The sequence below is a fragment of the Sphingopyxis sp. NFH-91 genome, assembly GCF_021401285.1.
GTDB lineage: Bacteria > Pseudomonadota > Alphaproteobacteria > Sphingomonadales > Sphingomonadaceae > Sphingopyxis > Sphingopyxis terrae_A.
Genome location: NZ_JACBGA010000005.1, coordinates 228,260 through 281,590 on the forward strand (window position 1 = coordinate 228,260; position 53,331 = coordinate 281,590).

At 65.4% G+C, this 53,331-nt stretch carries 64 protein-coding genes (2 of these 64 only partly in view); 37 read left to right on the forward strand and 27 right to left on the reverse strand.

Features of this window, described 5'->3' with window-relative positions; translation table 11 throughout:
• The 3 genes in view from rnhA to ispH are tightly spaced (at most 8 nt apart) and all read right to left on the reverse strand, a layout consistent with a single transcriptional unit that may run on beyond the window.
• Positions 1–21 carry the 5' portion of a ribonuclease HI gene (rnhA, locus tag L0963_RS12875; RefSeq protein WP_003047820.1) on the reverse strand. It extends 426 nt beyond the left edge of the window, so only the first 21 of its 447 coding nucleotides appear in the window; it begins with the start codon at positions 19–21; the stop codon falls past the left edge of the window.
• An 8-nt stretch (positions 22–29) separates the two neighbouring features.
• On the reverse strand, positions 30–992 hold the full coding sequence (thrB, locus tag L0963_RS12880) for a homoserine kinase (RefSeq protein ID WP_234179886.1): 963 nt from the start codon (positions 990–992) through the stop codon (positions 30–32).
• Positions 992–1,966 carry a 4-hydroxy-3-methylbut-2-enyl diphosphate reductase gene (gene ispH / locus L0963_RS12885; RefSeq protein WP_062902772.1) on the reverse strand — a complete coding sequence of 325 codons (975 nt, stop codon included), beginning with the start codon at positions 1,964–1,966 and terminating at the stop codon, positions 992–994. The genes thrB and ispH overlap by 1 nt, the downstream gene beginning before the upstream one ends.
• A 206-nt stretch (positions 1,967–2,172) precedes the next feature.
• On the opposite strand from ispH, the gene L0963_RS12890 reads away from it, so the two are divergent.
• The 9 genes from L0963_RS12890 (at position 2,173) to tatC (ending at position 9,460) form a co-directional block, all read left to right on the forward strand.
• Entirely contained in the window at positions 2,173–2,784 is a 612-nt protein-coding gene (locus tag L0963_RS12890; RefSeq protein WP_234179888.1) for a hypothetical protein, read from the forward strand.
• Positions 2,785–2,923: 139 nt separating this feature from the next.
• Entirely contained in the window at positions 2,924–4,651 is a 1,728-nt protein-coding gene (gene argS / locus L0963_RS12895; RefSeq protein ID WP_234179890.1) for an arginine--tRNA ligase, read from the forward strand.
• Complete coding sequence (locus L0963_RS12900) at positions 4,651–5,424, forward strand: SPOR domain-containing protein (RefSeq protein ID WP_234179892.1); 774 nt, start codon at positions 4,651–4,653, stop codon at positions 5,422–5,424. The genes argS and L0963_RS12900 overlap by 1 nt, the downstream gene beginning before the upstream one ends.
• Before the next feature lie 108 nt (positions 5,425–5,532).
• Entirely contained in the window at positions 5,533–6,540 is a 1,008-nt protein-coding gene (nagZ, locus tag L0963_RS12905; RefSeq protein WP_062902769.1) for a beta-N-acetylhexosaminidase, read from the forward strand.
• A gap of 18 nt (positions 6,541–6,558) precedes the next feature.
• Positions 6,559–7,329, forward strand: coding sequence for a segregation and condensation protein A (locus tag L0963_RS12910; protein ID WP_234179894.1), 771 nt, complete (start codon positions 6,559–6,561; stop codon positions 7,327–7,329).
• Positions 7,326–7,925 carry an SMC-Scp complex subunit ScpB gene (gene scpB, locus L0963_RS12915; protein ID WP_062765402.1) on the forward strand — a complete coding sequence of 200 codons (600 nt, stop codon included), beginning with the start codon at positions 7,326–7,328 and terminating at the stop codon, positions 7,923–7,925. The genes L0963_RS12910 and scpB overlap by 4 nt, the downstream gene beginning before the upstream one ends.
• A 25-nt stretch (positions 7,926–7,950) precedes the next feature.
• The gene (locus L0963_RS12920; RefSeq protein ID WP_062765399.1) at positions 7,951–8,178 is read left to right on the forward strand and encodes a twin-arginine translocase TatA/TatE family subunit; all 228 of its coding nucleotides are present in this window, start codon (positions 7,951–7,953) and stop codon (positions 8,176–8,178) included.
• Between the two features lie 32 nt (positions 8,179–8,210).
• Positions 8,211–8,648: a Sec-independent protein translocase protein TatB gene (gene tatB / locus L0963_RS12925; RefSeq protein ID WP_062902767.1), complete on the forward strand. Its 438-nt coding sequence runs from the start codon at positions 8,211–8,213 to the stop codon at positions 8,646–8,648.
• Positions 8,645–9,460, forward strand: a complete 816-nt coding sequence (tatC, locus tag L0963_RS12930; RefSeq protein ID WP_003047782.1) for a twin-arginine translocase subunit TatC — start codon at positions 8,645–8,647, stop codon at positions 9,458–9,460. Before tatB ends, tatC begins: the two co-directional genes overlap by 4 nt.
• Before the next feature lie 12 nt (positions 9,461–9,472).
• Here the strand turns inward: tatC and L0963_RS12935 are convergent, their stop codons facing one another.
• Both L0963_RS12935 and mgtE read right to left on the reverse strand, forming a co-directional pair.
• Positions 9,473–9,601 (reverse strand): entericidin A/B family lipoprotein, encoded by a 129-nt coding sequence (locus tag L0963_RS12935; RefSeq protein ID WP_003047780.1) that lies wholly within the window; start codon positions 9,599–9,601, stop codon positions 9,473–9,475.
• 228 nt (positions 9,602–9,829) lie between these two features.
• The gene (mgtE, locus tag L0963_RS12940) at positions 9,830–11,290 is read right to left on the reverse strand and encodes a magnesium transporter (protein ID WP_234179896.1); all 1,461 of its coding nucleotides are present in this window, start codon (positions 11,288–11,290) and stop codon (positions 9,830–9,832) included.
• Positions 11,291–11,437: 147 nt separating this feature from the next.
• Here mgtE and L0963_RS12945 point away from each other — a divergent pair, with 147 nt between their 5' ends.
• Positions 11,438–11,887, forward strand: coding sequence for a peptidylprolyl isomerase (locus L0963_RS12945; protein ID WP_234179898.1), 450 nt, complete (start codon positions 11,438–11,440; stop codon positions 11,885–11,887).
• Positions 11,888–12,009: 122 nt separating this feature from the next.
• Here the strand turns inward: L0963_RS12945 and L0963_RS12950 are convergent, their stop codons facing one another.
• The gene (locus L0963_RS12950; RefSeq protein WP_003047772.1) at positions 12,010–13,146 is read right to left on the reverse strand and encodes an NAD(P)H-dependent flavin oxidoreductase; all 1,137 of its coding nucleotides are present in this window, start codon (positions 13,144–13,146) and stop codon (positions 12,010–12,012) included.
• A 94-nt stretch (positions 13,147–13,240) separates the two neighbouring features.
• On the opposite strand from L0963_RS12950, the gene nadC reads away from it, so the two are divergent.
• From nadC to L0963_RS12965, 3 genes are all read left to right on the forward strand, one after another.
• Entirely contained in the window at positions 13,241–14,089 is an 849-nt protein-coding gene (gene nadC / locus L0963_RS12955; protein WP_234179900.1) for a carboxylating nicotinate-nucleotide diphosphorylase, read from the forward strand.
• Between the two features lie 73 nt (positions 14,090–14,162).
• Positions 14,163–14,906 (forward strand): ribonuclease T2 family protein, encoded by a 744-nt coding sequence (locus L0963_RS12960; protein ID WP_234179902.1) that lies wholly within the window; start codon positions 14,163–14,165, stop codon positions 14,904–14,906.
• Positions 14,907–15,001: 95 nt separating this feature from the next.
• Positions 15,002–15,229 carry a hypothetical protein gene (locus tag L0963_RS12965; RefSeq protein ID WP_062902765.1) on the forward strand — a complete coding sequence of 76 codons (228 nt, stop codon included), beginning with the start codon at positions 15,002–15,004 and terminating at the stop codon, positions 15,227–15,229.
• 27 nt (positions 15,230–15,256) lie between these two features.
• Here the strand turns inward: L0963_RS12965 and L0963_RS12970 are convergent, their stop codons facing one another.
• Positions 15,257–15,601 (reverse strand): arsenate reductase family protein, encoded by a 345-nt coding sequence (locus tag L0963_RS12970; RefSeq protein WP_062902764.1) that lies wholly within the window; start codon positions 15,599–15,601, stop codon positions 15,257–15,259.
• A gap of 167 nt (positions 15,602–15,768) precedes the next feature.
• Here L0963_RS12970 and L0963_RS12975 point away from each other — a divergent pair, with 167 nt between their 5' ends.
• Positions 15,769–16,506, forward strand: a complete 738-nt coding sequence (locus L0963_RS12975) for a murein L,D-transpeptidase catalytic domain family protein (protein WP_234179904.1) — start codon at positions 15,769–15,771, stop codon at positions 16,504–16,506.
• 98 nt (positions 16,507–16,604) lie between these two features.
• Here the strand turns inward: L0963_RS12975 and L0963_RS12980 are convergent, their stop codons facing one another.
• The 4 genes from L0963_RS12980 to L0963_RS12995 all read right to left on the reverse strand — a co-directional run bounded on the left by L0963_RS12980 (position 16,605) and on the right by L0963_RS12995 (position 20,441).
• Entirely contained in the window at positions 16,605–17,966 is a 1,362-nt protein-coding gene (locus L0963_RS12980) for a L,D-transpeptidase family protein (RefSeq protein ID WP_186402307.1), read from the reverse strand.
• 96 nt (positions 17,967–18,062) lie between these two features.
• Entirely contained in the window at positions 18,063–19,424 is a 1,362-nt protein-coding gene (gene accC / locus L0963_RS12985) for an acetyl-CoA carboxylase biotin carboxylase subunit (RefSeq protein ID WP_058812720.1), read from the reverse strand.
• A 10-nt stretch (positions 19,425–19,434) separates the two neighbouring features.
• Complete coding sequence (gene accB / locus L0963_RS12990; RefSeq protein ID WP_186402305.1) at positions 19,435–19,920, reverse strand: acetyl-CoA carboxylase biotin carboxyl carrier protein; 486 nt, start codon at positions 19,918–19,920, stop codon at positions 19,435–19,437.
• A 68-nt stretch (positions 19,921–19,988) separates the two neighbouring features.
• Positions 19,989–20,441 (reverse strand): type II 3-dehydroquinate dehydratase, encoded by a 453-nt coding sequence (locus L0963_RS12995; RefSeq protein WP_062902761.1) that lies wholly within the window; start codon positions 20,439–20,441, stop codon positions 19,989–19,991.
• Positions 20,442–20,519: 78 nt separating this feature from the next.
• On the opposite strand from L0963_RS12995, the gene thiS reads away from it, so the two are divergent.
• From thiS to L0963_RS13015, 4 genes are all read left to right on the forward strand, one after another.
• Positions 20,520–20,723: a sulfur carrier protein ThiS gene (thiS, locus tag L0963_RS19830; RefSeq protein WP_234179906.1), complete on the forward strand. Its 204-nt coding sequence runs from the start codon at positions 20,520–20,522 to the stop codon at positions 20,721–20,723.
• Positions 20,720–21,490: a thiazole synthase gene (locus L0963_RS13005; protein ID WP_234179908.1), complete on the forward strand. Its 771-nt coding sequence runs from the start codon at positions 20,720–20,722 to the stop codon at positions 21,488–21,490. Before thiS ends, L0963_RS13005 begins: the two co-directional genes overlap by 4 nt.
• A 70-nt stretch (positions 21,491–21,560) precedes the next feature.
• A complete protein-coding gene (gene ubiM, locus L0963_RS13010; protein ID WP_234179910.1) occupies positions 21,561–22,742 on the forward strand; it encodes a 5-demethoxyubiquinol-8 5-hydroxylase UbiM in 1,182 nt (393 codons plus the stop codon).
• A 116-nt stretch (positions 22,743–22,858) separates the two neighbouring features.
• Positions 22,859–23,041 (forward strand): CsbD family protein, encoded by a 183-nt coding sequence (locus tag L0963_RS13015; protein ID WP_234179912.1) that lies wholly within the window; start codon positions 22,859–22,861, stop codon positions 23,039–23,041.
• 80 nt (positions 23,042–23,121) lie between these two features.
• Here the strand turns inward: L0963_RS13015 and L0963_RS13020 are convergent, their stop codons facing one another.
• From L0963_RS13020 to L0963_RS13035, 4 genes are all read right to left on the reverse strand, one after another.
• The gene (locus L0963_RS13020) at positions 23,122–23,871 is read right to left on the reverse strand and encodes a hypothetical protein (RefSeq protein WP_234179913.1); all 750 of its coding nucleotides are present in this window, start codon (positions 23,869–23,871) and stop codon (positions 23,122–23,124) included.
• An 87-nt stretch (positions 23,872–23,958) separates the two neighbouring features.
• The gene (locus tag L0963_RS13025) at positions 23,959–24,399 is read right to left on the reverse strand and encodes a DUF1330 domain-containing protein (RefSeq protein ID WP_062902755.1); all 441 of its coding nucleotides are present in this window, start codon (positions 24,397–24,399) and stop codon (positions 23,959–23,961) included.
• A complete protein-coding gene (locus L0963_RS13030) occupies positions 24,396–24,947 on the reverse strand; it encodes a GNAT family N-acetyltransferase (RefSeq protein WP_062902754.1) in 552 nt (183 codons plus the stop codon). The genes L0963_RS13025 and L0963_RS13030 overlap by 4 nt, the downstream gene beginning before the upstream one ends.
• Positions 24,948–25,125: 178 nt before the next feature.
• Positions 25,126–25,530, reverse strand: a complete 405-nt coding sequence (locus tag L0963_RS13035; protein ID WP_062902753.1) for a glycine zipper 2TM domain-containing protein — start codon at positions 25,528–25,530, stop codon at positions 25,126–25,128.
• 109 nt (positions 25,531–25,639) lie between these two features.
• On the opposite strand from L0963_RS13035, the gene L0963_RS13040 reads away from it, so the two are divergent.
• Positions 25,640–25,927, forward strand: coding sequence for a hypothetical protein (locus L0963_RS13040; RefSeq protein ID WP_326490189.1), 288 nt, complete (start codon positions 25,640–25,642; stop codon positions 25,925–25,927).
• 11 nt (positions 25,928–25,938) lie between these two features.
• Complete coding sequence (gene rarD, locus L0963_RS13045) at positions 25,939–26,856, forward strand: EamA family transporter RarD (protein WP_062902752.1); 918 nt, start codon at positions 25,939–25,941, stop codon at positions 26,854–26,856.
• A gap of 22 nt (positions 26,857–26,878) precedes the next feature.
• Here the strand turns inward: rarD and pyrC are convergent, their stop codons facing one another.
• Complete coding sequence (gene pyrC, locus L0963_RS13050; protein WP_186402300.1) at positions 26,879–27,901, reverse strand: dihydroorotase; 1,023 nt, start codon at positions 27,899–27,901, stop codon at positions 26,879–26,881.
• A gap of 59 nt (positions 27,902–27,960) precedes the next feature.
• Here pyrC and ygfZ point away from each other — a divergent pair, with 59 nt between their 5' ends.
• The 3 genes from ygfZ to L0963_RS13065 are packed head-to-tail and all read left to right on the forward strand — an operon-like array spanning position 27,961 to position 30,289.
• Entirely contained in the window at positions 27,961–28,695 is a 735-nt protein-coding gene (ygfZ, locus tag L0963_RS13055; RefSeq protein WP_217372400.1) for a CAF17-like 4Fe-4S cluster assembly/insertion protein YgfZ, read from the forward strand.
• Positions 28,696–28,724: 29 nt separating this feature from the next.
• The gene (locus L0963_RS13060) at positions 28,725–29,702 is read left to right on the forward strand and encodes a hypothetical protein (protein WP_234179915.1); all 978 of its coding nucleotides are present in this window, start codon (positions 28,725–28,727) and stop codon (positions 29,700–29,702) included.
• A 35-nt stretch (positions 29,703–29,737) separates the two neighbouring features.
• A complete protein-coding gene (locus L0963_RS13065) occupies positions 29,738–30,289 on the forward strand; it encodes a retropepsin-like aspartic protease family protein (protein WP_062902748.1) in 552 nt (183 codons plus the stop codon).
• Positions 30,290–30,373: 84 nt separating this feature from the next.
• Here L0963_RS13065 and L0963_RS13070 read toward each other — a convergent pair whose 3' ends face one another.
• Complete coding sequence (locus tag L0963_RS13070) at positions 30,374–30,649, reverse strand: TFIIB-type zinc ribbon-containing protein (protein ID WP_062903246.1); 276 nt, start codon at positions 30,647–30,649, stop codon at positions 30,374–30,376.
• A 256-nt stretch (positions 30,650–30,905) separates the two neighbouring features.
• On the opposite strand from L0963_RS13070, the gene L0963_RS13075 reads away from it, so the two are divergent.
• Positions 30,906–31,571, forward strand: a complete 666-nt coding sequence (locus L0963_RS13075) for an MBL fold metallo-hydrolase (RefSeq protein WP_186402297.1) — start codon at positions 30,906–30,908, stop codon at positions 31,569–31,571.
• A gap of 24 nt (positions 31,572–31,595) precedes the next feature.
• Here the strand turns inward: L0963_RS13075 and L0963_RS13080 are convergent, their stop codons facing one another.
• Complete coding sequence (locus tag L0963_RS13080; RefSeq protein WP_186402296.1) at positions 31,596–32,036, reverse strand: MAPEG family protein; 441 nt, start codon at positions 32,034–32,036, stop codon at positions 31,596–31,598.
• A gap of 344 nt (positions 32,037–32,380) precedes the next feature.
• Between L0963_RS13080 and rpmF the strand changes: the two genes are divergently transcribed.
• The 5 genes from rpmF (at position 32,381) to L0963_RS13105 (ending at position 35,448) form a co-directional block, all read left to right on the forward strand.
• The gene (gene rpmF, locus L0963_RS13085) at positions 32,381–32,560 is read left to right on the forward strand and encodes a 50S ribosomal protein L32 (protein ID WP_003047695.1); all 180 of its coding nucleotides are present in this window, start codon (positions 32,381–32,383) and stop codon (positions 32,558–32,560) included.
• A 22-nt stretch (positions 32,561–32,582) separates the two neighbouring features.
• Positions 32,583–33,617: a phosphate acyltransferase PlsX gene (gene plsX / locus L0963_RS13090; protein WP_003047692.1), complete on the forward strand. Its 1,035-nt coding sequence runs from the start codon at positions 32,583–32,585 to the stop codon at positions 33,615–33,617.
• Complete coding sequence (locus tag L0963_RS13095) at positions 33,614–34,579, forward strand: beta-ketoacyl-ACP synthase III (RefSeq protein ID WP_234179918.1); 966 nt, start codon at positions 33,614–33,616, stop codon at positions 34,577–34,579. Before plsX ends, L0963_RS13095 begins: the two co-directional genes overlap by 4 nt.
• A gap of 171 nt (positions 34,580–34,750) precedes the next feature.
• Positions 34,751–35,044 carry an integration host factor subunit alpha gene (locus tag L0963_RS13100; protein WP_003047685.1) on the forward strand — a complete coding sequence of 98 codons (294 nt, stop codon included), beginning with the start codon at positions 34,751–34,753 and terminating at the stop codon, positions 35,042–35,044.
• Positions 35,045–35,058: 14 nt separating this feature from the next.
• Complete coding sequence (locus L0963_RS13105; RefSeq protein ID WP_186402295.1) at positions 35,059–35,448, forward strand: MerR family transcriptional regulator; 390 nt, start codon at positions 35,059–35,061, stop codon at positions 35,446–35,448.
• A 36-nt stretch (positions 35,449–35,484) separates the two neighbouring features.
• On the opposite strand, the gene L0963_RS13110 is transcribed toward L0963_RS13105, so the two are convergent.
• Positions 35,485–37,017: a class I adenylate-forming enzyme family protein gene (locus L0963_RS13110; RefSeq protein WP_186402294.1), complete on the reverse strand. Its 1,533-nt coding sequence runs from the start codon at positions 37,015–37,017 to the stop codon at positions 35,485–35,487.
• A gap of 322 nt (positions 37,018–37,339) precedes the next feature.
• On the opposite strand from L0963_RS13110, the gene L0963_RS13115 reads away from it, so the two are divergent.
• Positions 37,340–37,711: a hypothetical protein gene (locus L0963_RS13115; RefSeq protein ID WP_234179919.1), complete on the forward strand. Its 372-nt coding sequence runs from the start codon at positions 37,340–37,342 to the stop codon at positions 37,709–37,711.
• Positions 37,712–37,767: 56 nt separating this feature from the next.
• Here L0963_RS13115 and L0963_RS13120 read toward each other — a convergent pair whose 3' ends face one another.
• Both L0963_RS13120 and L0963_RS13125 read right to left on the reverse strand, forming a co-directional pair.
• Positions 37,768–38,319, reverse strand: coding sequence for a SixA phosphatase family protein (locus L0963_RS13120; RefSeq protein ID WP_062902740.1), 552 nt, complete (start codon positions 38,317–38,319; stop codon positions 37,768–37,770).
• Between the two features lie 70 nt (positions 38,320–38,389).
• Complete coding sequence (locus L0963_RS13125; protein ID WP_217372394.1) at positions 38,390–41,137, reverse strand: ATP-dependent DNA helicase; 2,748 nt, start codon at positions 41,135–41,137, stop codon at positions 38,390–38,392.
• A gap of 124 nt (positions 41,138–41,261) precedes the next feature.
• On the opposite strand from L0963_RS13125, the gene L0963_RS13130 reads away from it, so the two are divergent.
• The gene (locus L0963_RS13130; RefSeq protein ID WP_062902738.1) at positions 41,262–41,696 is read left to right on the forward strand and encodes a hypothetical protein; all 435 of its coding nucleotides are present in this window, start codon (positions 41,262–41,264) and stop codon (positions 41,694–41,696) included.
• A gap of 4 nt (positions 41,697–41,700) precedes the next feature.
• Here L0963_RS13130 and L0963_RS13135 read toward each other — a convergent pair whose 3' ends face one another.
• Positions 41,701–42,069, reverse strand: a complete 369-nt coding sequence (locus tag L0963_RS13135; RefSeq protein ID WP_234179921.1) for a PilZ domain-containing protein — start codon at positions 42,067–42,069, stop codon at positions 41,701–41,703.
• A 118-nt stretch (positions 42,070–42,187) separates the two neighbouring features.
• On the opposite strand from L0963_RS13135, the gene L0963_RS13140 reads away from it, so the two are divergent.
• The 5 genes from L0963_RS13140 to L0963_RS13160 all read left to right on the forward strand — a co-directional run bounded on the left by L0963_RS13140 (position 42,188) and on the right by L0963_RS13160 (position 46,335).
• Positions 42,188–43,789, forward strand: coding sequence for a lysine--tRNA ligase (locus L0963_RS13140; RefSeq protein WP_234179923.1), 1,602 nt, complete (start codon positions 42,188–42,190; stop codon positions 43,787–43,789).
• Positions 43,786–44,271, forward strand: a complete 486-nt coding sequence (locus L0963_RS13145) for an asparaginase domain-containing protein (protein WP_003047656.1) — start codon at positions 43,786–43,788, stop codon at positions 44,269–44,271. Before L0963_RS13140 ends, L0963_RS13145 begins: the two co-directional genes overlap by 4 nt.
• Before the next feature lie 86 nt (positions 44,272–44,357).
• The gene (gene bufA2, locus L0963_RS13150; RefSeq protein ID WP_062902734.1) at positions 44,358–44,642 is read left to right on the forward strand and encodes a BufA2 family periplasmic bufferin-type metallophore; all 285 of its coding nucleotides are present in this window, start codon (positions 44,358–44,360) and stop codon (positions 44,640–44,642) included.
• A gap of 60 nt (positions 44,643–44,702) precedes the next feature.
• A complete protein-coding gene (gene bufB / locus L0963_RS13155; protein ID WP_234179924.1) occupies positions 44,703–45,554 on the forward strand; it encodes an MNIO family bufferin maturase in 852 nt (283 codons plus the stop codon).
• Entirely contained in the window at positions 45,547–46,335 is a 789-nt protein-coding gene (locus L0963_RS13160; protein WP_234179926.1) for an HvfC/BufC family peptide modification chaperone, read from the forward strand. Before bufB ends, L0963_RS13160 begins: the two co-directional genes overlap by 8 nt.
• On the opposite strand, the gene L0963_RS13165 is transcribed toward L0963_RS13160, so the two are convergent.
• Positions 46,314–47,345, reverse strand: a complete 1,032-nt coding sequence (locus L0963_RS13165; protein WP_234179928.1) for a fatty acid desaturase family protein — start codon at positions 47,343–47,345, stop codon at positions 46,314–46,316. The genes L0963_RS13160 and L0963_RS13165 overlap by 22 nt on opposite strands.
• Before the next feature lie 211 nt (positions 47,346–47,556).
• Between L0963_RS13165 and L0963_RS13170 the strand changes: the two genes are divergently transcribed.
• Positions 47,557–50,139 (forward strand): EAL domain-containing protein, encoded by a 2,583-nt coding sequence (locus L0963_RS13170; protein ID WP_234179930.1) that lies wholly within the window; start codon positions 47,557–47,559, stop codon positions 50,137–50,139.
• Between the two features lie 10 nt (positions 50,140–50,149).
• Here L0963_RS13170 and L0963_RS13175 read toward each other — a convergent pair whose 3' ends face one another.
• From L0963_RS13175 to L0963_RS13190, 4 genes are all read right to left on the reverse strand, one after another.
• Positions 50,150–51,427 (reverse strand): metal-dependent hydrolase family protein, encoded by a 1,278-nt coding sequence (locus tag L0963_RS13175; protein ID WP_186402284.1) that lies wholly within the window; start codon positions 51,425–51,427, stop codon positions 50,150–50,152.
• A gap of 123 nt (positions 51,428–51,550) precedes the next feature.
• The gene (locus L0963_RS13180) at positions 51,551–52,435 is read right to left on the reverse strand and encodes an RcnB family protein (RefSeq protein WP_234179931.1); all 885 of its coding nucleotides are present in this window, start codon (positions 52,433–52,435) and stop codon (positions 51,551–51,553) included.
• A gap of 112 nt (positions 52,436–52,547) precedes the next feature.
• Entirely contained in the window at positions 52,548–53,093 is a 546-nt protein-coding gene (locus tag L0963_RS13185; RefSeq protein WP_003047638.1) for a (2Fe-2S)-binding protein, read from the reverse strand.
• 27 nt (positions 53,094–53,120) lie between these two features.
• Positions 53,121–53,331, reverse strand: partial view of a class II aldolase/adducin family protein gene (locus tag L0963_RS13190; RefSeq protein WP_062902728.1) — the end only. Its footprint extends 554 nt past the window's final position; the window shows 211 of its 765 coding nt (coding positions 555–765); its start codon lies off the right edge, out of view; the stop codon is at positions 53,121–53,123.

Sequence of the window (53,331 nt, forward strand, 5' to 3'; positions counted from 1 at the left end):
TACGGTATGGCCTTTGCCCATTGCAGCGCTCATCCCGCGCGGAACAGGTCGGCGGCGTCGGCGGCCTGGTAGCGGCGCAGGCGTTCGAGGAAGGGCGCGGGATCCTTGCGTGTGACCAGCGCGTCAGCGGGGGTGTGGATCCAATCGTGCGCGCGGGTGAGCAGAAAGCGCAGCGCAGCGCCGCGTGCGAGCAGCGGCAGCACGGCGACTTCGTCCGCGCTGAGATCGATTTCCGAGGCATAGCCGCGCATCAGCGCCGACGCGCGGGCACTGTCGCAGGTCCGGCCGTCGTCGGAAAAGGTCCAAGAGGCATGGGTGACCGCGAGGTCAAAGGCGCGAAAGTCGGTCGCCGCGAAATAAAAGTCGATGAGGCCGGTCACGCGATCGCCGAGCATCAGCACATTGTCGGGGAACAGGTCGGCGTGGATGACGTGGCGCGGCAGGTCCGCCGGCCAGCGATCGTCGAGGAAGGCAAGCTCGCCATCGACGATTGCCTGCAGCCCGGCAAGCACGGTGTCCAGATCGCCCGCAGCGGCGGCGACGCCGCGCCAATGCGCGCGGCCCATGCTGTTTTCACGGGCGCCGGAAAAATCTTCGACCGCCTTGTGCATCGCGCCGAGCGCGGCACCCGCAGCGGCGCATTGCGCGGGGGTCGGATGCGTCAGCGAAATGCCCGCGAGAAACTGGATGATGCAGGCGGGGCGCCCCGAAATCTGCTGGATCGCGCGGCCGTCGCGGTCGCGGATCATCGCCGGCACCGGGCAGCCTCGCCGTGCGAGATGGCCGAGCAGATCGACAAAGAAGGGCAGGTCGCCCTCCTGCACCCGCTTTTCGTACAGCGTCAGGATGAAGCGCCCGCCGGTCGTTTCGAGCAGGAAGTTGCTGTTTTCGACGCCCTCGGCAATGCCCTTGCACGACAGCACCCTGCCGATGTCGTAACGGCCGACCAGCGCGGCGAGATCGTCGGGGTCGACCGCGGTATAGACGGCCATCAGGCGGCCGCCGGCTCGAGCCCGCGGGGGAGCTTGAAGGTCATATGCTCCTCGGCCGTGACGACAACGTCCTCGACGATCGCGCGATGCGCCGCGACCGCGTCGATTACCTCGCGCACCAGCGTTTCTGGCGCACTGGCTCCGGCGGTAATGCCAAGCGTCGCGATCCCGGCCAGCCATGCGGGTTCGACGTCGGTGCCGCGCTGGACGAGATGGGCAGGGGTGCCAAGCCGTTCCGCGACTTCGACGAGACGCAGGCTGTTCGAGCTGTTGGGCGCGCCGATGACGATGACGCGGTCGCACTGGCCGGCGATTGCTTTCACTGCTTCCTGCCGGTTCGACGTGGCATAGCAGATATCCTCGCCGCGCGGCCCCTGGATGGTGGGGAAGCGATGCTGCAGCGCCGCCACGATGTCGCGCGTGTCGTCGACGGATAATGTGGTCTGGGTCAGGAAGGCGAGATTATCGGGATCGGCGGGCGACAGCGCGGCGACATCGTCGACCGATTCGACCAGCGTCATTGCGCCATCAGGCAATTGGCCGAGCGTGCCGATGACTTCGGGGTGGCCGGCGTGGCCGATGAAGATGATGTGACGGCCCTGTTCGTTGGCGCGCTCGGCCTGTTTGTGGACCTTGGAGACCAGCGGACAGGTCGCGTCGATATAGTCGAGCCCGCGCGCTTCGGCCTTTGCCGGAACCGCCTTGGGAACGCCGTGCGCACTGAACACGACCGGAACGCCGTCGGGTACCTGATCGAGCGATTCGACGAAAATCGCCCCCTTCGCCTTCAGCGATTCAACGACATAGCGGTTATGGACGATCTCGTGCCGGACATAGACGGGCGCGCCATAACGCTCGATCGCGAGCTCGACGATGCGGATCGCCCGGTCGACGCCGGCGCAAAAGCCGCGTGGGGCAGCCACCAAAACCTTGAGTTCCGGGGCTTCGGCGGCGGATTGCGTAAGATCTGTCATGACCCGCGCGCTCTAGCGCAGCGGCCGTGACAAGGTAAAGCCGCTTCGTCCATGTTGCGCCTTGTTCATCGCACCGATAAGAAGCGGCGCGCATGGAGCGGTGACGTTCGTCCTCCGCGGCCCGCGCCTGATTGGAAAGCTATATCATGATGCCCAGTTTCGTCCCGCCCCGTAAATCAATTGCCATGCTGTGCGGCGCGGCCGCCATGGTCATGGTCGCGGGGTGCGCGAAGGACAATGATATCGACCTGTCGTCGGGCGTCGGCATCACCGCGACGCGCAGCGCTTGTCCGGCGGTTGCCGTGCCGCTGCACACCGGCGACATCACGCTGTTCGATCCGGCGACGAGCCGCGATGCGAGCGCGGTCGACGTCGTCGCGACGATCACCCATGTTGTGCCGCAGTGCAACGACCAGGCGGAGAAAGTCTATCAGCTTGCCGATTTCGACGTCGTGGCGACGCGCCGCGATGCCGGCCCGGCCCGGACGGTCGAGCTTCCCTATTTCGCGACCGTCGTCCAGGGCGGCACCGCGGTCGTGGCCAAGCGGCTCGGCACCGTCACCGTCTCCTTCCCCGAAGGCCAGACGCGCGGCAGCGGCCATGCCCAGGCGGCCGCCTATGTCGACCGCGCCGCCGCGACGCTGCCCGCTGATGTGCAGGAACGCATCAACCGCAAGCGCCGCGCCGGCGATGCCGACGCCGCGATCGACCCGCTGAGCATCCCCGAAGTGCGCGCCGCGGTGCAGCGCGCGAGCTTCGAACTGCTCGTCGGCTTTCAGCTGACGCAGGAACAGCTCGAATATAACGTCCGACGATAGGCGTCGCGGCGGCGCGCATGCGCGCGCCGTTCGCATCCGTTTCACCCTGCGCCGCCATCCGGGCGACGCGGGGCTTTTCGTGCCTGCCAAGCTGCGGTAGGGCGCCGACCGACCTTTTGACCGAAGATTGACCTGACCCATGACCCTGTTCAGCCGTTTTTCCGACCATATCGATACCGCTCTGGATGCGCTTGTCGCGCGCGGGGCACTGCCCTCCGGGCTCGATCGCGGGGCGATCAGCGTCGAACCGCCGCGCGACCCGGCGCATGGCGATGTCGCGACCAACGCCGCAATGGTGCTCGCCAAGCCCGCAGGGACGAACCCGCGCACGCTCGCCGAACTGCTCGTCGGCGAACTGACGGCAATCGGCGAAGTGACCGAAGCGAGCGTCGCCGGACCGGGCTTCATCAACCTGCGCGTCGCCGACGATAGCTGGCGCGGCGAGCTGGCGCTGGTCCATGCCGAGGCGGGCGATTATGGCCGCTCGGCGATGGGCGCCGCGCGGCGCGTCAATGTCGAATATGTGTCGGCGAACCCGACCGGCCCGATGCACGTGGGCCATTGCCGCGGCGCGGTGGTGGGCGACGCGTTGGCGGCGCTGCTCGAATATTCGGGGCACAAGGTCACGCGCGAATATTATGTCAACGACGCCGGTGCGCAGGTCGATGTGCTCGCGCGCTCGGTCCACATGCGCTACCGCGAGGCGCTGGGCGAAGATATCGGCGCGATTCCCGAGGGGCTCTATCCCGGCGATTATCTGAAGCCCGTCGCGGAAAAGCTCGCCGCCGAATATGGCGACCGCTATGTCGGCGCGCCCGAAAGCGCGTGGCTCGGCCTGTTCCGCGCCGAGGCGGTGAGCGCGATGATGGACATGATCCGCGCCGACCTCGCCAAGCTGGGCATCCATCATGATCTCTTCTCGTCGGAGGCCGAGCTACAGGCCGAGGGCAAGCCCGCCGCCGCCGAAAAATGGCTGCGCGAGCATGACCTGGTCTATGACGGTGTGCTCGAAGCGCCGAAGGGCGAGACGCCCGAGGATTGGGAGCCGGTTGAACTGCCGCTGTTCCGCTCGACCAAGTTCGGCGACGATCAGGACCGGCCGATCAAGAAATCGGACGGGAGCTGGACCTATTTCGGCGCCGACCTCGCCTATCATTATCAGAAGGCGCAGGACGCCGACGAATTGATCGACATCTGGGGCGCAGACCATGCGGGGACGGTCAAGCGCATCAAGGCGGCGGTCGCGGCGCTGACCGGCGGCGCCAAGAAGTTCGACGTCAAGCTGGTCCAGATGGTCCGGCTGCTCAAGAATGGCGAGCCGTTCAAGATGTCGAAGCGTGCGGGCAATTTCGTCACGCTCGCCGACATCGTCGATGAGGTCGGCAAGGATGCGGTGCGCTTTACCATGCTGACGCGCAAGGCTGACGCGCAGATGGATTTCGACTTTGCCAAGGTGGTCGAGGCGTCGCGCGACAATCCGGTCTTCTATGTTCAATATGCCCATGCGCGGATCGCATCGCTGAAGCGCAAGCTCGCCGATGCGGGTATCGCTGCGGCGGCGCCCGACATCGCGCGGCTCAACGCCTATGAGCTGGGGCTGGTCAAGCTGCTCGCGCAATTCCCGCGCACGGTCGAGGCGGCGGCGACGGCGCGCGAGCCGCATCGCATCGCCTTTTATCTGGGCGATGTCGCCGCGGCCTTTCATGCGTGGTGGAACATGGGCAACGATCGGCCCGACGCCCGTATCATTTTGGCAAATGACGCCGAACTGACCGCAACCCGCCTTTATTTGGCCGATGGAATCGGGCAGGTTATCCGCAACGGGCTGCACCTGATGGGGGTGGAGGCGCTCGAGGAGATGGCGTGATGGCGACGGATGCGGGATTGGGGCTGGAGGACGAGGATCGCCTGCCGTGGCTGGAACCCGCCGAAGGTTTCGAGGATGATGCCGAAGTCTCGCCCGCGCGCCTGCTCATCATGGTGCTCGGCGGGCTTCTGCTGATCGGTGCTGTGCTCGGCGGGCTGTGGTGGGTCCAGAACGGCGGCGCGCGCGGGCAGGGCGAGCTGATCGTCGCCGACAAGGGCGACTACAAAGTGCCGCCAAAGACCGACGGCGCCAAGACGTTCGAGGGTGAGGGCGCAGCGAGTTTTGCGGCGAGTGAAGGATTGACCCCCGGGGGCAAGGTCGATCCGAGCCGCATGCCCGAGGAACCCGCAGTGACACCCGCCGAACGCGACGCGATGGCGCAGGCCGAGGCCGCGAAGGCGCAGGCCGACAAGGCCGCCGCTGCAAAGGCCGAAGCGGCGCGGATCGCGGCGGCTGACAAGGGCAAGCCCAAGCCCGCGGCGATGTCGGTCAAGACCGGCGAAGCGACAGGCGCGCAGGCCGAGGCGGCTGGCGCCGCGACCGGACTGGTTCAGCTTGGCGCGTTCAGCAGCGAGGCGGCGGCGAACAAGGCGTGGGGCAATCTGAGCAAGCGCTTTGCCTATCTGTCCGAATTGAACCGGTTCGTTTCGCCGGTGAAGACCGGGAGCGGCACCGTCTACCGTTTGCGCGTGGCGACGGGTACGGCGGCTAACGCATCGAATTTGTGCGGAAAATTGCGTGTTGCGGGCGAAAATTGCGTCGTCGTTCGTTGATATCGCCCGTTTTGCCGCACCCGCCGTTGGTTCGCCGCACCGGCTATGGCATAGTCGATCCCTTGGCCGATGCCTGAGGGGGCGTCCGCCGGTGGAGGTTGACGTACGATGATACCCGCGATCTTCGGCCTGTCGGGCCTGACGCTGACCGACGACGAGCGCGCTTTCTTTCGCGACAGCGCGCCCGCGGGCTATATATTGTTCGGCCGCAATATCGAGAACCGCACCCAGCTTCGCCGCCTGACCGACACGCTGCGCGAGCTTGACGGGCGCGCCAATCTGCCGATCCTGATCGATCAGGAAGGCGGCCGCGTCGCGCGCATGAAGGCGCCCGAATGGCCCGATTTTCCGAGCGGGGCGGCGTTCGATGCGCTGTACGAACGCGCGCCGGCGAGCGCGATCGAGGCGGCGCGGCTCAATGCGATGGCGCTCGCCTCCATGCTTGCCGAAGTGGGGATCACCGTCGATTGCCTGCCGCTGCTCGACGTGCGCCAGCCGGGGGCAAGCGATGTGATCGGCGATCGCGCGCTGGGCAGCGAGCCGATGCGCGTTGCGGCGCTGGGCCGCGCGATCCTGAGCGGATTGCAGGACGGCGGCGTCGTCGGGGTTGTCAAACATATTCCGGGGCATGGCCGTGCGCTGATCGATTCGCACAAGGCACTGCCCGTCGTCGATGCCCACGACCGCGAGTTGCAGACCGACCTTGCGCCCTTTGCTGCTCTGCGTGACGCGGCGATGGCGATGACCTGCCACGTTATCTTCAAGGCGTGGGATCCCGATCTGCCCGCGACGCTTTCGCCGACGATCATCGGCAGCGTGATCCGTCAGCGCATCGGCTTTCACGGCCTGTTGATGACCGACGACCTCGATATGGAGGCGCTGTCGGGCGACGTCCCGACGCGCGCGGCGGCGGCGATCGCCGCGGGCTGCGACCTGGCGCTCAACTGCTGGGCGAAGATGGACGACATGGTCGGCATCGCCAACGCACTCGACCCCATCGGCGCGGACTCGCTCGCCCGGCTCGAAGGCGCGATGGAGCGGATCGCCGGGATGCACGACGAGCGCCAGTTCGCGGCGCTGATCGACCAGCGCGACGCGCTGCTGGCGCTGGCGTGATGGCGGGCTGAGGCATCGATGGAGGAACTGCCGCTCGAATATGAAGTCGTGCCGGCAGCGGCGGAGCGCGAGGATGCGCTCCAGCTCAATCTCGAAAGCTGGGAAGGGCCGCTCGACCTGCTGCTGACGCTCGCGCGCAGTCAGAAGGTGGACCTGCGTCAGATTTCGATCCTGGCGCTGGTCGAACAATATCTGACCTTCATCGCCGAAATGCGCGCAAAACTGGAGGTTGCGGCTGATTATCTGGTGATGGCAGCGTGGCTTGCCTATCTGAAATCGGCACTGCTGCTGCCCAAGGATCCGACCGAAGACCCGTCGCCCGACGAACTGGCGCTGCGTCTGCAATTGCGCTTGCAGCGGCTCGCGGCGATGCGCGAGGCGGCGGCGCGGCTGCTGGCGCGTGACCGGATCGGCCGCGACGTCTTCCTGCGTCCGAATCCCGAGGGGTTGCAGGATGTGAAGGTGCGGCGCTGGGATGCGAGCCTGTACGATCTGCTCTCGGCTTATGGGCAGGTCAAGCTGCGCACCGAACCCGTCGTGCATATGGTCGCGCGGCGTCCCGTGGTGACGCTCGACGCGGCGCTCACCCACTTGCAGCGGATGCTGGGCGTCCAGCTCGATTGGGCCGAGTTGTCGGCCTTTCTGCCCCCCGATTATCAAGGGCCGCTGCGCCGGTCGGCGATCGCGTCGAGCTTTGTCGCCGCGCTCGAACTGGCGCGGCAGGGGCGGGTCGAATTGCGGCAGGAGGCGGCGTTCGAGCCCCTCTATCTGAAAGCGAGCCAGGGATGAGCGAGATCGACGACCGCGAACGCGCGATAGAGGCAATGGTCTTTGCCAGCGACGAAGCGCTCGATGCGCGACAGATTGCCGGGCGTTTCCACGACGAACTGACGCCGGGCGAAGTGCGCGCGATTCTGCAGGCGATCGCGGCGCGCCACGCGGGGAGCGGTATCGAACTGGTCGAGCGCGGCGGCCACTGGCATTTCCAGACCCCCGCCGATCTTGCGCATCTGCTCCGCCGCGAACGCGACGATCCGCGCAAGCTGTCGCGCGCCGCGGCGGAAGTGCTGGCGATCATTGCCTATCACGAGCCGGTGAGCCGCGCCGAGATCGAGGCGATCCGCGGCGTTCAGACGTCGAAAGGGACGCTGGACGTGCTGATGGAGGCCGAATGGATCGCGCCTGCCGGGCGGCGCGAGGTGCCGGGGCGGCCGCTGATCTACAAGACCACCGACGCTTTCCTGCAGCATTTCGGGCTCGCGAGCCGCAAGGATCTGCCCGGGATCGAGGATCTGCGCGCGGCGGGCCTGCTCGACCCGGTCGATCTCGCCTTCGATGCGGCGATGGACGAACTGGACCTAGTAAAAGACGGCGAGGAAGCCTAGATAGCGGCCTCAAGGAGAATTTGAGATGGGTAGCTTCAGCATCTGGCACTGGCTCGTGGTCGGGATTCTCGTCCTGCTATTGTTCGGCAAGGGTCGCTTTTCGGACATGATGGGCGACGTCGCCAAGGGCATCAAAAGCTTCAAGAAGGGCATGGCCGAAGACGATGTGCCGCCGCCCGCACCGCGCCAGATCGACGGTCAGCGCGCGCCCGAGGCCACCCCGACCCCCACCGCGGAAACCGAAAACCGCTGATCGCGGCCCGCACGCGGGGGAAGGCCTGAACGATGTTCGACGTCGCGCCGACCGAGTTGCTGCTCGTCGTGGTGGTAGCCCTGGTCGTCATCGGACCCAAGGATCTGCCGAAGGCGATGCGTTTTGTCGGCAAATGGGTCGCCAAGGCCCGCGGCATGGCGCGTCACTTCCGTTCGGGACTCGACACGATGATGCGCGAGGCCGAGCTTGAGGAGCTGGAAAAGCAGTGGCGCGAACAGAATGACGCGATCATGCGCCAGTTCCCGCGCCTCGATGGCGTCGATGCGCCGCCGATGATTCCGGCGACCTCGCTGCCCGACGCGGCGGCGGCCGACGCCGGCGAAACGCCGCCCGTCGATCCCGATCATTCCGCGGCCCTGACGCCGCCTACCGCCGCCCCGTCCGGTACGTCGACCGAAACTCCGCCGGAAACCCACGCCGTTCCGCCGAAGGACGGCCCGTTACCATGAGCGCCGATACGCCGGTTCATAAAGAGGATGAGGATGGCGCGGGCGGCAAGATGCCGCTGCTCGACCATCTGATCGAGCTGCGGTCGCGGTTGCTGAAATCGCTACTCGCGATCGCGCTCGCATTCGGCGTGTGCCTCTATTTCGCGCGACCGATCTTCGGCGTGCTGGTGCACCCGCTCGTCGCGGCGGGGCAGGGCAAGCTGATCTACACGCAATTGTTCGAGGCGTTTTTCGTCGAGATCAAGGTTGCGCTGTTTGCGGCGATGATGATCGCCTTTCCGGTGATCGCCAATCAGCTGTGGAAATTCGTCGCGCCGGGCCTTTATCGCAAGGAGCAGCGCGCCCTGCTGCCCTTCCTCTTCGCAACGCCGGTCCTGTTCGCGATCGGCGCCTCCTTCGCCTATTTCATCACGATCCCGATCGCGCTGAAATTCCTGCTCGGCTATCAGGGCGAGATCGGCGGCGTAACGCAGGAGGCGCTGCCGTCAGTAGGCAATTATCTGAGCTTCGTGATGCAGTTCATCATGGCGTTCGGCATCGCCTTTCTGTTGCCGATCCTTTTGATGCTGGTCGAGCGCGCCGGGCTGGTGACGCGCCAGCAGCTGATTGGCGCGCGCCGCTACATGATCGTCGCGGCGTTCGCGATCGCCGCCGTGTTCACGCCGCCGGACGTGATGAGCCAGCTCCTCCTCGCGGTGCCGCTTGTCTTCCTTTACGAGATTTCGATCTTTGCGATCTGGTTTACCCAGCGCCGACGCAAAACAGGCGCCGAAGCGGCGCCTGTCGAGCCTCCGGAAGAGGCTAAAGGGTAAGTAACCTGCCGATCAGTGAATGGCGTCGTCGCCAGCTTGGCCGACCGATTCGATATCGCGGCCGACGCCCTTCACCGTGTTGCAGCCAGCGACCAGAAAGCTGGCGAGCAGGGTAAGAAGGATTACGCGAGCACTCGTCATAGTCTGTCACCTCTCACGGGATTTTTTGCAAAATGGCCCGGCGCGCTTCGAGGGGGGGGGGGGAGGGAATGCGAGCCGGGCCAATGTTGCTGAGCAGCGCTGCGGGGGGGCGATGATCGCTGCTCAAATGGGAAACCCGCGTTGCGAGGGATAAGTTCCGCAAAAAAATCGCCGCGATGAAAAAATTTTCGGGGAGCCCGGCGAAGCGTGCAAATCCAGCGATTTGGGTCAGCCCATCGCCGTCAGGCCGCTTAGCACCGCAAGCCCGAGGAACGAGAAAAAGCCCATCATGTCGGTCATCGTCGTTACAAAGACGGCCGACGATACCGCCGGATCGATGTCGAAGCGGTCGAGCGTTACCGGCACCAATATGCCCGCGAGCCCCGCAACCAGATTGTTGATGAGCATAGCGGAGGCGATCACCGCACCCAGAAGCGGGTTGCCGAAGATGAGCGCGGTGCCAGCGCCGATCAGAATGCCGAGCGAGAGGCCGTTGACTGTCGCGATGCGAAATTCGCGCAGGATCATGCGCATGGTGTTCGACGCGGTAAGCTGATTGGTGGCGATCGCGCGCACGGTCACGGCGAGCGTCTGGGTTCCGGCATTGCCGCCCATGCCCGAGACGATCGGCATCAGCACTGCGAGCAGCGCATATTTGGCAATGGCGGTTTCAAAGATGCCGACGACCGATGCTGCGAGCATCGCGGTGCCGAGATTGACGACCAGCCAGCTCAGCCGGGTGCGGATGGTCAGCGTGATCGGTTCGTTGATGTCGCCGTCGCCGGCACCCGACAGGCGCAAAATATCCTCGCCCGCCTCTTCCTGGATGATGTGGACGACGTCGTCGACCGTGATCATCCCGACGAGCCGCCCCGCCCTGTCGACCACCGCGGCCGAGATGAGCGCATATTTCTGGAAGCGCAGCGCGACCTCTTCCTGGTCCATGTCGACCGGGATCAGCGTCTGCTCGCGCTTCATTATGTCATTGATTGCGACGCTGCGCGGCGCCCGCAATATCCAGCTCAACTGGCAGGTGCCGACCGGGCGGTGCATCGGGTCGACGACGAAGATTTCCCAGAAGTCGGTGGCGAGATCGACATCCTCGCGCAGCCGGTCGATGACGTCGCCGACGGTGACATGTTCGGGCACCGCGACGAATTCGCGCTGCATCAGGCGCCCGGCGGACTCCTCGGGAAAGGAGAGGGCGTCCTCGATCGCGGCGCGATCTTCGGGCTCCATGGCGCGGAGAACGGCCTGCTGCTCGTCCTCCTCCATATCCTCGATGATCGCAACGGCATCGTCGGTGTCGAGTTCGGACGCGATTTCGGCGACCTGTTCGGGCGCGAGCAGATCGATCAGCCGCTCGCGCACATAATCGTTCATTTCCGCCAGCACGTCGGGCGACAGAAGGTCGCCGAGCACCTGCGCCAGGAGCGGGCGGTCTTCGTCCGAGACGAGCTCGAAAAGGTCGGCGATGTCGGCAGGGTGCAGGCGGCCGACGCGTTCGCGCGCCGCCTCGACCTCGCCCTCTTCGGCAAGATCGATGACGTCGCGCACGAACGCGGGTTTCAGGCGATCGTCTTCGTCGAGTTCGGTTTCGGTTTCGCGCGGGGGATGGCCGGGGTCATGATCGAGCCCGTCGGCGGTGAGCACGTCTTCGGGCGGCAGGGAATCTTCGCGTTTGTCCATCGCGCGGTCCTCCCTGGCTGCTACGGCGTCGAAGGCCCTCCACTAGTCGCGGACGCGCGTCATGGCAACGCTGCAGCCGAATTTAGTGCGTGGCATTGGCGCGGCGCGCCGCTATGGCGGCGCCAACTCATTCGAAGGAGAGACACCATGTCCGAACAGACCCTTACCCTGTCGCTGTCGACCGGCGACGTCGTCATCCGCTTGCGCCCCGACCTCGCGCCCCAGCATGTCGAACGCATCACCCAACTCGCGCGGGAAGGCTTTTACGACGGCGTCGTCTTCCACCGCGTCATCCCCGGCTTCATGGCACAGGGCGGCGATCCGACCGGCACCGGCATGGGCGGCAGCAAGCTTCCCGACCTGCCCGCCGAATTCAACGCCGAACCGCATGTCCGGGGCGTCTGTTCGATGGCGCGCGCGCAGAATCCGAACAGCGCGAACAGCCAGTTCTTCATCTGCTTCGACGATGCGCGCTTCCTCGACCGCCAGTATACGGTGTGGGGCGAAGTGATCGAAGGCATGGAAAATGTCGACGCGCTGCCCAAGGGCGAGCCGCCGCGCGAGCCCGGCAAGATCGTCAAGGCGACGGTTGCGTAACTCGCTCCGTCATTGCGAGGAGCCGCAGGCGACGACGCAATCTCCAGCTGTCGGCATGACGTTACGATGGCTGGAGATCGCCACGCGCCCTGCGGGCGCTCGCGATGACGATTTGGCTTTCATCATTCTCCCACGAACCCGTTCAACCGTTCGCAAGCGGCGATCCAGTCTTCCTTGAACGCCTGGACGACCTGGCCCGCGCTCATCGCCTCGTTCATCAGGCCGACGCCCTGGCCGACCCAATAGGTTGCGAGCTGCTTGGCGCCTTCGTGACCGCCTTCGGACAGCTTGTCGACCTTGCGCAGCGCGGGTTCGCTGACCAGCGATTGCAGCGGCATCGGGAGCGGTTTCGGCGCGCCCTCGGCCTCCCACGCATCGGTCCAGGGCGAGCGGAGCTGACGCGAGGGCTTGCCCGTCCGGCTCTTCGATCGCACCGTGTCGCGCGACGAGGCGGCGAGCATTTTTTCCTTCACCACCGGATTGGTCTCGGCTTCCGACGTGGTCAGCCACACCGATCCACACCAGGCGCCATGCGCGCCCATCGCCATCGCTGCGGCCATCTGACGCCCGGTGACGATGCCCCCCGCAGCGAGGATCGGCGTCGTCGCGCCGACGGCATCGAGCGCCGCAGCCACCTCAGGCACCAGCACCATCGTTGCGACCTCACCGCAATGGCCGCCCGCTTCGCCGCCCGCAACGACAAGGATATCGACCCCGGCGCGGACCTGCGCCAGCGCATGATCGCGGGTGCCGACGAGCGCGGCGACCGGCACGCCGTGCCGCTTGCCGAGTTCGAGCATCAGTTGCGGCGGCACGCCGAGCGCGTTGGCGATCAGGCGAATCGGATGGCGAAACGCAACTTCGAGCAGCTTCGCCGCGCCTTCTTCATGCATATTGTCGCCGAAGCTCTGCCGCGCTTCGGTCGCACCGTCGAGGCCGGCCGCATCGACGCCGAATTTGTCGAGCACATCGGCCGCGAAGCCGAGATGCGTCTCGGGCACGCGCGCCGCGCCCGCCGCCGGTGCCTCGCCCTTGCCGGCGAAGCTGTTGGGGACGATCAGGTCGACGCCATAGGGCTTGCCGCCGATGTGCGCGTCGATCCACGCAAGCTCTTCCTCAAGTCGCTCGGGCGGCAACGAAGCGGCGCCGAACACGCCCATGCCGCCGGCTTTCGACACCGCGACGACGACGTCCCGGCAATGCGAAAAGGCGAGCAATGGAAATTCGATTCCGAGCATGGCGCAGATGGGCGATTGCATGTCTCTCTCTCCAATTTGCTATTTGCACCCATGTCAGCGCCAGTTGACGTAAACGTCAAGTTGATTTGCGCCCGCCACGCTTTATCGCCGGGGCATGACCGGATTTTCCTTACCCGATTTCGACCTCGACGCCTTCGTCCGTGCGACGCTTGCCGAGGATATGGGGAGCGGCGGCGACATCACGTCGATGGCCGTCATCCCCGCCGACGCCGTTTTCACCGGGGTGATGGACAGCCGCGATGCGATTAGCGTTGCGGGGCTGCCGATCGCCGAGCGATTCTTTCGCGCGCTGGCGCCCGATATGGTCATCGAGATTCTGGTCGAGGAGGGCGCATGCGTTCCCGCCGGCACCGACCTGATGCGCCTTTCGGGCAATGCGCGGGCGATGCTGACCGCCGAACGGTCGGCGCTCAACACCGTCCAGCATCTGTCGGGCATTGCGACGATGACGCGTAGCTATGTCGATGCGATCGCCGGCACCGGCGCGACGCTGCTCGATACGCGCAAGACGATCCCCGGCCTGCGCGTGCTGGAGAAATATGCAACCCGCATGGGCGGCGCGACCAATCACCGCATGGGCCTTTGGGACGCGGCGATGATCAAGGACAATCATGTCGCGGTCGCGGGATCGGTCGAAGAGGCGGTGCGCCGCGCGGTGGTGGCGGGAATCGCCGATATCATCGTCGAGGTCGACCGTATCGACCAGGTCGAGGCCGCGTTGGCATCGGGCGCGACGCATCTGCTGCTCGACAATATGACCCCCGACCAACTGCGCGAGGCGGTGGTGATCGTCGCCGGGCGCGTTCCGACCGAGGCGTCGGGCGGGGTGCGGCTCGACACGATTGGCGCCATCGCCGCGACCGGCGTCACCTTTGTTTCGGTCGGGCGCCTGACCCAGTCGGCGCCGGCGGCCGACATCGGGCTCGATTTTGCGCTCGTCTGATACGCCCTCCCTATCCGCTCGCCCTGCGCTTGTCTGAAGGGTGGACCTTCATCATCCTTGGCAAGGAAGAACGGTGTTTCGACAGGATCAGCACGAGCGGAAGATAGGAAAGGCGCTTCTGGCGCTGACTCTGCTGCTCGCCCCCGCGGCGGCGCAGGCGCAATCGCTGGCCTGTGCCGCGCCCGACCGGACGCCGGTGCCGCGGATCGAGCGGCCCGCGCGCGGCGAACCCGTCCGCAAGCCGCCGACGACCGGCTATCTGCTGAGCATGAGCTGGTCCCCGCAGCATTGCGCAGGCGCGCGCAATCCCAAGGATGCACGCGACCGGTTCCAATGTTCGGGCGAAAACGGGCGTTTCGGATGGGTGCTCCACGGTCTGTGGCCCGAGACCGACACACCGGCCTATCCCCAATGGTGCCGTCCCGCGAAGATCGTCGCCGCGCCAGTGCTGCGCCGCCATATGTGCATGACCCCTTCGGCGCAGCTTTTGCAGCATGAATGGGCGAAGCACGGCACCTGCATGAGTTCCAACCCCGCCGCCTATTTTCGCGCCGCCGAAATCCTGTTCCGCGCCGTGCGCTTTCCCGACATGAAGGCGCTGTCGGGGCACGTCCGCACCGCGGGCGACGTGCGGCGCGCCTTTGCGAAGGTCAATCGCGGCATCGATGAGCGGATGATCGCGGTCGCGACCGATCGCGGCGATTGGCTGACCGAGGTACGGCTGTGCCTGGGGCCGCGGATGCGGCCGCAGGCGTGCAAACCCTTTCGGCGCGGCCTCGCCGATGCGCGCGCGGTGCGCGTGCGGCCGATGGATTAACACCTGCAGGGCAAGGCGTCCCGCGCCGGGACGGCGGCGATGTTAACACTCTTTTAACCTTATCGACTCGTTAACGGGCGCCTAGCCTGCCGGGCATGGATTCGGACGAGCATATCGACATCCGCGAGCGCATCCGCGCTTATGGCGCCCGGCAACTGGTCCTTGCGCGGCTGAGCGCGCCGGAGGATTGGCAGGGCGAATTGCGTGGCGCGCTTGCGGCGCAGCGCGAGCGTCCCGCGCTCTGGTCGCGCGACAGCGATTTTCGTCTGTTCGCGGAAAGCTTCGCGATCTTCTTTACCGCGGCGATGATGTTCCTGATCTGACGGCGGACCGCCGATCGGGCCACACTGCTAGAGAATCTCGCGCACGACATCCTGCGGGCGGCAGAAGCGGACGCCCTTGTCGGTTTCGACGAAGGGGCGGTTCACATAGGCGGGGTTGGTGACCATCGCCGCGATAATTGCTTCTTCGTCGGCGTCGGGCAGGCCGCGTTCCTCGGCATCGGTGCCGCGCAGGCGCAGCGCGTCCCGCGCGCTCAGACCCGCGTCGCGAAACAGCTGGCGCAGCTTGTCGGCGCTGTAGGGCGTTGTCAGATATTGAATCACCTCGACATCGACGCCGGGGGTTTCCTCGAGAATCGCCAGCGTCTTGCGCGAAGTGCCGCAGGCGGGGTTATGCCAGATGGTTGCCTTCATGGCGCAGTTCCTAACGGGAGCGTAATGGAACGTAAACGCACTATTCATGGCATATATGGCACATTTGCCCGCATGAAGAGGCTTGGACTCCTTGCCTTTGGCGCCCGAACCACGGCTTATAGTCTGCCGAGGGACCGCCAAAGGCGGCAATGAGGGCTGGGTTGCACGTGAAAGAATTGATCGATCGCAGGGCTATGCTGGCGGCGATGGCGGGCGCGGGGGCGCTGGCCGCGACATCGGCGCGCGCAGCCCCACTTCCGGACTGGATCACCGGGCATGGGCAGGCGGCGACACCGCCGCCGGTCGACTATCTGGCCGTCGCGCGGCAACAGCTGGCGCGGCAGGGCAACCGGATCGCGCAGGCCGACCGTGTCGGGATCGTCGATTTCGGGCTGCCCTCCTATCGCCCGCGCTTTGCGCTCGTCGATCTGATCGCCGGCAAGGTGGACATGTATCCGGTCACCCATGGCCGCGGATCGGACCCGCAGCATGACGGATGGCTCAAGACCTTTTCGAACGTCCCCGGCTCACTCGCCTCGTCGCGCGGCGCCTATCGCACGAGCGATTATTATTGGGGATCGAACGGATCGTCGATGCGGCTCGCGGGGCTGGAGGCCGACAACAGCAATGCCGACATGCGCGCGATCGTCGTGCATGGCGCCTGGTACGCCGAGCCGTCGCTGATCGCGACGCAAGGCAAGCTGGGGCGCAGCGAGGGCTGTTTCGTGTTCGGAGAGGAGTTGCTGCCGCAAATTCTATACAAGCTGGGGCCGGGCCGATTGCTCTACGCCGACAAGCTGAGCTTAGCGCCCGCGTCTCCGCCGCCCTTCGAATTGCCGCCGGTCGCCGACAATATCATCCGCACCGGCGCCACCCAGGGATCGATGCCGACCAAGGCTGATTGAGAATTCTCGGGTTTCATGCCCGAGGATGTCAACGCAATGTCATCCGATTCCGAAAGGAAGAACGGAGCCGGGGGCATCGCCGCCCGGTCGCCGCTTGATCAGTAGATTGCGCCTTTTTCGGGTTTGGGCGCCTGCACCGTCTGCGTCGTCGGAACGACCGCGGGCGGCGTCGGCGAAATCACCACGGCAGCGGCGCGGCCGGGCTTGGCGAAGCTCGTCACCACCGGCGCGTCGCGGCCGTAAAGGTCGTTCAGCTTCTTGATGCCGCCCTTGCCGTCGGGGACGACGGTCCAATAAGCGACATAGACGGGGAAGGGCTTTTCGAAGCCGAAGCGCGTCGTCTTGCCGCTAGCGACGACATCCCCGAATTCCTCGGGCGTGCGGCCGGCGAACATCACCGCCATCAGGCCAGAGAAATGCAGCGCCTTTTCGGTGCGGATGCAGCCGTGGCTGAAGGCGCGCGAATCCGCGGCGAACGCGCCCTTCGAGGGCGTGTCGTGCAAATAGATGGCGTGCGGGTTCAGCATTTCGAGCTTCATGACGCCCAGCGCATTGTTGGCACCCGGCTGCTGCACCACTGACAGCGCCTTGCCGCTGCCCGTCCAGGTATAGCCCTGCGCGCGGGCGCGCGCCGGATTGGTCGCAATCGTCGATCCGATGCCTTCGGCGATGATGCTCTTGGGCAGCGTCCAGGTCGGGTTGACGATGATCCCCGTCGCCATGGGGTTGAGCTGCGGCGTCGGGGTCGACGGTTTGCCGACGACCGCCTTGTGCGTCGCGATGACGACGCCGTCATGGACGACGCGGGTCAGATATTCGGGCACGTTGCTGACAACATAGCCTTCGCCAAGATCGCGCGGCATCCAGCGCCAACGTTCCATGTTGACGCGGATCGCGTTGGCGTCGGTGGGCGTCTTTGCGGTCTTGAGCGCGGCTTTCAGCACCGCGAAATCGGGATGGACGGGGTCGAGGCTGACCAGCGCCTGCGCGACGTCGTTCGCGGTGAGCGCGCTGCCGAGCAGCGGGATCAGCGGTTCGGTCTGCGCGTCGCCATCGGTCATGAACCATTGTTTGCGCGCAGCATTGGGCGTGCGGCCGTCGCGCATGTGCGTGGCGAGCAGCAGAAAGCTATCGGTCGCGACCTTGTCGAGCGTGATCTGATTGCCGCCGTCGATCGCGGCCTTCAGCGCTTCGGGATTGTAATCCTTGGGGAACAGGCCTTCATCGCCCGCCGACTGGATGAAGGCGAGCAGCGCCCTGGCATTGTCGACGCTCCAGCTCGGCAGATTGGCCTCGGCGACCGTTTCGATCTCGGGCGCGTCATCGGTCACCTTGTCGGGTTGCAGAACGACCGAGTCCTCCTTGACGCTCGTCTGTGCGGCGACGGGCGCCGCAAGCAGGGTCAGCGGGAGGATAAGCGCCGCGGCCGGGCGCACGTAAAGGGGGAGATTTCTGGCCATGGTTAAGGCCCATAGCCAATAATCCCCCCGTGCGAAAGTGAGCTGGGACACAATCCGTCGTGTCCGCGCGCGAACCCGGCGTCGATGGGGGCAGCGTCAGGCCTTGTTGTCGGCATCCTGCTTCGCCAGCCATTCCTCCAGCCACTTGATCGTATAATCGCCGTGGATGACGTCGGGATCGGCGAGCAGCGCCTGATGCAGCGGAATGTTCGTCTTCACCCCGCCGATAACCATTTCCTCGAGTGCGCGGCGCATCCGCATCATGCAGCTTTCGCGCGTGCGGCCATAGACGATCAGCTTGCCGATCATGCTGTCGTAATAAGGCGGGATCGAATAGCCGGCATAAAGCCCGCTATCGACGCGCACATGCATGCCGCCGGCGGCATGATAATTGGTCACCTTGCCCGGTGAGGGCAGGAAGTTACGCGGATCTTCGGCGTTGATCCGGCATTCGATAGCATGGCCGCGGAATTCCAGCTCGTTCTGCTGCACCGAAAGACCCATGCCGTCGGCGATACGGATCTGTTCGCGGACGAGGTCGAAGCCGGTGATCATCTCGGTCACCGGATGTTCGACCTGGATGCGCGTATTCATTTCGATGAAATAGAATTCGCCATTTTCCCACAGAAACTCGATCGTCCCCGCGCCACGATAGCCCATCTTTGCCATCGCATCGGCGCAAATGCCGCCCATGCGGGCGCGCTCTTCGGCCGAAATCACGGGCGAGGGGGCTTCTTCGAGCACCTTCTGGTGGCGGCGCTGCAGCGAACAGTCGCGTTCGCCGAGATGGATGGCGTTGCCCTTGCCGTCGCCGAAAATCTGAAATTCGATGTGGCGCGGGTTGCCGAGATATTTTTCCATATAGACGGTCGGATCGCCGAACGCCGCCGCAGCCTCGCTCGATGCCTGACCCATGAGGCTTTCGAGGCCGGAGGGGTCGGGGACGACCTTCATCCCGCGGCCGCCGCCGCCCGACGCGGCCTTGATCAGCACCGGATAGCCGATTTCCTCGGCCATCCGTTTCGTTTCCTCGCCATAGGTGACGGCGCCGGGCGAACCCGGCACCACCGGGAGACCGAGCGCGACAGCGGTGCGCTTCGCCTCGACCTTGTCGCCCATGGTGCGGATATGTTCGGGCTTCGGCCCGACGAAGATCATGTCATGCGCTTCGATAATCTCGGCAAAGCGCGCATTTTCCGACAGGAAGCCATAGCCGGGGTGGATGGCGTCGGCGCCCGTCACTTCGGCAGCCGAAATGATTGCCGGGATGTTGAGATAGCTGTCCTTCGCCGCCGGCGGGCCGATGCAGACGGCTTCGTCGGCCAGGCGGACATGCATCGCATCGGCGTCGGCAGTCGAATGGACCGCGACCGTCTTGATGCCCATTTCGTGGCAGGCGCGGTGAATACGCAGCGCGATCTCGCCGCGGTTGGCGATGAGCAGTTTCTCGATGGCCATCGGCGGTCCCTCAGCCGATGGTGAACAGCGGCTGGTCATATTCGACCGGCTGGCTGTTCTCGACATGCACGGCCTTGAGCGTGCCCGAGGTAGGCGCGGTGATCGGGTTCATCACCTTCATCGCCTCGATAATCAGGATGGTATCGCCTTCCTTCACCGCCGAACCCACGCTCGCGAAATTGGGCGCGCCCGGTTCGGCAGCAAGATAGACGGTGCCGACCATCGGCGACTTCACGGCGTCGGCGAAGCTGTCGGCGGCGGGGGCAGCTATGGCGGCCGGCGCGGCGGCCGCGGGTGCGGCAGCGACGGGCGCGGCAACTGGGGCCGGCGCGAAAGCGACCGGCGCCGCGGCGGCGGTCAGCGTCCGCGCAACGCGCACCTTGCGTTCGCCGTCCTCGACCTCGATTTCGGAAAGCTGCGTGTCGTCGAGCAGTTCCGCGAGCGCGCGGACGAAGGCCGGATCGATGTTGATGCCGTGCTCTTTATGGTCACCCATGAGATATTTCCTGTTGTTGCGGCACTGTTGATCGCGTGCCTTGACCCCGTTTCTGATCGCGCCTCTTGTCAGAAGCGCGCGGCGGCGTCCAGCGCCAGCATATAGCTGTCTGCGCCGTGGCCTGCAAAATGCGCGGCCGCCGCCATGCCGATATAGCTGATATGGCGAAAGGATTCGCGCTTCATCGGGTCCGACAGATGGACCTCGATCACCGGAACGCGGATCGACTTGATCGCGTCGTGCAGCGCGACCGATGTGTGCGTATAGCCCCCGGCATTGAGCAGCACCGCCTTGGCGCTGGCGAAATGCGCTTCGTGCAGCCAGTCGATCAGCGTGCCTTCGTGGTTCGATTGGCGGCAATCGACGCGCAGACCCAGTGCCGCCGCACGCTCGGCGAGCCGCTCGTGGATGTCCTCCAGCGTGTCATGCCCATAGATTTCGGGCTCGCGCGTGCCCAGCAGGTTGAGGTTGGGGCCCGAAAGGACAAAGACGGCGGGCGTTTCGGAACACTCGTTGGACAAGGGCACGGTCTTTCGGTTGCGACGCGGGTCGCTCCCCCTATATGGGCTGCACGTCAAAAGGCAAAGCAGGCGGGACTCGTGATTTCCATCATTCTCAACGGCGATCCGCGGCAGGTGCGCGCAGGCAGCATTGCCGATCTGGTCGCGTCGCTGGGCCTCGACGTCAAGAAGGTCGCGGTCGAGCGCAATCGCGAGATCGTACCGCGCTCGACGCTCGCCGACATCGCGCTTGCCGAGGGCGATGCGCTGGAAATCGTTCATTTTGTAGGAGGCGGTTGTTGACCGACCAGTGGAGCGTTGCCGGACGGACCTTTAGCTCGCGCCTGATCGTGGGCACCGGCAAGTACAGGGATTTCGAGCAGAACGCGGCGGCAGTCGCCGCGTCGGGTGCGGAAATCGTCACCGTTGCGGTGCGGCGCGTCAATGTGTCGGACCCGACCGCGCCGATGCTGACCGATTATATCGACCCGAAGAAGATCACCTATCTTCCCAATACCGCCGGCTGCTTCAATGCCGACGACGCGATCCGCACCTTGCGGCTGGCGCGCGAGGCGGGCGGCTGGGATCTGGTGAAGCTGGAGGTGCTGGGCGAAGCGAAGACGCTCTATCCCAATATGCGCGAAACGCTGGAGGCGACCGAGGTGCTGGCCAAGGAAGGCTTTCTGCCGATGGTCTATTGCGTCGATGATCCGATCGCCGCCAAGCAGCTGGAAGATGCGGGCGCGGTTGCGATCATGCCGCTCGGCGCGCCGATCGGGTCGGGGCTGGGCATCCAGAACCGGGTGACGATCCGCCTGATCGTCGAGGGGGCGTCGGTGCCGGTGCTGGTCGATGCGGGCGTCGGGACGGCGAGCGATGCGGCGGTGGCGATGGAACTCGGCTGCGACGGCGTGCTGATGAACACCGCGATCGCCGAAGCCAAAGACCCCATCCGCATGGCGCGCGCCATGAAGCTCGCGGTCGAGGCGGGGCGCGATGCCTATCTCGCCGGCCGTATGGGCCAGCGTCGCTACGCCGATCCGTCGAGCCCGCTCGCCGGGCTCATCTGATATTGATCGAGCGCAATGCGCCGCCCGCGCGGCGCTGCCATGCCCGTGTCTCTGACAAGGAGGCATGGGCATGGGTGGCACGCGGCGCCGGATCGTCATCGTCGGGGCGGGACCGGCGGGGCTGAGTTTCGCGCGCGCGCTGGCGGATACGCCCGCCGAGATTACGCTGATCGAGCGCGCGCCGCTTGCCGCACTGGCCGAACCGCGCTTCGACGGGCGCGAGATTGCGCTGACGCATCGGTCCGAACGCGCGCTGCGCGACCTGGATGCCTGGTCGCGGATTCCGGCGGCGGACATTCACCGCCTTGACCGCGCCGAGGTGCTGAGCGGCCGGGCGCGGTTTGCGATGCGGATCGATCCGGGGGCCGGCGACGCGCGGCCGCTCGGCCATCTCGTGTCGAACCATCATTTGCGCCGGGCGCTGTTCGAAAGCGTTGCGGGACAGGCGAATATGGATCTGCGCGCGGGATGCGCGGTGGAGCGCGTTCAGGCAGGGCGCGGCGGCGTCACCGTGACCCTTGCCGATGGCGCTGTGATCGAGACCGATCTTCTGGTCGCGGCGGACTCGCGCTTTTCGGCAATACGCGACCAGCTCGGCATCGGCGTGGACGTCAGGCCGGTCGGCAAGACGATGCTCGTCGGCCGGGTAGGTCACGCGCCCTGCAAGGCGGGCGTCGCGACCGAATGGTTCGCCCGGCACCACACGCTGGCGATGCTGCCGCTGGGGGAGGGGCTTTCGTCGGCAGTCATCACCCTGATGCCCGAAGCCGCCGATGCCCTCATGGCCGAATCCGGCGAGGTAAAGGCGCGCCGGATTGCGGCGATGACGCGCGGCAGATGGGGCGCGGTCGCGTTGGCGAGTGATTTTCATGCCTATCCACTGACGACGACCTTCGCGCATCGCTTTGCGGCGCCGCGTGCGGTTCTGATCGGCGATGCGGCGGTCGGCATGCATCCGGTGACCGCCCATGGCTTCAACTTCGGGCTGGCGGGCGCGGTCCGGCTCGCGAAGCTGTTGGCGTTTGCGGATGATGTCGGCGATGCGCGCCGCCTTGCGGGCTACGCTGCCGCGCATCGTGCCGAGACCTGGCCGCTGTTTCAGGCGACGCGTGCGATCGTTGGCCTCTTCACCGACAACCGCCATCCGGCGATGGCGCTCCGCCATGCGGCGCTGCGGCTTGGCGCGCTGCCGCCGGTTCGGATGGGCCTGCGCGCGCTACTCATGCAGCAGCGGGACGCGCGTGCAGCCTAAGCCCCTCGGTCGACGCTTCGTCTCGTTTCGTCCCGCGACCAAGGAACAATGAGGGGTGGCAAGTCGTTGATTTGACGAGAGGCGCGATCGCCTCTTTGCAGCAAAGGAGACTCCCCATGGGCGAACTGACGGAAAGGGCGAAAGGCCTGACGAACGAAGCGATCGGCAACACCAAACAGGCGATCGGCAAGGCGACCGACAATGAACGCCTGCGCGCCGAAGGCGACCTTCAGGAACGCAAGGGCGAAGCCCAGAACATCAAAGGCAAGGTGCAGGGCGCGCTCGGCGACAAGGTCTGACCGACCCGCTCTGGCCACCGGCCAACAAAAAGCCCCCGGGAGCGATCCCGGGGGCTTTTTGCTGGTTCGGGAACGCGGCGTTATTTGCCGCCGGATGCGACCAGATCGACGTCGGTCATCCCGCCGTCGGTGCGCAGGAACAGGACATAGGCGAGGTCGCCTTTTGTCCCGCCCAGAATATGTTCGTTGCCGCGCACGCGGTGGTCGCTCGTATAACCCGCACGCACCGCCATCGTGTGATAATAGTCGAGAACGCCCTGGATCGAGGCGGCGGTCTGGAAATTGACGACGCGGATGTTGCATTTTCCGCCGGCCACCCCCGCCGCCTCTCGCAGCGTCGCGCGCGGATAGAGCTTGAACGCTGGCGGCAGACGGTCGGCCCACTGGTTGCCGTAGGTCAGCTTGGCGTGGCAGCTGCCCTTTTGCTGTTCACGCGCCAGCGCGCCGATGGTGACCGGGCGCTTGGCGGCGCAATCGCCGTTGCAACCTTCCTCGAACGGCAGTGCCTTGGGCGCGGTGAGCAGCTTGCCCGCAGCCTGCGCCGCCGCCGCTTCGGCCGCCGCGGCCGCCTTGCCGCTCGCCACGCCCGGAACGCCGCCGTCGACGGGCCGGTTGCCCGGCGTCGCCGCATTGCGGTTCGCCTGCCCGGCCAGCTTGGGGTCAACCATGATCTTGTCTTCGAGCGCGCCCTTCAGCGCGGGGTCTTCATTGGTCAGCCCGTCGTCGAGCGGATTGAGGTCGGCCTTTGCCTGCGGATTGTCGCGGCACCCCGCGAGCGGGGCCGCGGCCATCAGCAGGCCGGCAATCAGCCATTTTCCCCGGACGATCATTGCTAACACTCCCTTAATCTCTCACCCGGACTTGCCGGAAGCTGGTTAAGAAGATGTGAGCAAAAAGCGTTAATTGGTAAGACTTTGTTAGCCGAAAACTGTCTCGGACCGAGACGGATTCCTCGCGCAGCGGATCAGGCGAGAGGTTTCGACCGCCGCCTGACGGTGGACAACCGCCTGACGATAGACCGGATCGGTGACCATTTCCATGAAGGCGCCGCTGTTCGGATAGCGGGCGATGAACATCGCGTCCCAATGTTCATCTGCTGGGCCGATCACCATCGCCTCCATCATGCCGCTCCAAACGACACTGCCGCCGACGCGCGAAAAAACGGCGCTGCTGTCCTTGCCATAATTGGCATAGGCTTCCGCGCCGGTCAGTGCCTTGCCGGCGAGGGGGTGATCGTCCGGATAAGTCGCCCTATCCTTGAAGCGGACGAGGTTGAGCATGTGGATCGGCGTATCGCGCGGCAATGCCTTGAAAGTGTCGAACTGCGCGCGTTCGGGGTCGATGTGACGATCGCTCATGGCTGGAACTCCTTGCGTTTGCCCCGCCATGCCTCGGCGCTCTGCGTCCAGGCGTCGACGCGGGTCTGTTCGAACGGGGCGGGGAGGTGCGTCGGGCCGCTGTTGGTCGCGCCCAGCCTTTTGGCCAGCGCCTGCGAGCGGACATTGTCGGGGGCGATGCTGTGCATCAGCTCGGGCCATTTGAGGAATTCGACCGCGAAGTCGCAGGCGGCGACCGCCCCCTCGAACGCATAGCCTTTCCCGGCGAATTTGGCGCGCACGCCATAGGCAATCTCGGGCGCGGGCCAGCCGTCCGGCTCCCACGGTCCGAGCCGCCCGACCCATTCGCCGCTTGCGCGTTCGAGGACTGAAAACATCGAGAAGCCGCGGATATGCCATGCCCCCGCGAGCGTGCACCATTGGCGCCACGCCTGCGATCGGGCGCAGCTGCCACCGATGAAGGTCATCGTGTCTTCTTCGGCGCACATTTCGGCGAAAGCGTCGAAATCTTCAGTCGCGGGCGGGCGGAGGATCAGCCGCTCGGTAACGAGCAGAGGGCCGTTTAGCATCGATATTCTCCCGCAGCAGTGGCCAACGCTTCTGGGAGAAAGGAGGCTGGCGGGTAAGCTGAAACACGCACCGCGAACGCGCGATCGGCCTTGAGGGCGTCGGTTCGAACCGACGCCCTCGCCATCACAGAGTGCGGATGGAGGGGTCTCGGACCCGCACCCGGACGGTTTCTGTCAATTAGCGGCAGCGATATTTGTCGCGGTCGATCTCGCGGCCGAGGAGCGCACCGGCGCCTGCGCCGAGAACCACGCCGAGCAGCTTGTCGCCTCGGCCAGCGATTTCGTGACCGGCAAGGCCGCCGACCGCGGCACCGATCAGCAGGCCGGTGGTGCCATTGTCCTTCTTGCAGTAATATCGGCCGTCGTTACCGCGCCAGATCCGCGTGTTGGCGCCGACGCGCTGGTCGCGGCTCGCATAATAGCGACGGTCGTGATGCTTGCGCTTGTAAAAGTCAGCGGTGATTTCGCTCTTGTGCAAGCCCTGCGCCGGAACGGCGCTTGCCATGCCGGCATAGGCGGGGGCGGTCGCGACGACACTGGCGGCCGCAATTGCGCCCATCATGCCTTTGGTAAGAATAGCCATATCCTGTCCTTTCCTGGTTCGCGCCTCGACCGTTCAGGAACGAGCGCTTCACCCGAAACAACGAGAAGGGTCCGCACAGCGTTGCATGAACCTTCGGCAACAAGACGAAATGAGTGCTGTCATCGACGAACCGAAAGCACTTGTCCGCCGTCCGGCGGCGTGCGAAACATTGGAAATGCTGAACATTGCTTCGATTTTCATCGGTCTGGTCGCGCTGATTCTCGCGATCCCCGCATTCATTCCGTTTCTGGGCTGGGCGAACTGGGTCATCATCCCGATCGCCGTGGTCGGGCTCGCGCTTGGCGCGATGTCGAGCCGCACGAGCGGGCGCAATCTGAACATCGTCGTGATCGTCGTCGGCGTCGTCCGGCTGATGCTCGGCGGCGGTCTGCTCTAAGCGCGCATAGAATGTCAGCGCCCGCCGCTCCGTCGGAGAGCCAGCAGAACGGCTTGCCCTTCGCGCTCGCCGCCTATGGCATCTGGGGCTTCGTCCCGCTGTTTTTCAAGCTGCTTGCGAGCGTGCCGCCGGTCGAGGTGCTGGCGCAGCGCATCGTCTGGTCGCTGCCGCTCTGTTTCTTCATCATGGCATTCCGGCGGCAGATCGCCGACTATCTTGTCGCCTTGCGCGATTGGCGGGTGCTGCGCATGCTGTTGGCGAGCGCGCTGCTGATCGCAGTGAACTGGCTCGTTTATATCTATTCGATCTTCACCGATCATGTCCTCGCCGCCAGCCTCGGCTATTATCTCAATCCGCTCGTCAATGTGATGCTGGGAATGGTCTTCCTGGGCGAGCGCCTGTCGCGATTGCAGATGGTGGCGGTCGCGATCGCCGCCGTCGGGGTGGCGATCCTGCTCGGCGGTGCGCTCGATACGCTGTGGATCAGCCTGACGCTCGCCTTCAGTTTCGGCCTCTATGGGCTGCTGCGAAAAGTGGTGCCCGTGGGCTCGCTGCCCGGCCTCGCGATCGAAACGACGCTGCTCATGCCCTTGGCGCTCGCGGCGTCGGCCTGGTATCTGTGGATCGGCGATGGGCGCGGTTTCGGATCGGACCCGAAAATCAGCCTACTGCTGATGGCCGGGGGAATCGTCACCGCGGTGCCGCTGCTCCTCTTCGCCACCGCCGCGCGGCGGATGAGCTATGCAGCGCTCGGCTTCGTCCAGTATCTGGCGCCGACACTGCAATTCCTGCTCAGCCTGTTCGTCTTCGCCGAACCGCTGAAGCCCGTGCAACTGGCGTGCTTCCTGCTGATCTGGATCAGCATTGCGGTGTTCAGTTTCGACATGTGGCGCAAGATGCGCGCCGACAGGATGGTCGAGATCGCCTAGGGCCTATGAGATCGCCTAGGGTTTAGACGATCCGCCAGCCGAGCGTTTCTCCGGCATGGAACGGCACCACATCGCCGATCCGGTCGGGAACCACGGTCGCGCCGCGTTCGAGCGTGATCGTGCCCTGATTGAGCGGCAGGCCATAGAAGCGCGGGCCATGTTCGCTCGCAAAACCCTCGAACCGGTCGAGCGCGCCGTCTTCGTCGAACGCCGCGATATAGCTTTCGAGCGCGAAGGGGGCGTTGAAAATGCCGGCACAGCCGCACGGCGCTTCCTTGGTATGCACCGCGTGCGGCGCGCTGTCGGTGCCGAGGAAGAATTTGGGCGAGCCCGAGGTCGCGGCGGCGCGCACCGCGAGCCGGTGATGCTCGCGCTTGGCGACGGGCAGGCAATAGGCGTGCGGACGGATGCCGCCGACCAGCATCGCGTTGCGGTTGATGTGAAGATGCTGCGGCGTAATCGTCGCGGCGACATTGGCGGGCGCATCGGCGACGAACTGCGCCGCCTCCGCCGTCGTGATATGTTCGAACACGATCTTGAGTTCGGGCAGCCGCGCGACGAGCGGTGCGAGCGTGCGATCGATGAATACCGCCTCGCGGTCGAAGATATCGACGTCATGGTCGGTGACTTCGCCGTGGATCAGGAGCGGCATGCCGATATCGGCCATGCGTTCGAGCACGCCCATGATGTTCGCGACATCGGTCACGCCGTGGGCGCTGCCCGTCGTTGCATGCGCGGGGTAGAGCTTGGCGGCGGTGAACACGCCCTCGGCGTGGCCGCGCGCCATTTCCTCCGCATCGGTGCCATCGGTCAGATAGGCGACGATCAGCGGGGTAAAATCGAGCGCCGCGGGGATCGCTGCGACGATCCGCTCGCGATAGGCGCGGCCCTCGGCCACGGTCGTCACCGGCGGCGACAGATTGGGCATGACAATCGCCCGCGCGAATTGGCGTGCGGTATAGGGCGTGACATGCGCCAGCATCGCGCCATCGCGCAGATGGACGTGCCAGTCGTCGGGGCGGCGTATGGTCAGGCGATCGGTCATGGCGGGCCCTCGGGCAAATCGTGGCTTGGCTTTGGCTGCCCCGCCCCTAAATTATCGGCATGGCCAATACCACCCTCAACGACCGCGCGCTGATCCGATTGTCGGGCGATGATGTCCGCGGCTTTCTGCAAGGCCTTGTCACCAATGATGTGTCGGGCAATCTGCCGGTCTGGGCGGCGCTGCTGACCGCACAGGGCAAGGCGCTGTTCGATTTTCTGATCTGGGCCGACGAGGCGGATGTGCTGATCGATTGCGAGGCGGCGGCAGCGGACGATCTGACCCGGCGCCTGACGCTCTATCGCCTGCGCCGCGCGATTACGATCGAGCGCGAGGAGGTTTTGCGGGTTCACTGGGCGCCCGAGGGCGATCTTGGCGTCGTCGACCCGCGGCTTGCCGAATTGGGGCAGCGCTGGCTCGCTCCCGCCGACGAAGGCGGCGCGGCGGGCGTCGAGGCGGCATGGCGCGCGCACCGCCTGGCGCTCGGGCTCACCGAAGGGCGGGCCGAACTCGGCGACGGCACGACGCTGTGGCTCGAATGCAATGCCGCCGAATTGAACGGCGTCAGCTTTTCCAAGGGCTGCTACGTGGGACAGGAAAATACCGCGCGGATGAACTGGCGGCAGAAGGTCAATCGTCGACTCATAGTCGTGCCGATCGCCGAAGCCGACGAAAAGCGTCAGGTCATTGCCTATCCCGAACTCGGCTGGTCGGTGGAGCATCGGCGCGTCGAGGGCATTGATCCGGCGAAAGCACCCGCCTGGATGCACAGCGCCCTTCTTTCGCCCGGTTCATGACCGGTGCAGCGCGGGCGGGGTAGAGGGGAATGATGATCGCGCCGCTCGCCCTGCTTGCTCCCGCCGCGCTGGCCGCCGCCGGTCCGGCCTCCTGCCCGGACGATCATGCGCGCACGATGACGCTGGCCGAAGCCGCTGCGGCGGAGCCGGGGCTTTGCGTGCAGCTCGAGGCCATCGCGTGGAACGGCCGCCTCTACGCCGATGTGGGCGCCATCTATGCCGGGGCGTCGATCGCCTATCGCGGCGACGTACCGGGCCGCCCTATGCGCGGCGGGCCCGCGCGGATGGTCTTCGACCCGGCCTCGCGCGAATTTGTCGATGCGGGAAATTCCGGTGCGCCGCGTGCGTCGATGCCCCAATGGCTGCACCTGACCGCGCTGACGGCGCGCTGCACGGGCGTGCAATGCGCGGCCGAAGCGGCGCCGACGCTCGACATCGTGGGGGCGGACAGGGTTCGTGACCGGCCGGTGGAACGGCGACTGCGCGCCGACGTCGCGCCGGCTGCATGGAAGCTTCGCCCGCTTGCTGCGGATTCGCCGTGGACGGCGCGCTTTTCCGCGGCGGCCGATGCGCTGTTTCCCGCGTTGCGCTCGGGCGATCCGAAGCAATGGGTGCCGTTGCTTGGCGGGCGCTGGCTGGCCGCCGCCGACCGCGCGCGGGTCGAGCGCCTGCTCGGCGCGCAGGCAAGCCCCTTTGCATCGGCGTTGCGCGCTCCGGCGAAGCTGCAGCGCGTGATTTTGGGTTGGGACGCGGCCACGCTCGATGCGGGCGAACGGGCGCTGGTCGATGCGGGACAGGAGGCCGAGGCGATCGTGTGCTGGTCCGATCGTGTCGATGCCGAACGCCTGTGGCCGATCGCCGCCTTCGATGCCGACAACCGGCCGGGACGCCCCTATGCCTGCGCGCGGATCGCCTACAGCATCCGCGGCGGGGAGCCGCAATGGCGCGCCTTCATCGATCAGGCGGAAGGCGGTCTTGCCGAACCACAAAATCGCGGCGCCATTTAACCATTCTCCAACCCCGATTTGCGAATAAACCGGGCATGGTGAGGCGTTTCATTACCCTGGTAGCCGGGATCGCGGGCATATCGATCGGCATGGCGAGCATCGCCGGCCGGCAGGTCGCCGATGTGCCCGAAGCGCCTGTGGATCCTTATGCCGGCGAGAGCAACTGGACGACCGGCGCGCGCGATAAGGCCGCCGTGACTGCCAGCGACGCCGCCTCGCGGCCCAGCGAAGTCCGGATCCGGCGGGCATCCGATTCGCACTTCTATGCGGACACCCGTGTCCAGGGCAGGCAGGTTCGCATGCTGGTCGACAGCGGCGCATCGCTCGTCGCGCTGACGCGGAACGATGCCGAGGCGATCGGCATCGATGTCGACCGTCTGCCGATCGGCGGCACCGCCCAGACCGCGGGTGGCACGGTGCCGATGCGGACGGTCCTTCTCGACAGTGTCGAGGTCGACGGCATCACGATCCGCAATGTCGAGGCGGCAGTGGTCGATGCCAACATGGGGGTGTCGCTGCTCGGCCAAAGCTATCTTGCAAAGCTCGCTGCGGTGAATGTCGAAGGCGACACAATGACGCTGCGCTAGGACGCCAAGCCAGTCGCCGGGTATTCGCCGTCGGCTTAAAGTACGACGGACGCGCCATCCGAATGGCGCGCCCGTCGCCGGGAATCAGTCGAACAATTCTTCCAGGAATGACTTGCGCCGCTTGGGGTAGCCGCGGCGATAGTCGTTGCCATGGCCGTAAGCTGGCGGCGGCGTGGCCTGCGGCGCTGCCGGGCGGGGCGCGGCTTCGGCAGCGCTCCGTTCGATGATCTTGTCGAGTTCGCCGCGATCGAGCCATACCCCGCGGCATTGCGGGCAATAGTCGATTTCAACGCCTTGCCGGTCGCTCATCGCGAGCGGAACCTTGCAGATGGGGCAGGGCATATTGTGGGCAGATGTCATGGTCACCTCGTGGAAAGATTTCGATCCATCGAGGATGCGCGGAGAGCGAAGGCCATGGCCGATCACGCACCGAGCACGCTCGATGCGGTCCGACATCACGATCCTGGGATCGCCAGAGGGGCCCGGCCCGCACCGGATAAATGGGGACTGTCCGGGAACCTTCAAGTCCTGACGCAGCGGCATCGGTCGCGGGCGGTTCTTCTTCAGGGCTCGCGCCTGCTTGCCATTTGCGCGGCATTTCCCCACATCTGCGAGCATGAACGCTCCCAACCCGCCGCTCAGGGCCGCCATCATCCCGGTCACCGCCTTTCAGCAGAATTGCACTCTCCTGTGGTGCACCGAAACCAACAAGGCGGCGCTCGTCGATCCCGGCGGCGACCTGCCCAAGCTGCGCGAGGCGATCCGGCAGACGGGGGTGGAGGTCGAAAAGATTCTCGTCACCCACGGTCATATGGATCATTGCGGGCAGGCGGGGGTGCTCGCCCGGGAATTGGGCGTGCCGGTCGAAGGGCCGCACGAGGACGATCGTTTCTGGATCGAGCGGCTGGGCGAGGATGGCGCGCGCTTCGGCATGACGGGCGAGGTGTTCGAGCCCGACCGCTGGCTGGTCGATGGCGATACGGTGAAGGTCGGCAATCTGACGATCGACGTCATCCATTGCCCCGGTCACACCCCCGGCCACGTTGTTTTCTATCATGGCCCCTCGAAGCTCGCGATCGTCGGCGACGTGCTATTCCAGGGGTCGATCGGCCGCACCGATTTTCCGCGCGGCGATCACCAGCAACTGATCGATTCGATCACCGGCAAGCTGTGGCCGCTCGGCGACGATACCATCTTCCTGCCCGGCCATGGTCCGCACAGCAGCTTTGCGCAGGAGCGGCGCACCAATCCCTATGTCGCCGACGGCGTTGTGGGCGGCTGAAGCGGCCGCCCTGCTTGCGTCATTCTATTGCGGCTGGATGGCGACGGTTTCGGTGACTTCGGTGCTGACGAATTTCGTCGGGGTCAGATAGACCGACAGCAGCGCGGCGATCGCAAGCCCGAGCAGGGTCAGCATGGTGATAACGGTGCCCACCATGCGGCCCCACATCATGCCGTCCATGCCGACCGCGTGCAGGATGCGCCCGACGAGATAGAGCGCGCCCACCGCCCACAGCCAGATCGACGAGCCGATCCCCAGTTCGATCAGCGCAAGCAGGATCAGGACGAAGGGCGTATTCTCGACATAATTGGCCTGCGCGCGCATGCGGCGAATCAGCCTGTCGTTGCCGCCGTCGCCGATCGAGACTTTTTCCTGTCCACGCACGCGCCCGACCCGGGTCGCGAGCCAGAGATTGAGCAGGGCGGCGCCCGCGGCGATGGTCAGGCTGATCGGCAACATGAACATGAAATTCCCCCTCTTGTTATCGGCCGGCGCTCGTGCTGGCGCGACCGGGTGCAGATGTGGCACCGGCGCGCGTCCGCGGCAAGGGGCGACGGGGAAGGAGCATCCGCCCGTACTCCGACGCGCGGCGAGGGGGTTGCCTTTGCGGGCAAAAACGCTATAGCCGCGCCCGATCCGGCACCCGACACCATCAGGCGTTGAGGCACCTTCCGGCGGAAGATTATACTGCAGTTCCAAGGCAGTTATGGTTTTCGGCGCGGCGGGCGGGCCAGTCATTCCCCGGCATCGGGGGGTGACAACACCGGGTTTGCCGATTCGTATAAACATTTGAGAATGCAGGATATAAGATGGCCGTCCCCAAGCGAAAAACCTCGCCCTCGAAGCGCGGCATGCGTCGCAGCCACGACAGCCTGAAGGTCGAGGCCTATCAGGAATGCCCGAACTGCGGCGAACTGAAGCGTCCGCACAACCTTTGCAACGCCTGCGGCCATTATAACGGCCGCGAAGTGGTTTCGGCTGGCGCCTAAGCATTAGCCGGAGGGCGTTGGTATGAGCCTTACACCGCGAATCGCGATCGATGCGATGGGCGGTGACGTCGGCGTGCGCGTGATGCTCGCCGGCGCGGCCATGGCGCGCCACCGGCACGACGGCCTGCGGTTTCTGCTCGTCGGCGACGAGCAGCAGATCAAGGCTGCGCTCGACAATCACCCCAATCTGCGCGCCGCGTCGGACATCATCCACACCGACAAGGTCGTGTCCGGCGAGGACAAGCCCAGCCAGGCGCTACGGAGCGGCCGCGGCAGCTCGATGGGGCTCGCCATCGATGCGGTGAAGCGCGGCGATGCCGGCGGCGCCGTTTCGGCGGGCAACACCGGCGCGCTGATGGCGATGTCGAAGCTGGCGCTGCGCACTATGCCCGGCATCGACCGGCCGGCGCTCGCGGCGCTGCTGCCATCGCTCGGCGACAATGACGTCGTCATGCTCGATCTCGGCGCGAACACCGACTGCGACGCCAACAACCTCGTCCAGTTCGCGGTCATGGGCGCTGCCTATGCGCGCACCGCGATGGGGCTGGAGCGTCCGCGCGTCGCGCTGCTCAATATCGGCACCGAAGAGCTCAAGGGCACCGACGAAATTCGCGACGCCGCCGCGATCCTGCGCGATGCTACGGGGCTGCCGATGGAGTTCGCGGGTTTCATCGAGGGCGACAAGCTGTCGCGCGGCAATGTCGACGTCGTCGTCCACGACGGTTTTTCGGGCAATATCGCGCTCAAGACGATCGAAGGCACCGCGCGGTTCGTGACCGATCTGCTGCGGCGCGCCTTCACCTCGTCGGTGCGGTCGAAGATCGGTTTCCTGATCTCGCGGCCGGCGACCGAACTGCTGCGCCACCATCTCGACCCCAATAATCACAATGGCGCGGTATTCCTCGGCCTCAACGGCGTGGTACTCAAGAGCCACGGCAGCGCCGATGCAAAGGGCGTCGCGAACGCGGTGCATCTGTGCGCCGAACTCGTCGAAAAGGACATTACACGCCAGGTGACCGAGGATCTTGCCAATTTCCGCAGCGACGCCGCGGCATGACCCGGCGCGCTGTCCTCGCCGGCACCGGCTCGGCGCTCCCGCGCACCCGCGTTTCCAACGCCGAACTGGCCGAACGCGTCGATACCAGCGACGAATGGATCGTCGAACGCACCGGTATCCGCTTTCGCCATATCGCCGAACCCGATGAAACGACAGCGACGCTGGGCGCCGATGCGGCGCGCGAGGCGCTGAAGGCGGCGGGTTTGTCGCCTGCGGACATCGGCCTGCTCATTGTCGCGACCGCGACGCCCGACAACACCTTCCCCGCCACCGCCACCAAGGTCCAGGCGCTCCTCGGCGCGCCAGACTGCATCGCGTTCGACGTGGCGGCGGTCTGTTCGGGCTTTCTCTATGCCGTCTCGGTCGCCGATTCGATGCTGCGCACCGGTGCGGCCGAACATGCGCTGGTGATCGGCAGCGAAACCTTCAGTCGCATCCTCGACTGGGAGGACCGCACGACCTGCGTCCTGTTTGGCGACGGTGCGGGGGCGGTGATCTTGTCGGCAAAGGACGTGGCGGACGACCGGGGCATCCTCGCGACGCGGCTGCACGCCGAGGGGCAATATTGCGACATGCTCTATGTCGATGGCGGTCCCTCGACCACCGGCACCGTTGGCCATGTCCGGATGCAGGGCCGCGAAGTGTTCCGCCATGCCGTCACCAATCTTGCCAGTGTGCTGGGCGAGGTGCTGGCCGACGTCGGGCTGAAGGCGGGGGATATCGACTGGGTCGTTCCGCATCAGGCGAACAAGCGCATCATCGACGCAACCGCGAAAAAGCTGGGCCTGCCCGCCGACCGAGTCGTGCTGACGGTCGATCAGCATGCGAATACGTCGGCGGCGTCGGTCCCGCTGGCGCTCGATCTTGCGGTACGCGACGGGCGCATCAAGCGCGGCGATCTGGTCGTGCTGGAGGCGATGGGCGGCGGCTTTACCTGGGGTGCGGCGGTCCTGCGCGTCTAGTTTTTGCAGTCCACGAACGGGCGTTCGACGCTCGTCGCATCAACTCCACGCTCCATCCGTTTAAGTTTGGCGGATTAATTCGCTTTTGTTACATATAATCTTGGGACTCGCGACGGTGGGGGCTGTCTGGGTTCCTCTTGTGCATCCGCTTCAGGAGGGGAGGGGTCAATTATGACAGCAGGAACGCTTACTCGCGCCGACATTGCCGCGCGCATCAATCAGCAAGTCGGCCTGTCGCGAAACGAATCGGCGACGATCGTCGAATCGATTCTCGCGCATATGTCGGACGCGCTGGCCGCGGGCCAGAATGTGAAGATTTCGGGCTTTGGCACCTTTGTGCTGCGCGACAAGGCCGAACGCGTCGGCCGCAATCCCAAGACGGGGATCGAGGTTCCGATCCTCCCGCGCCGGGTGATGACCTTTCGCGCCAGCCAGGCGATGCGCGCCCGCGTTGCGGGCAAATAAGCCGGTCGTATCCGATGGGCGATCACGATAGCCGCAACGGGGACGGCAAGGCGGTCGGAGCGATGCTTGCCATTGGCGAGCTCGCGGACCGCATCGGGGTGCCGACCCACGTCCTGCGCTACTGGGAAACGCGCTTTCCGCAGCTTCGGCCGCTCCAGCGGTCGGGCCGTCGGCGCTATTACCGGCCCGATGATATTGCGCTGGCGGAGCGCATCCATCACCTGCTTCACGTCAAGGGCTATACGGTCGATGGCGCCCGCAAGGCGCTGTCGTCGGAACCCGACGGCGCTGCCGCGACACCCCGCGATGTCCCGGTCGCGCGGGCGACGCACAGCGAAGCGAAGGGCATTCCGGTGGCGGCGCTGGTGGCACTGCGGGAGCGGCTGGCGGCTGCACTGCGCTGAGCCAGCCAAGCCCCATCTGAACGACCCGCGGCCCGCCTATCGGGCGTAGGCGTCGCGCAATTCGCGCTTCAGCACCTTGCCGATCGGGCTGCGCGGCAGTTCGTCGACGGTGGTGATCGCGCTCAGCCGCTGGGTCTTGCCGACCTTGGCGTTGCAATCGGCGCGCACGCTTTCCGCATCGGCGTCGGGTTTCAGCACAACGAAAGCGACGGGGGTTTCTCCCCACTCCTCGCTCGGCATGCCGACCACCGCCGCCTCGACCACGCGCTCGTCGGCAAGCAGGATCGCCTCGAGGTCGCTCGGGAAGATGTTGAACCCGCCCGAAATGATCATGTCCTTGGCGCGGTCCATCAGCGTCAGGAAACCGTCCTCGTCAAAGCGGCCGATGTCGCCATGACGATAAAAAAGATTCCCCTCCGCATCGTGCCAGTGCATCGCCTTGGTTGCATCGGGACGGTTGTTGTAGCCGGTCATCATCGCCGGGCTGCGACCGACGATTTCGCCGACCGACCCTTGCGGTAGTTCCTGCCCCTCTTCGTCGATGACCTTTGCGACATGGCCCGGTGCGGGCTTGCCGACGGTGTGCAGCTTGTCGGGGAATTGATGCGCCTCGAGAATGAAGGCCGCGCCGCCTTCGGTCATCCCATAGATTTCGACGAGGCCGCCTGGCCAGCGCTTCAGCACATCGGCCTTGAGTGCGGCGGCGAAGGGCGCCGAGGTGCAATATTTCATCACGAAGCTGGACAGATCGAAACGGTCGAAATCTTCGAGCGCCATGATGCGGCGATACTGGACGGGAACGAGCATGGTGTTCGTGGCGCGTTCGCGCTCTGCCAGTTCCAGAAACCCGCGGGCATCGAACTTCTTCATCAGCACGACCTGACCGCCCGAACCGACCGTGGGCAGAAAGCTTGCCATCGTCGTGTTCGAATAGAGGGGCGTCGACAGGATCGTCACCGCGTCAGGGCCATAGGCCGGGACACCGCGCTGGATGTGCTGCCAGCGCATCGCGTGGCTGTGGACGATCCCTTTCGGCGTTCCGGTCGTCCCCGACGAATAGATGATGTTGAAGCCGTCGAGCGGATCGATCGGGACCGCTGCAGGTGTGGTGCCTGCGGGCGCCATCCATTCGACCAGCGCGACGCCGACGTCGCTGCCGTCCATCGCGATGCGATCGCTGGCAGTGACCGTCTGGCCTTCGAGGCTTGCGGACGCCGCGCTGTCGAGGAAGAGGTGGCGCGCGCCGGTATCGGCGATCATCGCTGCCATTTGCTCGCCCGTCGCGCTGTTGGTGATCAGCCCGGCGACGCCGCCGGCCCGCAGCGTGCCGAGAATGACCGCCATCTGTTCGACGCTGTTCAGGCCCGCAATCGCGGTCCGGTCGCCCTTCGCCAGCCCATCCTGCTGCAACCGCGCGGCGATTCGGTCGGCCATCTGATCCAGTTCGGACCAGCTCAATCGCCGCGCCGGGTCTGCGGCCGCTACGGCATCGGGACGTTCGGCGGCATGGGCGCGAACGAGGTCGGGCAGGGTGGCGAAGGCGCTGTCAAGCAATTCGATACTGGTCATGGCAACCGGTTAGCACAGCAGGGGGGCGGTGCAATGCCGGTGGGGCGGCGGCGCGACAAGAAGTTACGTCACGGCAGGGGAGAACGATGCATCCATCGGGGAAGGTGACAGAAGGCGACACGAAGTTGCCCGTCGCCCTCTATCATCCGGATACCGCCGCCGTCGATCGTTCGTGCAGCGAGGCTTCATAAATCATTCCTACTGAAATTCGACGGACGCCTCGCCGCGGCTGACTTTTTCAACAGTATCGGCAGATTGCTGACGTAGGAAATCCTTAGTCCTTGGTCGTCATACGGGTAGCCAATTAACAAGAGGTCTCGATGTGATGGAACTGTTAATCGACTGGATCGAACTGGTCGTGGCATTGGCGCTAGTGCTGGCAGTCGGGGTTATCTGGCTTGCTAGACCACTATTTGAACATTTTGCGGGCTCAAAAATGCAGCAAAGCAACTTCGTCGTGTTTGAGGCACACGAAGTCCATTGGAAGTGCTTGAAAAGCGACATGGAAAGAGCGGGTTGGCGGTCCACCGATATTGAACCTGCAAACGGTGAAGCGAATCTGTATCGCTTTCAGAAATCCAGTCCTCTCGCAGAGAAGCTTGGCGATCTCATAAGCAAGGGAATGCCAGAAACAGCTAACCGTAAAGAAGGTGCCGACCTGCTAATCAAAGTCGCCGAACACGGAATTGCATGAGATCGAACTGAAGGTAAGGCTTGTGGCGGTTCTCCACCCCACAATTGTCAAATCCCTTAGTCGTCGTCCATCGCGGGGGACAGTGATGCGTCGAGGTCGCGGGGTCGGATGAAAGCGACGAAACGCGCGCTCTTTGTATCGAGGTCGCGCCAGTCGGCGATGTCGAGTTCGAGGCGGGCGAGTGCCGATGTCGGCAGTTTCTCCTCGACCTTGGCGCGCAGTTCGTCGTCGGGCGATTCGGGGACGAGTTCGAGGATCAGGTCCTCCAGCCCCGGATTATGGCCCGAGATCAGCAAATTCTGCGAGTCCTTGCCCATGTCGCGGATTACATCGATCAGCGTCGCAGACGAGGCAAGATAGATGCGGCGGTCCCAATCGGGTTCGATTGCATCGATTCCCGCGGCAGGTTGAAACAGATCGAGCGTTTCAGTCACGCGCACCGCGGGCGAGGCGATGATGCGGTCGATCGCCATCGCGTGCCGCCGTGCATATTGGCCGACGAGTTCGGCGCCGCGACGGCCGCGCGCGTTGATCGGGCGGTCGAAGTCGCGTTCAACGGTCGCGTCCCAGCCCGATTTCGCATGACGCAGGATAGTCAAAGTCTTCAAAATCTCTCCCCGCGCCGCTGCGCCAGCCCCTAAGCCCAATAGCCTTGCTGCGCTGCCTTCTGCCGGAAACTCATGACGGTGAAAAGGCAGCAAACGCTCTTTTCCGCTGTTCGCCGTTCGCCGCCGCAACATGGTTCACAACCTCGTCGAGCGGCAGGCGGCGGACGGGCGTCCCGGCGGGAAAGGCGCTGAGCAGCCGCGACGGGAAACTGGGCGACAGCATGACGAACTGTCCAAAATCGTCGGCGCGGCGGATCAGGCGGCCGAACGCCTGCCCGATGCGGGCCCGGATGACGCCGTCGTCATAGGCGCCGCCGCCCTGCGCCGCGCGCCGCGCCGCGTGAAGGATCGTCGGGCGTGGCCATGGCACCCCTTCCATGATCACCAGCCGAAGCGATTCACCGGGCACGTCCACTCCGTCGCGCAGCGCGTCGGTGCCGAGCAGCGAGGCGTGCGGATCGGCGCGGAAGATGTCGACGAGGGTGCCTGTGTCGAGCGGGTCGACATGCTGGGCGTAGAGCGGCAGCCCGGCGCGCGCGAGGCGGTCGGCGATGCGGGCGTGGACGATGCGCAGCCGGCGGATCGCGCTGAACAGGCCGAGCGCGCCGCCACCCGATGCTTCAATCAGGCGGCTGTAGGCGCCGGCAAGGGCGGGAAGATCGCCGCGCGCGATGTCGGTGACGATCAGCACCTCGGCCTGCCGCGCATAGTCGAACGGGCTCGGGACCGCGAAATGGCGGACGCCGCCGTCGATGTGCCGTGCGCCGGTGCGGATATCCGCGTCAGTCCAGCCGCTTCCTGCATCGCCGGTCGCCTGCGCGCCGCTGCGCAACGTCGCCGAGGTGACGAGCACGCCCTGCGCCGGCGCGTAGACGATATCGGCGACGGGGCGCGCCGGATCGAGCCAGTGGCGGTGCAGGCCGATATCATATTCGCGCCCGTCGAAGCGGTCGACCGCCAGCCAGTCGACAAAGTCGGGATCGGCCGGGCCGCCGACGCGCCCGAGCAGCGACAGCCACGCGCCGAGCGTGTCGATGCGCGTGCCGAGGCTGGCGCGGGCGCCGTCGACGCGGGCGCGGGCCTGTCCGTCGAGCCAGTCGGGCGGATCATCGACCAACGCGTCGAGCCGCTTGCCGAGCGTCATCAGCGGCCGCAGCAGCGCCTCGATCGCATCGCTCGCGTCGGCGGCAGCCGCCACCAGATCGGGGCCGGGATCGGCAAGTTCGGTTTCAAGGCCATAGCCGCTGTCGGCATTTTTCGGATCGGTGCCGCGTGCATAGACTTGCCCGCGTGCGGCGACGAGCAGCCGCTCGATCGCGCCCCAGGGGTCGCTCTCGGCAATGCGCGCGAGCCACCCGTCGCCGGGAAGCTGGCCCGCGGCCTCGATCGCCGCGTGAATCGCCTTGTCGCCAGCCTCGTCATAGCTTGCGACATCGGCCAGCCGCGCCGCGAGACCGCGGCGGCGGCCGCGCGACTTGCCCTCCGGCCCCAACACCCAGCGGCGGATCTCGATCGCTTCCTGCCCGGTGAGCGCAGCGGCGAACATACTGTCGGCGGCATCCCACAGATGGTGGCCTTCGTCGAAGATCAGCCGCGTTGCGGGGGCGCCGCCGTCGCGGGGCCGGGCGGCCTGCACCATCGTCAGCGCATGGTTCGCAATGACGATGTCGGCCTGCGCTGCCGCGCGGGTCGAGCGTTCGATGAAGCATTTGCGGAAATGCGGGCAGCCCGCATAGATGCACTCGCCGCGCCGATCGGTCAGCGCGGTCGTGCCGTTGCGGCGGAACAGCGCGGGCAGCCAGCCGGGCAGATCGCCGCCAACCATGTCGCCGTCGCGCGTATACGCGGCCCAGCGCGCGACGAGCTGCGCCAGAACGGCCGCGCGGCCCGAGAAGCCGCCTTGCAGCGCATCCTCGAGATTGAGCAGGCAGAGATAATTTTCACGTCCCTTGCGCACCACCACCTTTTCGCGGTGCGTGCGTGCATCGGGATACAACCGCTCGGTCTCGCGCGCGAGCTGGCGTTGCAGCGCCTTGGTATAGGTCGACACGCAGACGCTGCCGCCCGACTGATCGATCCATTGCTTGGCGGGGGAGAGATAGCCCAGCGTCTTGCCGATCCCCGTGCCCGCCTCGGCGACCAGCATCTGCGGTCGATCGCGGCGTTCGCGCGGTTCGAAGATCGCGGTGGCGGCGCGGGCATAGTCGCGCTGTCCCGCACGGCGTTCGGCGCCATCGCCGGTGAGCCGGTCGAGCCGGGCGGTCACATCGTCGGGATTGACCGTTACCTGGCGCGGCTGCGGGCGCGGGGCAGCTTCCTCCCATTCGGGCAGCCGCGCGAACAGCCAGCGCTCGCTGCGTTCGGGCGCGCCGATGCGGGGCTGCAGAAGCGGCGCCCACGGCCAGCGCTGGCGCGACAGCGCCTGCAGGCCGTGCCACGCGCCCTCGCGCTCGGGCCACGCGGCATCGCCCGCGCGATCGAGCATCGCTGCGGCGGCGCGCGGCAGGAACGCCGCAACATCGGCTTCGCTAGCGGGCGGGGCGATGTCCATCGCGGCGGCGATGCCCGCCGGCGTCGGCACCGCAAAGCGCGCGGGAAACAGGAAGGCGAAGAGTTCGAGCAGATCGAGCCCCGACAGCTCGGGATAGCCGAGCCGGTCGCCTGTCAGCGTCGCGCCGAGCAGGACATGCGGAGTTGCGGCGACCGCCGCGATCGCTTCGCCGCGTCCGACGCGCTGGACGCGGCCCGAGGCGTCGGCGATCCAGATGCCGACATGGCTCGCGTGGATTGCGGGGAGGGAGAGCGGATCGGGCGCCATTGCCCCACGCTAGGCACAAAAGGCGAACGCGGCAAGGCGGGCAATCAATGTGACACGCTTTCGGGTTGCAGCGGCGTGAAAAACGACCATCCTTCGGCGGGCGATTGATGAGAGGGGCGACACAATGGGTGAAGAGGCTGCGATCGGCGCGGTGGTCGACGAAATGTATGCGATGATTTCGGGCCCGAAGGGGCCGCGCGACTGGTCGCGCCAGGATAATTGCTTCCATCCCGATGCGCGTCAGATACGAACGGGCGTTGATGCTGATGGCCGCGCGATATTTCGTAGTATGGGCCTCGCCGACTATGCTCGCGATACGACGCCCTTCTTTGCCGAGAATGATTTCTTTGAGCTCGAAATTGCGCGGCGGATCGACGTACTCGGCAACATGGCGCACGTATGGAGCGCTTATGAAGCGCGTTCGGCGCTCGACGACCCCCTGCCCGAGAGGCGCGGCATCAATTCGATCCAGCTATTCAAAGATCCCGAACGCGGGTGGCGTATCATGGCGATGATCTGGGACAATGAGCGCGACGGCGTTACCATCGCGCCCTTCTGATCGCTCAGCTCAGCCCGCGCCGTCCGAAACCTGCGCTGCGGTTGGACAGAAATATCTGCGCAGGATGCGCGCTGGCGGCGCCGCGCGCGCGTTCGAGTGCGTTGAACAGCGGTCCGTGCGACAGCTCGTAGGGAAAGCGCACGCCCATGCGGTCGAATTCGGACCACATGACGATCGCATAGACGACCTGGCCCCCATAGTGGATTTCGCAGCGGGATCGCGCCGGCATGCTCGCGCCGTCGATGCGGGCGCCGCCTTCCGAAAGGTCGCAGATGCGCCCTTCGATCTGGTTGAGCACGCCGTTGACGATCACCTCGATCGTGACCGGGGTGCGCTTGTGAGCGCGGGTGATGGGAGCGTGGGGACTCGTCATGGCCCGAGGCTAGGACGGACGTGGTTAATTTGGCGTAACCATGTCTGGCGCGGTTCCGTTGCCGTGTGCGGACAATTTTGCCTTTCGATTCGGGGGCGCTTGCCGCTATGGGCGCCCGATGACCGACTTGCACCTTCATCCTTCGCTGCGCGGGCCCGCGCAAACGTCCAAGGCCTGGCCGTTCGAGGAAGCGCGCAAGCTCATCAAACGCTATCCCGACGGCAAGCCGGGCGGCGCGCCGGTGCTGTTCGAAACCGGCTATGGTCCGTCGGGCCTGCCGCACATCGGCACCTTCAACGAAGTGCTGCGCACAACGATGGTGCGGCGCGCTTATGAAACGCTGACGGGCGGCGCGCCGACGCGCCTCGTGGCGTTCAGCGACGATATGGACGGGCTGCGCAAGGTTCCCGACAATGTGCCGAACGGCGACATGCTGCGCGAGCATCTGGGTCGGCCGCTCACCGCGATTCCCGATCCTTTCGGCAAATATGAGAGTTTTGCGCATCACAACAATGCGATGCTGCGCGAATTTCTCGACCGCTTCGGCTTCGAATATGAATTCGTCAGCTCGACCGAACGCTATCGGTCGGGCGCGTTCGACGATGCTTTGAAGAATGTCCTGCGCCACAATCAGGATATTCTCGACATCATGCTGCCGACGCTGCGTGCCGAGCGCGCCGCGACCTATTCGCCGATTCTGCCGGTGAGCCCCAAGTCGGGGATCGTGCTGCAGGTGCCGGTGACGGTTGTTGATCCCGATGCGGGGCTCGTATCGTTCGAGGATGAGGGCGAGACGATCACCCACAGCATCCTGTCGGGCGGTGCCAAGCTGCAGTGGAAGGTCGACTGGGCGATGCGCTGGGTCGCGCTCGGCGTCGATTACGAGATGTATGGCAAGGATCTGACTGACAGCGGCATCCAGTCGGGCAAGATCGCCAAGGCGCTAGGCGGACGCAAGCCCGAGGGGCTGATCTACGAAATGTTCCTCGACGAAAAGGGCGAGAAGATTTCGAAGTCGAAGGGCAATGGCCTGTCGATCGAACAATGGCTGAGCTATGGCAGCGAAGAGAGCCTGGCTTTCTATGCCTATCGCGAGCCCAAGGCGGCGAAGCAGCTTCATATCGGCGTCATCCCGAAGGCGGTCGACGAATATCTGCAGATGCGCGGAAGCTATCCGGCGCAGGAACCCGACAAGAAGCTGGGTAACCCCGTGCATCACGTCCATGTCGCGCGCGGCGAAGATGTGCCCGACGCGGTGCTGCCGGTGACCTTCGGGCTGCTGCTCAACCTTGTCGCCGTGATGGGCGCCGATGCGGCGAAGGACCAAATCTGGCGCTACCTCGGTCAATATGTCGCGGGCGCCGACGCGGCGACCTGGCCCGAACTCGACCGGCTGATCGACAATGCGATGGCGTACAATCGCGACTATGTCGCCCCGACGCTGAAGCGCCGCAAGCCCGTGGGGGGCGAGGGCGCTGCGCTCAAGGAACTCGACGAGCGGCTCGCGGCGCTGCATGTCGATGCGTCGGCCGACGATATCCAGAATATCGTCTATGAGATCGGCAAGAACGAAGCCTATGGCTTCGAAAATCTGCGCGATTGGTTCAAGGCGCTTTATGAAACGCTGCTCGGGTCGAGCGCAGGTCCGCGCATGGGCAGCTTCATCGCGCTGTTCGGGATCGACAACACGCGGCGCCTGATTGCGGAAGCCTTGGCGTGATCGACATCTTCACCACCGGCGGGACGATCGACAAAGTCTATTTCGACGCGCTGTCAGAGTTCCAGATCGGCCCGGCGGCGATCCCCGACATGCTGCGAGAGAATAATGTCCATGTGCCCCACCGCGTCACCCAGTTGATGCGCAAGGATAGCCTGGAACTCACCGACGCCGACCGCGAGGCGATCCGCGCTGCGGTCGCCGCGAGCGATTCGGCACATGTTCTCGTCACGCATGGCACCGACACGATGGTCGTGACCGGCCGGGCGCTGGCGGGAATCGCGGGCAAGACGATTGTGCTGACCGGCGCGATGCAGCCCGCATCGGTGCGGGCAAGCGACGCTGAGTTCAATGTGGGCTTTGCGCTGGCGGCAGTGCAGACGCTGCCGCCCGGCGTCTATGTCGCGATGAACGGCATGATCTTCGATCCCGAGACCACGGTGAAGGACCGCGCGGGCGGCCGTTTCGTCGCGGCGGGCGAATAGCCCCGGCTGTAACCTCGCGCGCGCGTCTCCGAATATAGGAGCATGGACGGACATATTGTCCCTCCATCCCGTCTTCGGAGGATAGTATGACCAACACGAAATTCGCCGCTGCCATCGCCGCTTCGGCCACCGCCCTCGCGCTTGCCGGCGCCGCTTTGGCCGCTCCGGCGCCTGCCGGCAGCTCGGGCGCCGCGGTCGGCGCCAAGGACACCGTGCATTGCTATGGCGTCAACAGCTGCAAGGGCACGGCCGACTGCAAGACCTCGGCCAACGAATGCAAGGGTCAGAATGAATGCAAGGGCCATGGTTTCAAGGCCATGGCCGCCGCCAAGTGCCTGACCGGCGGCGGCGTCATCGGCGACGTCGGCTGATGCCATTCCCTCCCGCGCGGCGCTCCGGCTCCGTGCGGGAGGGAATAATCGAGCCCGGTCATGTCTCAAGATCAGCAGATCGCGATCCCTTCGCCCGGCTTTGGTCTGGGACTGCGCCCCGCCCACTATCCCGATTTCCTGGCGCGGCGCCAACCGGTCGAGTGGCTGGAGATCATATCGGAAAATTATATGGTGCCGGGCGGACGCCCGATGGCGACGCTCGACCGGATTCGCGCCGATTATCCGATCGTCATGCACGGTGTGTCGCTGTCGATCGGGTCCGACGAGCCGCTCGACCACATCTATCTGTCAGCGCTGAAGGCGCTCGCCGATCGGGTCGATCCGCTTTGGATTTCGGATCATCTGTGCTGGACCGGGATCAACGCGCATAACAGCCATGATCTGCTTCCGCTGCCCTATGATGCACCGACATTGCAGTGCGTCGTCGACAATATCGGCCGCGTGCAGGATTATCTGGGGCGGCGGATCCTGATCGAAAATCCGTCGAGCTATGTCAGCTTTCGCGCCTCCGATCGCAGCGAATGGGATTTTCTGGCTGAAATGGCGGAACGCGCCGACTGCCTGCTGCTGCTCGACGTCAACAACATCTACGTCAGCGCGCGTAACCATGGCTTCGGTCCGCTGGACTATCTGAGCGGCTTGCCCGCCGGGCGTATCCAGCAAATCCATCTCGCGGGCCACAGCGACATGGGCGATTATGTCATCGACACGCACGATGCAGCGGTATGCGATGCGGTATGGGATCTCTATGCCCGCGCCATTGCGATGGTCGGCCCCGTCGCGACGATGATCGAACGCGATGACGACATTCCGCCGCTGGCGGCGCTGTTGTCCGAACTCGAACGGGCCCGCAAGCTGGCGCAGGCGGCGCTGGAGCCGGTCGGTGGCTGACGCACTGTACGCCATCCAGCAACGCTTTCTCGCCGCGATCATGGGCGAGGATGCGGATGCCGAAGCCCTGATTGTCGATGACGCGCGCGTCGGCGCGGCCCGCCGGATCGGCATTTATCGCAACAATTACCGCGTGAGCCTGACCGGCGTCCTCGCCGATCATTTCGAGCGGCTGCATGCCTATCTGGGCGATGCGCAATTTGGCCATATCGCCGATGCCTATGTAAAGGCGCACCCGTCGACGACCCGAAATCTGCGCTATTACGGCGCCGCGCTGCCCGGCTTTATCGCGCATCATTTTCCGGAAGACGGCGAATTGGCCGAACTTGCCCGGCTGGACTGGGCCCTGCGCCACGCCTTCGACGCGCCCGACGCATCGCCGCTCGATGCCGGCGCGATCGGCGTGCTCGGCGACGGATGGATCGGGGCCGGCCTAGCGCTGCATCCCTCGGCGCGGCTGCTCACCATGCACCATAACAGCGCCGCCCTGTGGAGCGCCCTCGGCGCCGGCGAAGCCCCTCCGGCGCTCGCGGTCCTTGACCCGCCTGTCGATGTGCTGGTGTGGCGCAGCGGGCTGCAGCCGCAGTTTCGCAGCCTTGCCGGGGTTGAGGCGGCTGCGCTGGTGCGGATCGGGCGCGGCGCCAGTTTCGCGGATATCAGCGCGCATTTAGTGGACGAAGTTGGGGAGGCGACCGCGATGGAAACTCTGGCCGCGCTGCTCGCCCGGTGGCTTGCCGACGGCGTGCTGATACTGGCCGATCAGGCCGCAGGGGCAACTTGACGCAGTACCGCAGCGTAATTCGGCGCGATCGTCATCGCATCATGCTTGCCGGCGCGGCCGAGCGCGGCATGGACTTGCGGAAGGCGATAGCAGGGCACGCCCATGAAGAGGTGATGCTCGGCATGATAATTCACCCAATAGGGCGCAACCGTCGCGCGCGCGAGCCAGCCGGCGTGCGTCGTGCGCGCGTGGCTGAAGGGATCGTCGCTTCCCGTCGCGGTGCAGGCATGTTCGGCGATGTTACGGATGCGCAGATAGAGCTGAAAGGTCGTCGCCAGTCCGGCAAGCCAGAGCAGATAGGGCGTCCAGCCGTAGAGCAGCAGCGACGCCGCGAGCAGTATGGCCTGAACGAGTAGAAAGCGGCCGACGGACCGTGTGACCGTCATCGCGCCGGCAAGATCGATCATGGGCGATGTTACGCCGTCGTCGGATTGCTTGTTGAACGGCGTGCCCGCCTTGGTGCTCGCGCCTCTTTTCTCCGCCCTTTCGCCGCGAAGCATCGCCTTCAATCCGACGAGCGCGAAGCGGAACTGGGCGACGCGCTGTTTGAAAAATGTCTGTCCGGTCAGGTCGCGGTTGATCTTGCGCATCAGGCTGGCGCGGGTGGTCGGGAATGGCTTGGACAGCGCAAGGTCGGGGTCTTCGGCCTGCTGCGTATATTTGTGGTGCTGGAGATGATAGGTGCGATAGGCGATCAGATCGGACCCCACCGCCGCTCCGGTGAGCCACTGTCCCAGAAAATTGTTGATCTTGCGATCGGGGTGCAGCGCGCCGTGCGCGGCGTCGTGCATCAGGATCGCAAAGCCGAGCTGGCGTCCGCCGACAATGATGATGGCGAGCAGCCAGGCCAGCGGATTGCCGCTCCACGCCGCCAAGCCGATGGCAGCGACGCTGACGATCCAGCCGTGCGCGACGAGCCAGATACCGTACCAGGCGGAGGGCTTGGTGATCGCCGCCCACTGCTGGCGGTCGAAAAAGCGATCGGGCGGCAAGAGGCGGACGGCGGGCATGTCCCGGTGTAGCCCGTTGCGAAGCGAAACCCAACCCCTTCCATTTTGGCACAGCAATGGGGTTAACGATCCACCCGCGGTAAGGATTTGGAAACCCCGTCGGCGACAGAGCGGCTGGCGGAACCAGATAGCGGGATTGGCAAACACATTGGGGGTTAGGCACAGCATCAGCCGGGGCGCAAGCGGCGGGTCATCCGACAACGAATCGCTGTTGCAGACCCCCGAATTCGTGGGGCGCATGATGCGCGTCGCGCAGCTGTGGCACTATGTGCTGATCGGCCGGACCGTGGCCTTCTTCGCTTTCGCTTTCGTCCCCGGCCTGTCGGGCTTCCTATCGCATCCGCTGCAATGGGCCACATTGGTGGCTGGACTGCTGTGCGATGTCGCGCTTACCGTGATCGGCCAATGCTCGCGCTTGCGCTGGGCGCACCGGACCGAATGGCTGCCGACGCTTGCCGCCGCCTCGCTTGCGCTGGTCGGCGCAGGAACATTCTTCGTTTCCATCGGCACCTTCGCAGCACTCGCGACGCCTGACGCGCTGTCCCACCTCGATGCCTTTTCGGCAATCCGGCTTGGTACCGTCCTCGTAGCCGCGGCCGCGGCGGCGATTGTGCGTCCGGCCTTCTTTGCCTTTGCCGGCGGCACCGCGATCGGCGGCGCGGTCGGTATCGCGTCCTGGCCGTTCGGGATTGCGGGTATCATCTTCCTGGGAATGCTGGTCGTGATGATGCGCGAGGATGTCCGGCATCAGCGGCGCGCGACGCGCGTGCGACGCCAGTCGGGAAGCGAGCAGCAGCGGGCGCTTGGGCTGATGCGCGACTTCGAGCGTGCCGGACGCGGCTGGTTCTGGGAAACCGACCGCAACGGCGACCTCGTTTATATTTCGCCGACCGTCGCGGCGAAGCTCGATCGGCCGGCCGAAGATCTGCTCGGGCGCCCGTTTACCGACATGATCCGCAAGCGCGGCGGCGCCGACGAGAGCGAGGAGCGCACGCTGGGCTTCAGCCTGTCGTCGCGGACGCCGTTCAACGACCTGACGGTCCAGGCAGCGGTCGCGGGCGAGGAGCGCTGGTGGTCGATTTCAGGCCATCCGATTTCGAACGCGCTCGGCAATTTCCAGGGCTTTCGCGGCAGCGGCACCGACCTCACCGAAAAGCGCAAGTCCGAACAGCAGATCAATCAGCTCGCGCGGTACGATACGCTGACCGGCCTCGCGAACCGGCTGCACATCACCGATCTGCTCGAGCGCGCGCTCAAGAATCATCTCGGGCAGGCGCAGCCCTGCGCGCTTCTGCTGATGGACCTCGACCGGTTCAAGGCGGTCAACGACACGATGGGGCATCCGGTCGGCGACCAATTGCTGCAACAGGTCGCGGCGCGACTGACGCAGGTCGTCGGCGACAAAGGGCAGGTGGGACGACTGGGCGGCGACGAGTTCCAGATCGTGCTGCCCCAGATCACCCAGGTCGAAAAGCTCGCGGGGATCGCCAATGCGATCATCCTGAGCCTTGCCAAGCCCTTTCTGATCGAGGGCGAGCGCATCCGCATCGGATCGTCGATCGGCATCGCCATTTCGGAAAGCGACGGGATCGGCTCGTCGGCGCTGGTGCGCAACGCCGATCTTGCGCTCTATGCGGCGAAGGACGCCGGGCGCGGGGTTTATCGCTTCTATGCCGACGCGATGCATAATCAGGCAAGCGAGCGCAAGGCGATCGAAGATGCGCTGCGCGATGCGCTGGCGAAGGACGAACTGAAGCTGCTGTACCAGCCGATCGTCAATGTCTGCAGCGAACGCATCAGCGGCTTCGAGGCGCTGATCCGCTGGCAACAGGGCGGCGATGCGGTCATCAGCCCCTCTAAGTTCATTCCGATCGCCGAAGAATCGAACCTGATTGTCCCGATCGGCGAATGGATCATCCGCACCGCCTGCGCCACGATTGCGCGATTGGGGCAGGAGTATCGCGTTGCCGTCAATGTGTCGCCGCGACAGTTTGCCAATGAAAAACTGCCCGCGACGATCCTCAGCGCGGTCGCGGCCGCGGGTATTCGTCCCGATCAGCTCGAGCTGGAAATTACCGAAGGTGTCTTTCTCGACGAAAGTCCCGAAAATCTGGAGATGTTCCAACGGTTGAAGCGCACCGGGGTACGGCTAGCCCTCGACGATTTCGGCACCGGCTACTCGGCGCTCGGCTATCTGAAGAAGGCGCCGTTCGACAAGATCAAGATCGACCAGAGCTTCGTGCTCGGCGCGGCCGATCCCAGCAGCATGAATGCCGCGATCATTTCGTCGATTGTCGGATTGGCGACGGCGCTCAAGATGGAAACCACCGCCGAGGGGGTTGAAACGCACGACGATCTGGCGCTGATCCGCGGCCTCGGCTGCAGCCATGTCCAAGGCTATATCTACGGCAAGCCGATGACCGTCGAGGAAGTGCTGGCTTTGCTTGCCGACGGCAATGGCAAGGCTGTCGCGCAGGGTTACAAGAGCGCGCGCGAAGCGCGGATGCGGACCTTCCGGACGATCCAGATCGCGAGCGGCGGCTATCGCTATGAAGCGATTGTGCGCAATCTGTCGTCGCGCGGCGCGCTGATCGAAGGTTTGTGGAATGTCCCCGCAGGAACGTCGCTGCTGATCGAATTCGGCGCTGATGTGGTGATGGACGCCGAAGCGCGCTGGTCCGACGGGAACCGCGTCGGCGTCCGTTTTGCACAAATGGTCGACATCGGCGCGCTGGTCGGCGGCGCCGGGGCGAAGGAACGCCGGACAGGCGGGCGGATCGACCGCGCCGCCTGATCTCCTGTCGTCAGTCGGCGATACGCCCGCGCGCCATGACCCAGCGCACATGTTCGAGGGTCGTCACATCGCCGAGCGGATCGCCATCGACCGCGATCATGTCGGCAGACATGCCCGGTGCGATGCGGCCGATCTCGTTTTCCATCGACAGCAACCGGGCGGCGGTGGTCGTCGCGCTCGCCAACGCCTCTCGCGGGGTCAGCCCCGCCTTGACGAGCAGCGCGAACTCGCCAGCGTTGCGGCCATGTTCGAACACACCGGCGTCGGTGCCGAACGCGATCGGCACGCCCAGCGCCTTTGCCCGCGTCACGGCCTGACCCACGCGGCCGAGCGTCATGCGGACCTTTTCCTCGACAGTGGGGGTGTAGATGCCCTTGCCGAGCCGTTCGCGCACGCCCTCGAACGCCATGAGGGTCGGGACGAGATAGGTGCCCTTGGCCTTCATGACCTTGAGCGCCGCATCATCGGCGAAGGTGCCATGTTCGATGCTGTCGATCCCGGCGGCGGCGGCGGCCTCGATCCCCCGCTCGCCATGCGCGTGCGCCATGACCTTGAGGCCCAGCGAATGGGCGGTATCGGCGATGCTGACGAGTTCAGCATTCGAGAAATGCGCACCGAGGCCGCGGCCCTGCTGCGACAGGACGCCACCGGTCGCGGTGATCTTGATGACATCGGCGCCGGCGCGCGATGCCTTGCGCACCTTTTCGGCGCATTCCACGGCGCCCGTGCAGGTATAGCCCTGATCGAGTATGGCGTGGACATCTTCGCGGAAGCCCGTGACGTCGCCATGGCCGCCGATGATCGACAAGGGCACACCGGCGGCTATGATCCGCGGTCCTTCGATCAACCCTTCGGCGGTACCGCGGCGCAGCGAGAAGGCGGTATATTGCCCCGACCCCGCCTCACGCACCGTGGTGAAGCCGGCGCGCAGGGTGATCGCGGCATTTTTGACGCCGACGACAACGCCCCATTCGTCGGGATCGACCGCTTCGTTGCGGAAATCACCGCCCGGATCGCCGGTCAGATGAACGTGGAGGTCGATCAGGCCGGGAAGCAGCGTCTTGTCGCCGAGATCGATGAATTCGGCACCTGCCGGAGTGGCGGCGCGGCCCGGCTCGATCGTCATGATCCGGCCATCGGTGACGGTCACGGTCGACGGGCCAAGCGCGGGCTTGTCGGGATCGGTGATGACGCGCGCGGCATAGATGAGCGTCGTCTTGGCTTCGGCGGCAACGCCGCCCAGCATGGCGGCAACCGCTGCGGCGGCGAGCAGGCTTTTCTTCAGCATGATATCTCCCCTGTCTTTCGCCTACCGTGGCGCGGCCGGAGCGCGAGGGCAAGGGGAGGGTGCATAAAAGAAGGGCCGGACGAACCGGCCCTTCAGTTTGGCTTCTGATAACCGAAAGGAATATTACCAGAAGAAGTCGTAGATCACATCGACCACCTGGCCCGTGTAGGTGTTCACGAGCAGCGCATCGTCATAATAGCGCACCCAGCGATAGGGACCGTAAGCGGGCGGCAGGCGATAATAGCCGGGATCGTTGATCCAGTAGCGCTGGCTGTAGAAGAGCGAACCCAGCGAAAAACCGATGCTGAAGCGCGTGTAATTGCGGCCCCGGTACGGGTTGTAATAGCGCGGCATCCGGTAATAGCTCCGGTTGCGGTCGCGATACCCGCGCCAGTCGTAGCGACGGTCGCTGCGCCAGTCTCGGTTCCAGTTGCTGCCGCGCCGATTGTCGTAACGACGGTCGTTATCATAGCGCCGGTTGTTATCGTACCGGCGGTTGTCGTTCCGGTCATAGCGCCGATTATCGTTGCGGTCGTAACGCCGGTCGTTCCGGTCATTGTCCTGACGATAGAAACGGCGGTCGGGCTGGCCGCTGCGATCTCGGCTGCGGTCGCTCGTGTTGCCGCGCTGGCCTTGCCATTGCTGGCGCTGACTTTCGCCGCGCTGACCCTGCCATTGCTGCTGGCGCTGCGTATCGTTGCGCTGTCCCTGCCACTGCTGCCCCTGCGGCGCGCGCCGGTCAGTGCGGTAATTGCGCTGCTGCGGCTGGGCCTGCGGTTGCGGTGCGGGCTGGGCGGTCCGGTTCTGGCCGCGATTGCCGCCGTTCCAGTCGCCACGGCGGCCATCGGTCCCACGCGAGCCGCGGTGGTCACCGCGATCGCCGCGCTGGTCGCCGCGATCGCCGCGCTGGGCAATCTGAATGCGCTCGCCATTCGCCTGAGCGGCGGCGGGCGCGATGGGGGTGAGGATCGTCGCTGCGATCAGCAATCCTCCGAATGTCTTCTTCATTTCGGCACACTCCAGATCCATGTCCCATGCGGCACCCGGCCGATCGGGATGATGAATCGGAAATTACCGCCGATCAGATGAGTGAGCGCTGAACCGGACTGTTGCCTGTCGTTCAGTTTCCCTCCGCCGGGCGCAGCGCCGGGACGGCGCGAGCAGCGTCGTCGGGCCGGATGCCCGGCGGCGGTGCGGCGGCGATGCGCTCCTCACCCCGGATCACCCGGCCGGCGCGGCGGATCGCTTCGCGCATGCGGGGGTAGCTGCCGCAGCGGCAAATGCCCGTCATCGCGGCGTCGATTTCGGCGTCGCTGGGGTTGCTGTTCTTGCGCAGCAACGCGGCGGCCGTCATGATCATCCCAGACTGGCAAAAGCCGCACTGCGGCACCTGTTCGGCGACCCAGCTTTGCTGGACCGGGTGACTGCGGTCGCGTGACAATCCCTCGATCGTGGTGACGAAACGGCCTTCGCATTCGGCAATGGTCACAAGGCAACTGCGGATGGCCTCACCGTCGATATCGACGGTGCAGGCGCCGCAGTCGCCGGTGCCGCAGCCATATTTGGTCCCGGTCAGGTTCGACGCATCGCGCAGCGCCCAGAGCAGGGGCGTTTCGGGATCCATGCGATATTCGACCGGGCGGTCGTTGACCGAGAATTTTGTCATGCCGCCCGTCTTAGCCGAACGCGGTGATTAGTCACGCCAGCTCGTGTCGATCTTGTCGACCTTGCGCACCATCGCGTCGAATTCGGCCTTGCCCGACTGGCCGGGAATTGCGGCCATGTATAGGTCGCGCTGATGGACCTTGATCACGTCTTCGGGGACGGTGATCGGCTTGCCCATGCTCATCGTTGCGAGCTGGATTTCGCAGGCGCGCTGGAGCGCCCAATATTTGATGAAGGCG

What these genes read in the sequence shown, in the direction of transcription:
- thrB (WP_234179886.1), bottom strand. Translation starts at nt 992, where the DNA reads ATGGCCGTCTATACCGCGGTCGACCCCGACGATCTCGCCGCGCTGGTC.
- ispH (WP_062902772.1), bottom strand. Translation starts at nt 1,966, where the DNA reads ATGACAGATCTTACGCAATCCGCCGCCGAAGCCCCGGAACTCAAGGTT.
- L0963_RS12890 (WP_234179888.1), top strand. Translation starts at nt 2,173, where the DNA reads ATGGTCATGGTCGCGGGGTGCGCGAAGGACAATGATATCGACCTGTCG.
- argS (WP_234179890.1), top strand. Translation starts at nt 2,924, where the DNA reads ATGACCCTGTTCAGCCGTTTTTCCGACCATATCGATACCGCTCTGGAT.
- L0963_RS12900 (WP_234179892.1), top strand. Translation starts at nt 4,651, where the DNA reads ATGGCGACGGATGCGGGATTGGGGCTGGAGGACGAGGATCGCCTGCCG.
- nagZ (WP_062902769.1), top strand. Translation starts at nt 5,533, where the DNA reads ATGATACCCGCGATCTTCGGCCTGTCGGGCCTGACGCTGACCGACGAC.
- L0963_RS12910 (WP_234179894.1), top strand. Translation starts at nt 6,559, where the DNA reads ATGGAGGAACTGCCGCTCGAATATGAAGTCGTGCCGGCAGCGGCGGAG.
- scpB (WP_062765402.1), top strand. Translation starts at nt 7,326, where the DNA reads ATGAGCGAGATCGACGACCGCGAACGCGCGATAGAGGCAATGGTCTTT.
- L0963_RS12920 (WP_062765399.1), top strand. Translation starts at nt 7,951, where the DNA reads ATGGGTAGCTTCAGCATCTGGCACTGGCTCGTGGTCGGGATTCTCGTC.
- tatB (WP_062902767.1), top strand. Translation starts at nt 8,211, where the DNA reads ATGTTCGACGTCGCGCCGACCGAGTTGCTGCTCGTCGTGGTGGTAGCC.
- tatC (WP_003047782.1), top strand. Translation starts at nt 8,645, where the DNA reads ATGAGCGCCGATACGCCGGTTCATAAAGAGGATGAGGATGGCGCGGGC.
- L0963_RS12935 (WP_003047780.1), bottom strand. Translation starts at nt 9,601, where the DNA reads ATGACGAGTGCTCGCGTAATCCTTCTTACCCTGCTCGCCAGCTTTCTG.
- mgtE (WP_234179896.1), bottom strand. Translation starts at nt 11,290, where the DNA reads ATGGACAAACGCGAAGATTCCCTGCCGCCCGAAGACGTGCTCACCGCC.
- L0963_RS12945 (WP_234179898.1), top strand. Translation starts at nt 11,438, where the DNA reads ATGTCCGAACAGACCCTTACCCTGTCGCTGTCGACCGGCGACGTCGTC.
- L0963_RS12950 (WP_003047772.1), bottom strand. Translation starts at nt 13,146, where the DNA reads ATGCAATCGCCCATCTGCGCCATGCTCGGAATCGAATTTCCATTGCTC.
- nadC (WP_234179900.1), top strand. Translation starts at nt 13,241, where the DNA reads ATGACCGGATTTTCCTTACCCGATTTCGACCTCGACGCCTTCGTCCGT.
- L0963_RS12965 (WP_062902765.1), top strand. Translation starts at nt 15,002, where the DNA reads ATGGATTCGGACGAGCATATCGACATCCGCGAGCGCATCCGCGCTTAT.
- L0963_RS12970 (WP_062902764.1), bottom strand. Translation starts at nt 15,601, where the DNA reads ATGAAGGCAACCATCTGGCATAACCCCGCCTGCGGCACTTCGCGCAAG.
- L0963_RS12980 (WP_186402307.1), bottom strand. Translation starts at nt 17,966, where the DNA reads ATGGCCAGAAATCTCCCCCTTTACGTGCGCCCGGCCGCGGCGCTTATC.
- accC (WP_058812720.1), bottom strand. Translation starts at nt 19,424, where the DNA reads ATGGCCATCGAGAAACTGCTCATCGCCAACCGCGGCGAGATCGCGCTG.
- accB (WP_186402305.1), bottom strand. Translation starts at nt 19,920, where the DNA reads ATGGGTGACCATAAAGAGCACGGCATCAACATCGATCCGGCCTTCGTC.
- ubiM (WP_234179910.1), top strand. Translation starts at nt 21,561, where the DNA reads ATGGGTGGCACGCGGCGCCGGATCGTCATCGTCGGGGCGGGACCGGCG.
- L0963_RS13015 (WP_234179912.1), top strand. Translation starts at nt 22,859, where the DNA reads ATGGGCGAACTGACGGAAAGGGCGAAAGGCCTGACGAACGAAGCGATC.
- L0963_RS13020 (WP_234179913.1), bottom strand. Translation starts at nt 23,871, where the DNA reads ATGATCGTCCGGGGAAAATGGCTGATTGCCGGCCTGCTGATGGCCGCG.
- L0963_RS13025 (WP_062902755.1), bottom strand. Translation starts at nt 24,399, where the DNA reads ATGAGCGATCGTCACATCGACCCCGAACGCGCGCAGTTCGACACTTTC.
- L0963_RS13030 (WP_062902754.1), bottom strand. Translation starts at nt 24,947, where the DNA reads ATGCTAAACGGCCCTCTGCTCGTTACCGAGCGGCTGATCCTCCGCCCG.
- L0963_RS13035 (WP_062902753.1), bottom strand. Translation starts at nt 25,530, where the DNA reads ATGGCTATTCTTACCAAAGGCATGATGGGCGCAATTGCGGCCGCCAGT.
- L0963_RS13040 (WP_326490189.1), top strand. Translation starts at nt 25,640, where the DNA reads ATGAGTGCTGTCATCGACGAACCGAAAGCACTTGTCCGCCGTCCGGCG.
- rarD (WP_062902752.1), top strand. Translation starts at nt 25,939, where the DNA reads ATGTCAGCGCCCGCCGCTCCGTCGGAGAGCCAGCAGAACGGCTTGCCC.
- pyrC (WP_186402300.1), bottom strand. Translation starts at nt 27,901, where the DNA reads ATGACCGATCGCCTGACCATACGCCGCCCCGACGACTGGCACGTCCAT.
- ygfZ (WP_217372400.1), top strand. Translation starts at nt 27,961, where the DNA reads ATGGCCAATACCACCCTCAACGACCGCGCGCTGATCCGATTGTCGGGC.
- L0963_RS13060 (WP_234179915.1), top strand. Translation starts at nt 28,725, where the DNA reads ATGATGATCGCGCCGCTCGCCCTGCTTGCTCCCGCCGCGCTGGCCGCC.
- L0963_RS13065 (WP_062902748.1), top strand. Translation starts at nt 29,738, where the DNA reads ATGGTGAGGCGTTTCATTACCCTGGTAGCCGGGATCGCGGGCATATCG.
- L0963_RS13070 (WP_062903246.1), bottom strand. Translation starts at nt 30,649, where the DNA reads ATGACATCTGCCCACAATATGCCCTGCCCCATCTGCAAGGTTCCGCTC.
- L0963_RS13075 (WP_186402297.1), top strand. Translation starts at nt 30,906, where the DNA reads ATGAACGCTCCCAACCCGCCGCTCAGGGCCGCCATCATCCCGGTCACC.
- L0963_RS13080 (WP_186402296.1), bottom strand. Translation starts at nt 32,036, where the DNA reads ATGTTCATGTTGCCGATCAGCCTGACCATCGCCGCGGGCGCCGCCCTG.
- rpmF (WP_003047695.1), top strand. Translation starts at nt 32,381, where the DNA reads ATGGCCGTCCCCAAGCGAAAAACCTCGCCCTCGAAGCGCGGCATGCGT.
- plsX (WP_003047692.1), top strand. Translation starts at nt 32,583, where the DNA reads ATGAGCCTTACACCGCGAATCGCGATCGATGCGATGGGCGGTGACGTC.
- L0963_RS13095 (WP_234179918.1), top strand. Translation starts at nt 33,614, where the DNA reads ATGACCCGGCGCGCTGTCCTCGCCGGCACCGGCTCGGCGCTCCCGCGC.
- L0963_RS13100 (WP_003047685.1), top strand. Translation starts at nt 34,751, where the DNA reads ATGACAGCAGGAACGCTTACTCGCGCCGACATTGCCGCGCGCATCAAT.
- L0963_RS13105 (WP_186402295.1), top strand. Translation starts at nt 35,059, where the DNA reads ATGGGCGATCACGATAGCCGCAACGGGGACGGCAAGGCGGTCGGAGCG.
- L0963_RS13110 (WP_186402294.1), bottom strand. Translation starts at nt 37,017, where the DNA reads ATGACCAGTATCGAATTGCTTGACAGCGCCTTCGCCACCCTGCCCGAC.
- L0963_RS13125 (WP_217372394.1), bottom strand. Translation starts at nt 41,137, where the DNA reads ATGGCGCCCGATCCGCTCTCCCTCCCCGCAATCCACGCGAGCCATGTC.
- L0963_RS13130 (WP_062902738.1), top strand. Translation starts at nt 41,262, where the DNA reads ATGGGTGAAGAGGCTGCGATCGGCGCGGTGGTCGACGAAATGTATGCG.
- L0963_RS13135 (WP_234179921.1), bottom strand. Translation starts at nt 42,069, where the DNA reads ATGACGAGTCCCCACGCTCCCATCACCCGCGCTCACAAGCGCACCCCG.
- L0963_RS13140 (WP_234179923.1), top strand. Translation starts at nt 42,188, where the DNA reads ATGACCGACTTGCACCTTCATCCTTCGCTGCGCGGGCCCGCGCAAACG.
- bufA2 (WP_062902734.1), top strand. Translation starts at nt 44,358, where the DNA reads ATGACCAACACGAAATTCGCCGCTGCCATCGCCGCTTCGGCCACCGCC.
- bufB (WP_234179924.1), top strand. Translation starts at nt 44,703, where the DNA reads ATGTCTCAAGATCAGCAGATCGCGATCCCTTCGCCCGGCTTTGGTCTG.
- L0963_RS13165 (WP_234179928.1), bottom strand. Translation starts at nt 47,345, where the DNA reads ATGCCCGCCGTCCGCCTCTTGCCGCCCGATCGCTTTTTCGACCGCCAG.
- L0963_RS13175 (WP_186402284.1), bottom strand. Translation starts at nt 51,427, where the DNA reads ATGCTGAAGAAAAGCCTGCTCGCCGCCGCAGCGGTTGCCGCCATGCTG.
- L0963_RS13180 (WP_234179931.1), bottom strand. Translation starts at nt 52,435, where the DNA reads ATGAAGAAGACATTCGGAGGATTGCTGATCGCAGCGACGATCCTCACC.
- L0963_RS13185 (WP_003047638.1), bottom strand. Translation starts at nt 53,093, where the DNA reads ATGACAAAATTCTCGGTCAACGACCGCCCGGTCGAATATCGCATGGAT.